A 57,179-nucleotide genomic window follows, 5' to 3' on the forward strand; every position below is an offset into this window, starting at 1 on the left:
TAATATCAGGGAAAAAGCTTCGTTAACTGTTCGCTATGTCTCCGAACAAAGTGTTCGCTATGTCCCCGGTCCATACAGGGAGTGGGTTAGGGTGAGGGGCTTTTGATCTTCTTCACTGTGCCGGGTATTGCCGATGCAACTCGCCCAACAACCGGTCCTTATCTTCCCACAGCTGGTTGATCCAGCTCTGAAACGCCAATTTGTAGGCCGGGTCCTGGTCGTAGTTTTTACCGATGAACTCCGCCGGGATTTCCAGCTCTTCAAATACCACCACTACGTCCCGCACGTTGCCGCACAGCAAGTCCCAATACCCCGGGCGTCCGCCAGGGTAATGAATCGTTACGTTGACGATGGACTTTAACTGCTCGCCCATCGCATCCAGCACGAAGGCAATGCCGCCGGCTTTAGGTTTGAGCAGGTAGCGGAACGGCGATTGCTGTTCGGCGTGTTTGGCTTCGGTGAAGCGTGTGCCTTCGACGAAGTTGAAAATGCCCACCGGCTGGTTTTTGAACTTGGCGCAGGTTCTGCGCGTGGTCGCCAGGTCGGCGCCTTTCTTTTCCGGGTGTTTGGCCAGGTAGGCCTTGGAGTAGCGTTTCATGAACGGGAAGCCCAACGCCCACCACGCCAGCCCGATTACCGGCACCCAGATCAGCTCTTGCTTGAGGAAGAACTTCAGCGGGCGGATACGTTTGTTGAGCACGTATTGCAGCACCATGATGTCGACCCAGCTCTGGTGGTTGCTGGTCACCAGGTACGAGTGCTCATAGTCCAGCCCTTCGAGGCCCTTGATGTGCCAGCGGGTTTTGCCCAGCAGGTCCATCCAGCGTTTGTTGTTGCCGACCCAGGCTTGGTGAATGTGCCGCATCAACTCGTCGGTCACCCGTTGCGCGGGCTTGAACGGCAGGCACAGCTTAAAGATCGCAACCACAAACAACGGCGTGCAACACACGATGGTGTTGATCGCCAAGAACAATGAAGCAATGACGCCGCGTAACGGCGCAGGCAGGAAATCCAGCATTTACACATCCATAGGTCGGTTGGCGGCTTGAATCGCCGTCAGGGCGATGGTGTACACGATGTCGTCCACTTGCGCACCACGGGGCAGGTCGTTCACCGGTTTGCGCAGGCCTTGCAGCATCGGGCCCAAACTCACGCAATCAGCGCTGCGCTGCACGGCCTTGTGCGTGGTGTTGCCGGTGTTCAGGTCGGGGAAGACAAACACCGTCGCACGGCCGGCCACCTGGCTGTTGGGCGCCAGTTGGCGGGCCACTGTTTCGTTGGCCGCAGCGTCGTATTGCAACGGGCCGTCGATGAGCAGTGCGCGCTGGGCTTCATGGGCGAGGAGGGTCGCTTCACGGACTTTTTCGACTTCTTCACCGCTGGCCGAGTCGCCGCTGGAGTAGCTGATCATGGCCACGCGCGGGGTGATGCCGAACGCTGCGGCAGAGTCAGCGCTTTGCAGGGCAATTTCTGCCAGCTCAGTGGCCGACGGGTGCGGATTCATCACGCAGTCGCCGTACACCAGCACCTGTTCCGGGAACAACATGAAGAACACCGACGACACCAAGGTGCAGCCCGGCGCTGTTTTGATCAGTTGCAGGGCAGGGCGGATGGTGTTGGCAGTGGAGTGGATGACCCCGGAAACCAGCCCGTCGACCTCGTCCAGCGCGAGCATCATGGTGCCGATCACCACCGGGTCTTCCAGTTGTTGCTCGGCCATTGGCGCATTGATGCTTTTGGTTTTGCGCAGGGCCACCATCGGTTCTACATAACGGCCACGAATCACATCCGGGTCGAGAATCTCCAGCCCCGGCGGCAGTTCAAACCCATGGGCCTTGGCCACGGCGTGAACTTCTTCAGGCTTGGCCAGCAGCACGCAACGGGCGATACCGCGGGCCTGGCAAATGGCGGCGGCCTGCACGGTCAAGGGCTCGCTGCCTTCGGGCAAGACGATCCGCTTGTTGGCGTGCTGGGCGCGCTGGATCAATTGATAGCGGAACACCGCAGGCGTGAGGCGCATCTCCCGTGGCGTACCGCAACGCTGGTGCAGCCAGTGCGCGTCGAGGTGGCTGGCGACGAAATCAGTGATGATTTCAGCGCGTTCGCGGTCATCGATCGGGATTTCTTTGTTGAGCTGATTGAGCTGGTTAGCGGTGTCGTACGAGCCGGTGCTCACCGACAGCACGGGCAGCCCGGCTTGCAAGGCCCCACGGCACAGCTCCATCAGGCGCGGGTCAGGCTTGGTGTCGCTGGTTAGTAGCAGACCCGCCAGCGGTACGCCGTTCATGGCGGCCAGGCTGACGGCCAGGATGATGTCATCGCGGTCACCGGGGGTTACCACCAACACGCCGGGTTTGAGCAGTTGCAGCGTGTTCAGCACGGTGCGGGCGCAGAGGATGATCTTGGACATGCGCCGGGTTTCATAATCGCCCGCATTCAGCACCTGCGCGCCGAGCAGCTCGGCCACGTCACGGGTGCGCGGGGCATTGAGTTCGGGCTGGTACGGAATGCAGCCCAATAGCTTGAAGTCGCCGGTCCGCAGTAACGGTGAGTGTTCCTTGAGGCGCGCTGAAAACACTTCCATGCTTTCGTCGGTTTTCACTTTGTTAAGGATCACGCCGAGCACCTTCGGATCTTTCGGCCCGCCGAACAGCTGCGCTTGCAGCTCAACCCGGCCGGAGAGCTCGGTCAAAACTTCGTTTTCCGGGGCCGACACCAGAATCACTTCGGCATCCAGGCTCTTGGCCAAGTGCAAATTGACGCGCGCCGCGTAACTGGCGGTGCGCGTGGGCACCATGCCTTCAACGATCAACACGTCTTTACCCACGGCGGCTTGCTGATAAAGGCTGATGATCTCTTCGAGCAACTCATCGAGCTGGCCGTCACCGAGCATGCGCTCAACGTGGGCCAGGCCCAAGGGCTGAGGCGGCTTGAGGCCGTGGGTACGCGCCACCAGTTCGGTCGAGCGTTCAGGCCCGGTGTCGCCGGGGTGCGGCTGGGCAATGGGCTTGAAAAAGCCGACTTTCAAGCCTGCACGCTCCAGAGTACGGACCAGGCCGAGGCTGATTGAGGTCAGGCCCACACCAAAATCAGTGGGGGCGATAAAGAAAGTTTGCATGCGAGCTTCCTGACGTAGCAGTGCAAGAGCAACACTCGATAAACGAGCCATGTGCTGGAATCAATTGCCAAGGTTAACGCTATCAGCCTCCTGAGCACACCAGCCACAACGAAAGGGCTGGCCTATTTTTTTTGCCCGCTGCTCAGGGTCCAGCACCCAGGGGCGTGACTGCCAGGGCGGTTGATGGCGCTGATGCTGGGTATGGCCACAGGAGAGCACAGCAACCCAGTGCTGCTCTTCATCTTGGCGCCAGCCAATGATTGTTGAGGTTTTCAAAGTTATCCGTTGGTCTTGGTTGTGTTCGCTTTCGTGCGAATGCTTGGTTAAACTTGCGAACTCATTATTATTTTGCAAAAGGTCTCGCCCCATGACGATCGCCGCCAACAAGGCAGTCTCCATCGAATATACCCTGACCAACGACGCTGGTGATGTCATTGACAGTTCTGCTGGCGGCGCTCCGCTGGTTTACCTGCAAGGCGCGGGCAACATCATTCCAGGTCTGGAAAAAGCCCTTGAAGGCAAAAACGTCGGTGATGAGCTGGACGTTTCCGTTGAGCCAGAAGACGCTTACGGCGAATACTCCGCTGAACTGGTCAGCACCCTGAGCAGCAGCATGTTCGAAGGCGTTGACCAACTGGAAGTCGGCATGCAGTTCCACGCTTCCGCGCCGGACGGCCAAATGCAAATCGTGACCATCCGTGATCTGGACGGCGACGACGTAACCGTTGATGGCAACCACCCGTTGGCGGGTCAGCGCCTGAACTTCAAGGTAAAGGTTGTTGCTGTACGTGACGCGAGCGAAGAAGAAGTTGCTCACGGCCACGTGCACGGTGAAGGCGGTCATCAGCACTGATACCGGCTACTTCGCTCACCTGTGAGCGAGTAAAGAAAGGCGCCTGTTGGCGCCTTTTTTTGCGCCTCTAAGTTATGTCATCAGCGCTCTGCATGATTGTTGATTCACGATCGCGCGGCACAGGTCAGGGCGGGTTTATTCAGATAGCGGCAACGGACCTGTCTGGCTTTGGCAGGCGCGCTGCAACTGGTTTTCGAACTGTTCGATAATTTGCGGCCAGCCCTGGCGACAGGCATGGTGGCGCGCATTGAGACGCACGGTGCGCAGGGTTTCCGGCTCTTCAAGGAGCCAGGCGGCAGCATCGATCCAGGCATATTCATCCCCTGGCATGGCCAGCACGCCGTTGTAGCCATGACGAATATGCTGGCCCGCCGCGGCGGCGTCATAAGCCACAACGCCCAGCCCCGAAGCCAAGGCTTCTAGCACCACATTGCCGAACGTTTCGGTCAGGCTCGGGAACAAAAACACGTCGCCACAGGCATAGTGGCGGGCCAGGTCTTCACCGGATTGAGCGCCACAAAAAAACGCATCCGGCAGCGAGGCTTCCAGTGCGGCCCGTTTGGGCCCGTCACCGACGATGATCAGCTTGAAGCGGCGCCGCGGGAAGCGCTCCTGCAAGGCTTCCAGGCAGTGCTTGAGTGCACCCAGATTCTTCTCGGGTGCCAGGCGACCGACATGCAGCAGGGCAATATCGTCTTCGCCCAATCCCCAACTCTGGCGCAAGGCGCTTTGGCGTTTCGCCGGGCTGAACAGTCGGCTGTCGACCCCGCGCTCCAGCAGCTCCAGGCGATCAAAGTGCCGACGCTGCAGTTCGAGCCGCTGGCTGGCGCTGGGCACCAGAGTCAACGCCGAGCGGTTATGGAACCAGCGCAAATATTGGGTCAGCAGCCGGGTAAATACCCCGAGGCCGTAAATGCTGGAGTAATGCTGGAAGTTGGTATGAAAACCGCTGACCACTGCAATACCGAGTCGGCGTGCCACGCGCAGCGCACACAATCCCAGCGGGCCTTCGGTGGCGATGTACACCACGTCCGGGCGTTGTACTTGCCAGCGCTTCATCAAGCGCCGGGTGGAGGCGATGCCCCACTGCAGTCCCGGATAACCGGGGATAGACCAGCCCCGGCACAGCATCACCTGATCGTTACTGCGTTGATTGCCATCGCAGGTCTGGCGAGGGCGTACCAGCTCCACATGGTGATCGCGAGCGCGCAGGCCATCAAACAAACGCCCAAGGGTGTTGGCCACGCCGTTTATTTCTGGTGGAAACGTTTCGGTGATCAGGGAAATATGCAGGGCAGTTGTCATGGCACCAGTCTCAACGTGATCTGTGTCGGCTACGTGTCAGCCAAATGATGAATTTATGGCGACTGAACCGTAGACAGCGTGGAGACAGCTTAGGTGCAATAAGGCTCTCAGCGTTTTTAATGCAGCGCTGAGAGCCGTGTTTTTTATCCCTTCATGGCTTTTTCACGGCCAGGGCTTCTTCGCCCCGCTCACGTACCCAAAACAGCGTTGCCCCGGCCACGGCGGCAGGCATCATCAGCAGGTTGACCACGGGCACCAGCAGTACCAGATACACCACCCCGCCAAAGCTCAGGCTCTGCCAGCGTTTCTGGCGCAGCCAGGCGAGCATCTCGTTCCAGCCCAGTTTGTGGTTGTCGGCCGGGTAGTCGATGTACTGGATGGCCATCATCCAGACCCCGAATATCAGCCACAACGGCGCGGCGATCAGGTTGACCACGGGCACAAACGACAAAATCAGCAAGGCAATCGCGCGGGGCAGAAAGTAGCCCAGCTTGCGCATTTCACGGGCCAGTGTGCGGGGCACCATGGCGATCAGTTCGCTCCAACTGAACGGCGGCGAGTTATCGACCCCGCGCACCACGGCTTCGACCTTCTCCGAGAGAAACCCGTTAAAAGGCGCGGCGATGATGTTGGCGAACATGGTGAAGGTGAAAAACACCATCAAAATGAGCAACACCACAAACAGCGGCCATAACACGTAGTTGAGAAAGCTCAGCCAGCTGGGCAGCGTCGGCATCAGCGTGTCGACCCACAGGCTGAACTGATGCCCGGAGAAGTAAATCAGCCCGACAAACAGCACCAGGTTGATCAGCAGCGGCAACAGCACAAATAAACGCAGGCCTGGGCTCAGGACCAGCTTCAGGCCTTCACGCAGGTACTGCGGGCCAGATAGAACAGGGGCGGGCATAGTGGGCTCCGGGCAATGGAAAATCGGCCGACCTTAACGGCTTTGCGCGCGGGGCGAAAGCCTGGAGGCGGATTCGACAATAACTGTAACAAAGACGTCCAATGATGAATTTGAGCACATAGAGGACTGCTATGAGCTGGATTGTTAATGCGTATTTCCTTACTCTCAGCGGCCTATATACGCTGCACCTACATTTTTCAGGACCTGCGGGTGACAGACCTGGCCTGAGCAGGTGAGCGGTTTCTTTTTATTCCAGCCGGTAAAGCGGCGTTCCGCCCTTATTTCTACACGGGCGGCCATAGGAGTGAGTCATGTCTGAAGTACGTCATTCGCGTGTGATTATTCTGGGTTCTGGCCCTGCCGGTTACAGCGCCGCTGTTTACGCTGCCCGGGCTAACCTCAAACCACTGCTGATCACGGGCATGCAGGCGGGCGGTCAACTGACCACCACTACCGAAGTCGACAACTGGCCGGGCGATGTACACGGCCTGACCGGCCCGGTCCTCATGGAGCGCATGCGTGAGCACGCCGAGCGTTTTGAAACAGAGATCGTGTTTGATCACATCAACGCCGTTGATCTGAAAAACAAACCGTTCAGCCTGACCGGCGACAGCGGCACTTACACCTGCGACGCGCTGATCATCGCCACCGGCGCCAGCGCCCGTTACCTGGGCCTGCCGTCTGAAGAAGCCTTTATGGGCAAGGGCGTGTCGGCCTGTGCAACCTGCGACGGTTTCTTCTATCGCAACAAGCCGGTGGCAGTCGTGGGTGGCGGTAACACGGCAGTTGAAGAAGCCCTGTACCTGGCCAACATCGCGAGCAAAGTGACCCTGGTTCACCGCCGCGAAACCTTCCGCGCCGAGAAAATCCTGATCGACAAGCTGAACGCCCGCGTGGCTGAAGGCAAGATCGAGTTCAAATTGAACGCCACCCTGGACGAAGTGCTGGGTGACAACATGGGCGTGACCGGTGCCCGCCTGAAAAACAACGACGGCAGCTTTGACGAAATCAAAGTAGACGGCGTGTTCATCGCCATCGGCCACACCCCGAACACCTCGCTGTTCGAAGGTCAACTGGAACTCAAAGACGGCTACATGGTGGTCAAGGGCGGCCGTGAAGGCAACGCCACTGCGACCAGCATCGAAGGCGTGTTTGCGGCGGGCGACGTGGCTGACCACGTTTACCGTCAAGCCATCACCTCGGCCGGTGCCGGCTGCATGGCAGCACTGGATACCGAGCGTTACCTGGACGGCCTGCAGAACGCTGAGTTCAAGTAATCCGTAGCGCCTAAAAAACCGGCTTCGGCCGGTTTTTTTGTGGGCAAAGAACCTGTAGGAGCGAGCTTGCCTCGCGATCTTTTGATCTTTTAAAAGATCGCGAGGCAAGCTCGCTCCTACAAGGTTTTTTTACGCCTTGCGCGTCAGCGGCTGGGTCTGGAATGTAACCCCGGCCAGGCCGTGGCTGATCAGCGCGCGGATGTTGCCGTGGTCGGTGCCTTCTGGCGTCGCCAGTACCGAGCGGTAATGCTCGCCGAACGCCAGCAGCGCTTCTTGATCGCTGAACCCTTCGAGCAGGGCCAGGCCCAAGGTCTTGCACGAGCCTTCGTTTTGCCCGGCCGCGTTCTCGACGCCGCCGTTGTTGAAAGCCTGCGGCTGGTAATCGTACTGCGCGGCGACAAACGCAAGCGTGTCGGCAAATACGTGTTCGCCGCTGTTTAGGCTGGCGCGCAGGGTGTTCAAATCAGTCATTCGTGTTTTCCTTTGGCGAACGCCGCTACTTGTTCGGCGCTGGCTTCTTTCTGGTAAAGGTTTTTCCATTCGGCGTACGGCATGCCGTAGACCACTTCACGGGCGTCATCGAGGCTGACCTCGATCTGGCGCTCATCTGCCGCGGCCTTGTACCACTTGGACAGGCAGTTACGGCAAAAACCCGAGAGGTTCATCAGGTCAATATTTTGTACGTCTTTGCGGCTGTCCAGATGCGCGACAAGGCGGCGAAAGGCGGCAGCTTCAAGTTCAAGTTGTTCTTGGGGCGTCATAAAATTTACCTGGGTTCAGTGGGCTGTAGCTTAGCGGCAAGCCGCTAGCGTAATCGACACCGATTCAGCAAAGCGCAGGGCGTGGGGCTTGTCGACCTCGACTTCGGCGTACTGCACGGCGGTGTTGCTCATCACCAGGTCGAGCAGTTCTTGGGTCAGGCGCTCAAGCAGGGCGAAGCGGTTCTCTTCGACGTGCTGAATCACCGCCTTGGTGATGGTCCGGTAATTCAGGGCGTGATCGATGTCGTTATCCCGTACCGCTTCTTGCGCGGCATACAGGATGGTGAGGTTGATCAACACATCCTGCTTGTTGAGGATCTCGTCTTCATTAATCCCGATAAAGGTGCGCAGACGCAGGTCTTTGACACGGATGCGGGCCGTTCCTGGCTGAAGTTGTGGCATTACGACTTGCTCCGTCCAATCAATTGCAGGAACTCCATGCGGGTGCTGCTCGACTCGCGGAACGCGCCAAGCATGACCGAGGTGTTCATGGTCGAATTCTGTTTTTCTACACCGCGCATCATCATGCACATGTGCTTGGCTTCGATCACCACGGCAACGCCCGCCGCCTGGGTAATGTTCTGAATGGCGTCGGCGATTTCGCGGGTGAGGTTTTCCTGGATCTGCAGGCGACGGGCAAACATGTCGACGATGCGGGCGACCTTCGACAGCCCCAATACTTTGCCGGTCGGAATGTAGGCCACGTGGGCCTTGCCAATAAACGGCAGCAGGTGGTGCTCGCACAACGAGTAAAGCTCGATGTCAGCGACGATTACCATTTCATCGCTTTCTGAGGCAAACAGGGCGCCGTTGACGATATCTTCCACGCTCTGGGCATAGCCGTGACACAGATACTGCATGGCCTTGGCGGCGCGTTTCGGGGTGTCGAGCAGGCCTTCGCGCTCAGGGTTTTCACCGAGGCCGACCAGGATTTCGCGGTAATGCTCAGGCAATGATGTGCTCATGAAAATGCTTCCTCGCGGACGTCTTACTTAACGTGTCGTCCGCCGTTGACGGTCAAGGTGGTGCCGGTCACGTACGGGTTATCCAGCAGGTAGCGCAGGCTTTGGTAAATCACCCCGGCGCCGGGCTCAATGCCCAGGGCTGACTTGGCCAGGGCGTTGGTGCGGTACGCCGCGTCGTCGTCTGGGTTGAACATCAGCAAGGCCGGAGCGATGCCGTTTACTTTGATATGGGGCGCCAGTTTAGCCGCGAATGACAGCGTGAGGCTGTCGAGCCCGGCTTTGGTGGCGCAATAGGCTATGTGCTTGCTACTGCCTTTGCGGGTCACGTCATCGCTGATATGCACGATGTCGGCCGGGCTTGAGCGCAACAACAATTCGCTGCAATGCAGGTTAATCAGATACGGGGCGAGCATGTGCACGCTGAACATCTGGGTAAAAGCGCTGGTTTCAGTGCCAGGCGTCTCTGCCAGCCACGCTGAGGCGTTATGGACGATAGCCCGCAACGTGTCGGTGTGGGCTTTAAGCCGCTCGATAAAGTCGAGAATGCCGCCTTCACTGGAAAAGTCGGCATACAACGTAGTCGCGCCCAGCTCGCGTAACGCCTGCACGCCGGGCTTTTCGCTGCGATAGCTGATGATGACGGGATAACCGTCAGCCAGCAGTTGCCGGGCACAGTGCAAACCAATGCGCTGGCCAGCACCAGTGATCAGGATCGGGGCAGAAGACGTGGGCATGACGGGCTCGATGCGAAATAGCCGGAAACAGTCGCGGCGCAATGGCAAAACTATACCAGCGTCCGCGACCTGACTGCCAAGCCCGGGGCGATCGTTTAACTGCGTTGCGCGAGGGAGTTTGTGCGCAAGGGCTTGTTGGGCGTGCTGTGCAGCCAGCCTGCGAGCAAATGGGTCGAAAGCGGAATAAACAGATACACCATTAGCGGCGTCAGGGCCAAGGTGCTGACAAACACCCGTGGCAACAAACTCAACTCGCCCAGCAATGGGCCCAGTGCAAAGTTGAACAACAACGACACCGGAAAGAACGCCAGCCAGATGGCCACGGCCTGTTTCCAGCGAGGTGGGCGCTGCCCGGCGGCGCCAAACCAGCCATCGATGCCGCTGACGCGATGTTCTGAAGGGTTGGCAAACAGGTGGCTGCCGCGCTGCAACCAGGCCTTGCGCGACACCGAGTGTTCCCACGCGTGCAGGGTGGCTTCGTCGGCAAAGCGGAAAATGATCTGGAATTCATCGTCGCTCGGGGGCGGTGCCAGCACGCCTGAACCCAAGTAACCGGGAAAGTCGGTGGCTAACTGTTCGCCTTCGTGCAGCCAGGCGATCAGTTCCTGGTAACGGCCTTTCGCGACACGGCGCGCGACCATCAAGGTGACAGGGGAGGTAGACATTGTGTATCTCCATGAGGCTGATGCTGCCCGGGTAGGGCAACCACAAAACACAGCACCGGGGTGGTGGGCTGTGTCTGGAAAAACAAGCAAGGATTGTTCCCGAACGCAGTCAACGGGATCGCCACAGCGAGGGAGATGAAGCGTAGAATCCCTCAATTCACTCTTGTAACAGGCCTTAACCATGCCCGTGATCACTGAACTTGAGCCCGTTGCGCTCGCGGCAGGTCAGCCAGAACTGCCGGGCCTTTACCCGATCAGAGAAGTCGCCCGGCTCACCGGCATTAACCCGGTGACCTTGCGTGCGTGGGAGCGGCGCTATGGTTTGATCCAGCCGACACGCACCGAAACAGGGCATCGCTTGTACACAATGAGCGATATTGAGGCAGTGCGTCAGGTCATGGGCTGGCTTGAGCGCGGCGTTGCGGTCAGCAAAGTGGCCGAATTGCTGGCACGCCCTACCGCCTCTGTCAGCGTACCGAAAGAGGCTTTGGCTGACGAATACGAACAGTGGCAAGCGCGTGTTCAAGCTGCGCTCAGCGCCTTTAACGAAGCTGAACTGGATCGCCTGTATGGGCAGATTTTCTCCAGTTACCCGCTGGAAGTCGTGTTCAAAAGCATCTTGATGCCGCTCTGGGAGCAACTGCTCAAGGCGCAAGATGAGTTTGGCCGCACCAGCGAATGGTTGCTGCTTGATCGCTTTTTGCGCGGCCGCGTTCAGCAGCGCCTGCACCTGCAACCCATGGACGCCCAAGATTGCGTGCTGCTGGTGGGGCTGCCCGAGTTGTGCACAGAGCTGGAACTGCTGGTGGCCGGCTTGCTGTTGAGTCGCAATGACCGGCTGATCAGGGTATTGGCCGTTGGTCAGCCGCTGGATGAGCTGTCGCTGATTTGTGAGCAGGTTCAGCCTCGTGCGGTCGTGCTGTTCGCCCGTCAGGTAGTGGGCGCAGCCCATCAGCGCCGCTTGATCCGCCTTGCGCAATCGCTGGACTGTTCAGTGGCGCTGGCCGGTGAGGCCGCCAATGTGGCACAAGACGCGCTGGCTGGCTCATCGATTGCCTGTCTGGGCAGCGAGACCGCTTTGATGAACCAGCGCCTGGACGCTGAGCTTAAGCAAGCGGCGGCGCGCTAACACCCTTGGCCGCTTTGAGCGCCTCCAGTTCAGCTTTTACTGCCGCCAACTCGATCTCCAGTTGAGCGGCTTTTTGCTGAGCTTTTACCTGTTGGGTGACATCCTTTTGCACCCCAATAAAGTAGGTCAGTTGATCAGCGTCGTTGAAAACGGGCGTGATCGACAGTTCGTTCCAGAAGTACGAACCATCTTTGCGGTAATTACGCAGCACCTGTCGTGTCGGCTCTCCGCTGGCGATAGCCTCGCGGATCAAGTGCAAACCAATCTGGTCGCGGTCGCCTGACTGTAAAAAGCGGCAGTCCTGATACAGGATGTCGTCGCTGCTGTAGCCCGTCAGTGCCTCAAACGCTTTATTGACGTAGATAAGGATGTTGTCTTCACCTTCCTGCTCGGCCACCACAATACCGTCCTGGGACGCGTCCACCATGCGCTGCAGTAAACGGGCGTTGATCATGGTGCAGCACTCCAAAAGTCAGATAAGTTCGAGCCATTTTAGGACATCGCGACAAGCTGTCTACGTGCTATCACCGAAAGCAGGGCGTCACCTGTTAGTATCTCTGCCTTTTAGTCAGTTACAGGATCAGATTGATGAAAGTCGCCATCCTTTCAGGCTCGGTGTACGGCACCGCAGAAGAAGTCGCCCGCCACGCCAAACAACTGCTGACCGAAGTCGGTTTTGAGGTGCTGTTTAACCCGCGCGCCACGCTAGCCGATATTCAGGCCTTTGCTCCGGACGCTTTTTTGGCGGTGACCTCCACCACGGGCATGGGCGAGCTGCCTGATAACCTGACCCCGTTGTACAGCGAGATCCGTGACCTGCTGCCCGCAGCCTGGCGCGGTCTGCCGGGTGCCGTGATCGCGTTGGGCGACTCCAGCTACGGCGATACCTATTGCGGCGGTGGCCAACTGCTCACTGAACTGTTTGCCGAGCTGGGACTGCGTGAAGTCCAGTCGATGCTGCGCCTGGATGCCAGCGAAACCGTTACCCCTGAAGCCGACTCCGAGCCGTGGGTTGAAGACTTCATCAAAGCACTGACCCAGTAATCGACCGCTCACGCAGCAGCTCCAGCCAGGCTTGAGCTGCGCGTGACAAGTACGCGCCTTCGCGCCAGATAAAGGCGATGTCCCAGCGTAGGGTGTCGGGGGCAATCAGCTTTAAACGTATGACGTCGGGGCGCACCAGTTCGCGTGCGACCACGCTGGGCAACAAGACCACGCCTTGGCCGGCCGCCACCAGCGCCACCAAAAAGTCTGACTGGCCGCTGCGCCCGCCTTCCTTGGGGGTAAAGCCCATTTGCTGGCAGGCCTGGACTACACGATCGTTAAGCACAAAGCTGCGTTGATAGAGCAAAAACGGCGTCTCGGCCAGTTGCTCCAGGCGCACGCTGCCGCCTTCTGCCAGCGGATGATTGGCCGGCAGCAAGGCGTCCAGCGGCTCGTCGCAAAAGGGCTGCCAGGAAAACGCCTGATTGTTTTTGGGCGTCAGGCTGCCGCCCAACTCCAGTTCGCCGCTCAACACCGCCTGTTCAATATTCAAACTGCCACCTTCGAGCAGTTGCACCTGAATATTCGGGTAGCGACGCCGGTACTCGGCAAACAGGTTGGCAAACAGCGCATTACCGCCTAGCAGCGGCAAACCCAGTTTCAACTCGCCGCGTTCCAGGTGGCTCAAGTCATCAAGCTCACTCAATAACTCATTGTGCAACCGCAGCATGCCTTCGGCGCGTTGCAGCACCACCTGTCCGGCTGCAGTGAGGCGCACGTGCGAACCGAACCGGTCAAACAGCGTCGTGCTGAGGCTGTGCTCCAGTTGTGCGACTTGTTTGCTCACCGCCGATTGGCTGATGTGCAGGTGTTGGGCGGCCTGGGTAAAGCCGCCGTGGCGTACCACCTCAACGAAGGTGCGCAGTTGTTTGAATTCCATGATGTGATTCCAGACTGGAATGCAGGCCAGTCTAACAATTCGTTTTAGGTATGGAAGGTGCATCTTTAAACTGAAGGCCTGTCTGCACTGGAACCACTATGAAACGCTTCGATGTAAAACGTATGGGTCGGCTGATCAGTGAAATCGCCGTATTGCTGGCCATCTATTTTGTCGGCTGTCAGATCGCCGTGTGGTTGCAGGTGCCGATCCCCGGCGGGGTGATGGGCATGATCCTGTTACTGCTGGCCTTCGCCCTGGGCTGGGTCAAGCCTGCCACCTTACAACTGGGCGCCGGTGTATTGATGGCCGAAATGCTGTTGTTCTTTATTCCCGCCTTGATGAGCCTGCTCGATCACGGCGCTTTGGTGCGTGACGAGGGCTGGCGCATTTTGTTGGTGATTGGCGTGAGCACCCTGCTGGTGATGATCGTCACGGCCTTTACCGTAGAAGCCGTGTGCCGCTGGAAGCTGCGCCATGAGGGCTGAACTGATGCCGATGTTCTGGCTGGTGCTCACGCTGGGGACCTATGGCTTGAGCCGCTGGTTGTACCGGCGCACCGGGCGCTACCTGTTGTCGCCGCTGATACTGGTGCCTGCCTTGTTGCTGGCAGTGGCCGCGCCGCTACACACCGCCTACGCCGAATATTCCCGTGATACCCATTGGCTGATGCTGGTGCTCGGTCCGGTGACCGTCGCGTTCGCCGTACCCATTTGGCAGCAACGCAAGCTGCTGGCGCGGCATTGGCTGGCGTTGTTGCTCGGCATGTTGGCGGGCAGTATCGCCTCGATTGGCAGCTCGTACTGGCTGGCCAAAGTGCTGGCACTCGACACATCACTGACCTTGTCGCTGGTGCCGCGCTCCATTACCACGCCGTTCGCCATGCCCGTTGCGCAAAGCCTGGGCGGCGTGCCGGAACTCACCGCCGTGTTCGTGATGTTCACGGGCGTGTTTGGCGCCATGATGGGCGGCATCCTGCTCAAATGGTTGCCGTTGCGCAGCAGCCTGGCGCGCGGTGCACTGTTTGCGGTCGGTGCTCACGGTGCGGGCGTTAGCCGTGCCCGTGAAGTGGGCAGCGAAGAAGGCTCGGTGGCCGGTTTGGTCATGGTCCTCACCGGGATCCTCAACCTGCTGGCCGCGCCCTTGTTGATGCTGATGATTTAAATCCCGCATCAGGGCTTAAATCTCGGGCATAAAAAAGGCCGCTGTAAAACAGCGGCCAAAGAAGACGTTCATCAAGGAGCAGCAAATCAACGTCAGGGTAAACAGTGAGAGCAGAATCACTGTGACTCAATGCTCTGGCGGGCGGGTGTGCCCGGTAAGTGCGACAAGAATAAGGGCTCGCCGGCCTGGGAGTAAGGCCGGTTTACGACAAGCTCTGTTACAAATTAGGCAACAGTCAGCCAGGCCTGCAGTGCTCTGCGTCGCGGCTTGCCACGGCACGCGCAATGTTGCGATTGATGCAAGTGGCTCACTAAGGCATCCCTGATTTCGGTCTTAAACCGACGCCATTTCCCGCTCAGACTGGTTGCACTTCTGAAAGGGGAACCCCATGAAAAAAACCATGCTGATCACCGGAAGCTCCAGCGGCGTCGGGGCTGCGACGGCCCGGTACTTTGCCGAACACGGTTTCAATGTAGTCGCCACCGTGCGTAATCCCGATGCCGCCCATGGGCTGGACGGTATTGCGAACCTGATGGTTGTACGGCTGGATGTCGAAGACACCGCCAGCATCGATAGCGCGCTGACCGTGGCACTGGAACGATTTGGCCGAATTGACGTGGTCATCAACAACGCAGGTTACGGCCAGTACGGTGTGATTGAGGGGATGCCCATCGAAAAGATTCGCAAAAATTATGATGTGAATGTTTTCGGCGTTATCAATGTGATCCAGCGCGTCATTCCGATACTCCGCCAGCAGGGCGGCGGGATGATTTTGAACGTCGGTTCCTGTGGCGGTATTTTCGGCCTGCCCAACAGCGCGGTGTACATCTCGACCAAGTTCGCCCTTGAAGGCTTTACCGAGTCGATTGCCTATGAACTGGCCTCGCAGCATATCGTCGTCAAACTGTTCGAGCCGGGCGGCATTATGACGCCGTTCCATGAGCGCTCCGCGCGTGAAAGCAACGGCAGTGGCAACGTACCCGCTTACGACGCATTTCTGGCCAGCACCCAAGAGGCGATGACCAAGCTGGCCGAAGGCGTGGCCACACCCGAGCAGGTAGCCAAAGACATTTATGCCGCCGTCACCGACGGCACAGACCGGCTGCGTTATTGCGCGCCGTATGGCGTCGAACATTTGGTTAAAGCGCGCCGGGAACTGGATGATCAAGCCTACGAACGCTTTATGCGGGCGCAGTTTCCGGGGGCCAACTGATGCAGTTCAAGCCGTCACGCTGATAAACCCTGTAGGAGCGAGCTTGCCTCGCGATCTTTTGATCGTTTAAAGGTTCGCGAGCAAGCTCAGTTTTTAAGTGGGCGATCACTGCGCAAACTGTCTATCAGCGCCCGCAGCCCGGACGGCACAAGCCGGTGCCCCGGGTAGTAAAGCGCCAGACCGGGGAAGGGCTCGCACCAGTCGAGCAGCAAGGGGACCAATTCACCCCGAGCGATATCAGCCCGGATACTGGAGTCGTCGACGTAGGCGATGCCCGCACCCTGTTTCGCGGCTTCGACGATCAGCGTCTGGGCATTAACGATGAAATTGCCTTGTGGCTTGACCACGCTGCGTACGTCACCGCGCACAAATTCCCAGTGGTAGATCTGCCCGTTGGAAAAGCGATAGGCCAGGCAGTTGTGCTGGCTCAATTGCTCGGGGGATTCGGGCGTGCCGTGACGCGCCAGATAGTCAGGGGAGGCGACCACCAGCGGGCGAAACACTTCCGGGCCCAAGGCCACGGCGATCATGTCTTTTGGCACCTGATCGCGCAGGCGGATGCCTGCGTCCAGGTTGTCCGCAACAATATCAACCAAGCCTTCTTGCACGACAATTTCGACCTGCATGTCTGGAAAACGCTGCAAAAACGCGGTAAACGCCGGGTACATCACAATCCGCGCCGCCGTCTCTGAAGCGCTGATGCGCAGCGTTCCCTGAGGCGATTGCCGAAAGGCGTTCAGTCCTTCTTCCGCGAGCTGGATTTCTTCAATCGCCGGGCTGATGCGCTCAACAAACAACCTGCCAGCCTCCGACAGCGACACAGAGCGAGTGGTGCGGTTAAACAGCCGTGTGCCCATCCGCGCTTCCAGGTTGGTAATCGCGTGGCTTAACGCAGACGCAGAAATCTCAAGCTCATCGGCCGCTTTGCGAAAGCTTCTGTGGGTGCTGATGGCCAACACAGCATAAAGGTCGAACAAGGTTGTTTTACTGGGCTTCATTGTGCGACGCCTTTTGTGTGTGCAACACGCAACGTGATCAATCGGGCTGGTAGCCCATGCGCCAACTGACGGCGTGGGCCGCTGCCAGTAAACGCTGCGCCGCTGGGCCATGTTCATCGGCATGGAACAGAGAGGTAGGGCCGACCACGGTCAGCACGCCCGCCACTTTGCCGGTCGCTTCAAACACCGGCGCCGACAGCGCATCGACGCCAGGCATCAACAGGCCGTGCACAAAATGCAGACCACGGGTGCGGATCTGCTCGCTGATCGCGGTATAGGCCTGGGCAGGTTGCAGCGGGTGCACATGGTCGGTGGCAAGTTCCAGCCCGCGCAATTCGGCGGTTTCGCGGTCAGGCAAAAAGGCGTTGAACACCAGCCCTGTGGATGAACTGAGCAGCGGCAGCACCGAACCCAGCTTGGTCACCACCGTGACCGCACGAACGGCGGCTTCGATGTGCACCACGGTCGCGCCCTGATTGCCCCACACGGCCAGAAAGCAGGTTTCGTTCAAGTCATCACGCAGCTCAGCCATCGGCAGGGCGGCAACTTTGAGCACGTCCATGCTGTTGAGCGCGGCCAACCCCACGCGCAATGCTTCGCGGCCCAGGGCGTAATGGTTGGTGGCGGTATTTTGCTCGGCAAACCCGCTGGCAATCAGCGCCTGCAAGTAGCGATGGACCTTGCTCGCCGGCATCTGCACGTGCTCGGCCAGACGCGATAACGAGGTCGATGGCGACAGCTCGGCCAAGGCCTTGAGAATGTCGGTGCCGACTTCAGCAGAGCGCACTTTCTGTTTGCCGGTGCTGTCAGCGGTGCTTGGAGGCTTTTGCATGGGGGCGCGGGTCTCGGGATGAATGGGCGTCTTTATAGCTTGACGCTTACTGCCAATCAAATTACGTTATGCGTAATTCGATTACGATAAAAATAACGCAGTGACACACACGCGGTTCAGCGTTGAGTGAGTCCACTGTTTTCTCCACTCTGGAGGCTCCATGAACCTCGACTCGTCTTTGTCTGACCTCGCGTATCAATCCGGGTTTGGCAACGAATTCAGCAGTGAAGCATTGCCGGGCGCGTTGCCCGTCGGGCAGAACTCTCCGCAAAAAGTCCCCTATGGTCTGTACGCCGAATTGCTCTCTGGCACAGCATTCACCATGGCTCGTAGCGAGTCGCGGCGCACCTGGATGTACCGGATCAAGCCGTCCGCCAATCACCCGGCCTTTACCAAGCTTGAGCGCCAATTGGCCGGTGGTCCGTTGGGGCCGGTGACGCCTAACCGCCTGCGCTGGAACCCGCTGCCGATTCCTGCCGAGCCCACCGATTTTATCGACGGTCTGGTCGGCATGGTCGCCAACGCCGGCCCGGACAAACCTGCCGGGATCAGCATCTACAGCTACCGCGCCAACACCTCGATGCAGCGTGTGTTTTTCAATGCTGATGGCGAGTTGCTGCTGGTGCCGGAGCAGGGCCGTTTGCGCATTGTCACTGAGTTGGGGCGTCTGGACCTGGAGCCGCTGGAAATTGCCGTGATCCCGCGAGGGCTCAAGTTCCGCGTTGAACTGCTCGACGCACAAGCCCGCGGCTACATCGCAGAAAACCACGGCGCGCCGCTGCGCCTGCCCGATCTGGGGCCGATTGGCAGCAATGGCCTGGCCAACCCGCGTGACTTCCTGAGCCCGATCGCGCACTACGAAGACTCGCAGCAACCGGTCACCCTGGTGCAAAAGTTTCTCGGCGAACTGTGGGGTTGCGAGCTGGATCACTCACCGCTAAACGTGGTCGCGTGGCACGGCAACAATGTGCCGTACAAATATGACCTGCGCCGTTTCAACACCATCGGCACGGTCAGTTTCGATCACCCCGATCCGTCGATCTTCTCCGTGCTGACCTCGCCGACCAGCGTGCCGGGTCTGGCCAACCTCGACTTTGTGATCTTCCCGCCGCGCTGGATGGTGGCAGAGAACACCTTCCGGCCGCCGTGGTTCCACCGCAACTTGATGAACGAGTTCATGGGCCTGATCCAGGGCAGCTATGACGCCAAGGCCGAAGGCTTCTTGCCCGGCGGTGCTTCGCTGCACAGTTGCATGAGCGCCCACGGCCCGGATGCCGAAACCTGCAGCAAAGCCATTGCGGCCGATCTGCAACCGAGCAAAATCGACAACACCATGGCCTTTATGTTTGAGACCAGCCAGGTGCTGCGTCCGAGCCAATTCGCCCTCGAGTGCCCGCAACTGCAACCCCATTACGACGCTTGCTGGGCTTCGTTGCCCTCGACCTTTACCCCGAACCGGAGATAACCATGACCCAGTCCACCTTAACCCGTAGCTGGATCGCCTCCGCCAATGGTCACAGCGATTTCCCGTTACAAAACCTGCCGCTGGGCGTGTTTAGCGTTCAAGGTTCAGCTCCGCGCAGTGGCGTTGCGATCGGCGAGCACATCTTCGACCTGGAAGCCGCACTGGCTGCCGGTTTGTTCGAAGGGCCTGCCAAAGTCGCCGTAGAAGCCTCGTTGGGCGGCGCCTTGAACGCCTACTTTGCCTTGGGCAAAAGCGCTCGCGTGGCTTTGCGTGAACGCTTGCTGGAACTGCTGGGCGAAGGCAGCACCCTGCGCGGCAAGATCGAAGCCCAGGGCGCCAAACTGCTACCGCTGGCGGCTGATTGCGAACTGCACCTGCCCGCCAAAATCGGTGATTACACCGACTTCTACGTGGGCATTGAACACGCGAAAAACGTCGGCAAACTGTTCCGTCCCGACAATCCGCTGCTGCCCAACTACAAGTACGTACCAATCGGCTACCACGGCCGTGCCTCGACCATTCGCCCGTCGGGCGTCGACGTGCGCCGTCCTAAAGGCCAAACCTTGCCCGCCGGGCAGACCGAACCGGTGTTTGGCCCCTGCGCCCGTCTGGACTATGAACTGGAGTTGGGCATCTGGATCGGCCAGGGCAACGACATGGGCGATGCCATCGCGATCGGCGAGGCGAGCGAACACATTGCCGGTTTCTGCCTGCTCAACGACTGGTCGGCACGTGACATTCAGGCGTGGGAATATCAGCCGCTGGGGCCGTTCCTGTCCAAAAGCTTTATCACCAGTATCTCGCCATGGGTGGTGACCGCCGAAGCCCTGGAACCGTTCCGCCGTGCGCAACCTGCGCGCCCGCAAGGTGATCCGCAGCCGCTGCCGTATCTGCTGGATGCCCACGATCAGGCCCACGGTGCATTGGACATCGAACTGGAAGTGCTGCTGTTGACCACATCAATGCGCGAACAAAACCTGCCTGCGCAGCGTTTGGGTTTGAGCAACAGTCTGAACATGTACTGGACCGCCGCGCAGTTGGTGGCTCACCACAGCGTCAACGGTTGCCAGTTGCAGCCGGGTGACTTGTTCGGTTCGGGCACCTTGTCAGGCCCTGACCAATCGCAACTGGGCAGCCTGCTGGAAATCACCGAAGGCGGTAAACATCCGGTGGAATTGTCGTCGGGTGAAGTGCGCAAATTCCTTGAAGATGGCGACGAAATCATCTTCCGCGCCCGTTGCAAGCGTGAAGGTTTTGCCTCAATCGGTTTTGGCGAATGCCGTGGCAAGGTTGTCGCTGCACGCTGAGGAGCGAGCCATGGAACTCTTTGCTTACTACCGTTCGACCTCGTCGTACCGGGTGCGCATCGCTTTGGCACTTAAAGGCCTGGATTACCAGGCCGTGCCGATCAACCTGCTCAAGGGCGAGCAGCGCCAGCCCATCTACCAGGCGATCAACCCGCAGGGCCGTGTACCGGCCTTGCGCACCGATGACGGCAGCGTATTGATCCAGTCACCGGCGATCATCGAATACCTCGAAGAACGCTACCCGGTGCGGCCATTACTGTCCGAAGACCTGATCACCCGCACTCACGAACGTGCCGTTGCGGCCTTGGTGGCCTGTGATATCCACCCGTTGCACAACGTCAGCGTGCTCAACCAACTGCGCCAACAGGGGCAGAACGAAGAGCAGGTGAGCCAGTGGATCGAGCAGTGGATCAGCCAGGGTTTGGCGGCCATCGAACACATGATCGGTGACAGCGGCTATTGCTTTCGCCCGGAGCCGGGCCTGGCAGACGTGTACCTGATCCCGCAGGTGTACGCGGCACAACGGTTCAACGTGTCGCTGGAGGCTTATCCGCGTATTGCGAGGGTGGCGACATTGGCCGAACAGCACCCGGCCTTTATCCAGGCGCACCCGGCACGGCAACCGGATACGCCGATCTAACGGACGCTAAACCTTATAGGAGCCGCCGAAGGCTGGGATCTTTTGATCTTGAAAATCAAACCATCGCAGCCGTCGGCAGATCTGGCGTTCTCCATATACCTGCAACCACCGCAAATCCTCGAACCTTATTCCTGCTCACTTCAACGCCTTTTTTGCGACGGCCTATACTGGCGTTTACCTGTCACCGATCGAGGGCTGGTTAATGTTTGCTCTCATGCAAAGCGCTCATGTGGAGTCGCTGCACCTCAGTATTGATCCCGTTACAGGGCTTAAAGCCGTGATTGCCATTCACAGCAGTCGCTTGGGGCCAGCGTTGGGTGGGTGCCGTTATCTGGCGTACCCCAACGACGAAAGTGCCGTCAGCGATGCGGTCCGTCTGGCCCAGGACATGAGCTATAAAGCAGCGCTGGCCGGGCTGGCAGTCGGTGGGGCAAAAGCGGTCATCATGCGCGCGCCTCATGTTGAAAGCCGTTCAGCGCTGTTTGAAGCATTTGGTCGCTGCGTGGAGCAACTCGACGGCCGCTACATCACCGCCATCGACAGCGGCACCTCCACTGCCGATATGGACTGCATCGCCCAATACACCCGCCACGTCACCAGTACCACCGCCGCCGGTGATCCTTCGGCGCACACGGCCATGGGCGTGTTTGCCGGCATCCGCAGCACCGCCTCATCGCGGCTGGGCAGTGACAATCTCGAAGGCTTGCGCGTTGCCATTCAAGGCTTGGGCAAAGTCGGCTATGCCCTGGCCGAGCAACTGCACGCGGCTGGCGCCGAGCTGCTGGTGTGCGACACCGACCCCGGCAAAGTACGCTTGGCCATGGAGCAGTTGGGCGCTCATCCGGTGGCCTGCGAAGCCTTGCTCAGCACGCCGTGTGACATCCTGGCGCCGTGCGGGTTGGGTGGCGTGTTGAACTGGCACAGCGTCGCCCAATTGCGCTGCTCTGCTGTGGCCGGATGCGCCAACAATCAGCTGACCAACTTGCAAGTGGCCGACCAGTTGGAGCGTCGAGGCATTTTGTATGCGCCCGATTACGTCATCAATTCGGGCGGGCTGATCTACATGGCATTGACCCACCAAGGGGCGCAGCCAGAAACCATCAATCAGCATTTGCTGCAAATCAGCAAACGTCTGACCGGCATCTACGCCCACGCCCAGGCCGAAAAACGTTCACCGGCCCGGGTTTCGGACGAATTGGCGCAGAAGCTGCTGTATGGGCAGGACTAAAAGCGGGCCGGTTTTCTGCAGGTTAAGGATCGCAGCCAGGATTCACAGGTTGTGAGGCATCCTTGAAACGGGTTTCAAATTCAACCAACTGCGCCTGCACCTGTTGCAATGCTTCGATCTGCCTCGCCACAGCATTTTTCTTTACCTCGATGGCGTTGCTGACCACCTCCCACGGCAAGGGTTGCCCTGGGTGGTTCTCGACAATCGTGAGCATTTCCTTAAGTTTGAAACCCAACTGCTGTGCACACTTGATGAACTTCAGCCACTCAACACTGTGTTGGGAGTAGATGCGGTATTTGCCCTGACGTTGAGGGGAGGGCAACAAGCCGATGGCTTCGTAGTGACGAATGCTTTTTATGGTCGTGCCTGACAATTGGGCCGCTTTGCCGATGTACATGAAAGGTCCTTAAAAGAGGCGTCGGCCGACGGAGCATTAGCGACGGGCAAGCGTCATGGCCTGTTGCAGCCACCTTTGCCGTTGAGTTGTGGTCGAGGTTAACACTGGGCCGAACATCAAGGTGGTCAGCGGTTTTATGCCGCAAAACGCCAAAGTGTGCTTGCGCATTTGATGAAGCCCCGGCATCCAGTAAACCCATTTGTAATACCACGGTGCAGTGTCCATGGTGACCAGCAGGTGGGCGGTGCGGCCTTTGAGCAATTTGTCAGGGAAGACTTTGCCCTGGCGGTACTTGAAGGCAAAGCCTGGCAGGAAGGTGCGGTCGATAAAGCCTTTGAGCAAAGCCGGAACGCCGCCCCACCACAGTGGAAACACAAACACCAGATGCTCGGCCCACATGATGTCTGCCTGGGCATCGAGCAGGTCTTGTTCCAGTGTCTGGCTCTGGTTGTAACCTTCGTGCAGCACCGGGTCAAAGTTCAGAGCACCCAGTTGCACTATGCGCACCTCGCGACCAGCCTGCGCTGCTGCCTCGAAATAACAGGTTGCTATCGCGCCACAGAAACTGTCGGTCGAGGGATGCCCCAGAATGATCAGTACACGCTTGCTCATCGCTACACTCACCTGAAAGAAGGCCTTTCAAGGTAAACGTTGCCCCAAAGGGGAGAGTCAAGCGAGGGCGCGACTGATTACTCGCTCTCGACCAGCAGCTCGGACAGCGCGTCGGGCTGGCTCTTGAAGGCCTTGGCGAACACATCGCGGTTCTTCGCCATGTAGATGCCGGCTTCTTCAACTTGCTGCTCGTTCAGCGACGGCACAGCCTTTTGCAACACTTCAGCCAGCAGCTCGGCCAGCTCGAGCATTTTGTCATGACGGTCAGCTTCGGCTTTATCCATGAACAAACGCTCCAGATCTCGGCTGCTGCGGTATACCACTTCGACGGCCATTTACCACCTCATATGCCTTCACGATAAGTTGTCTTACGAATACTGTGTTTTTATACAGCAAAAAGCATAAGCCAATCACCGCCCTTTGACTAGCGACTTTTTGACTCTAGCTGCAAATGGCAGAGGACGTGTCTAATCGCGGCTGGCCATCATCTCACTGGCGGTGACTGGCCTTTTTTCTGCATGCAGAAAGCGTCACGTTCATCGCGGATGATCCGTTTTAATCGACTCAAGGAGCTGCATCGTGAGAGTAAACAAAGCTGAGAAGCTACGTCGCCGGGTCCATGAGCTGGCCGAATCGATGGGCAATTTGTTCGTTGAAACCTTCCACTACCTGGCCTTGTTCGCCATTGGTGCAGTCACTGCCTGGGCGGCGGTGATGGAATTTCTGCAGATGGTGGAGAAGGGCAACATCAGCATCGACGACATTCTGCTGCTGTTTATCTACCTGGAACTGGGGGCGATGGTCGGGATTTATTTCAAGACCAACCACATGCCCGTGCGCTTCCTGATTTACGTGGCGATCACGGCGCTGACCCGTTTGCTGATTTCCAACGTCTCGCACCACAACCCGCCAGACATGGGCGTGGTGTACCTGACCGGGGCGATTCTGCTGCTGGCGTTTGCGATTCTGGTGGTGCGCTATGCGTCCTCGCAGTTCCCGTCAGTGAAGATCGAAAACCCGCATCGCAAGACCGGCGCCGGTTCTGGCGAGCACCCGGAGGTGGAGAAGGGCGAATTGTAATCTGGCGTTTTTGCACCACAAAAAAGGGCGGACTTACCGAAGTAAGCCCGCCCTTTTTTAGTGCGCTTGGCGCTGAATCAGCTGTTGAGTGCAGCCTGTTCTTTTTCCAGGAATTCTTCTTCGAGCAAAACGTCAGCACTGGTTTTGTGCTCTTTCTCTCCGAACCCCTCAACGGGCAGTTTTGCGGTGTGTTTACCACGCAGCTTGCCGAACAAATGCTCCAGAGCGTGCTGCAGTTTGGTCGCAGCGCCTTCAACGGCGAGTGTCAGTTCATTAGCGTCGTGGGATACCAGAATCGGTTGGTGACCTTTTGGACGAGCCTCCATTTTGCAGCGTTTGTCTTTTGGACCGGACTTGCCGCCATTCTCATCGGTGACATGCACGATGACTCGAGTCAGGTCTAACAGGTAACGCTCGAGCGTAACTTCAACTGTAGCTGTCACCCAATTCTGGGTGCGTGCGTCAACAGCGATGTTTTTATCGGAAAAGACTTCAGTTTGCATAATGCTTCCCTTATCTAGCGTGCTCGTGTGAGTTGTGACGGCCTCGCGACTCAAAGGTTCATCGTCAGCGCTCACCTACAGTGTTTGAGCCGATGAGCAAATATTTCAAGCACTTTTTTCAGGAACAATCATTGGCCCTGATCCGCGTCAGTCTTTGACAGGGACAAAGGCCCGCGTGGGCGGGCCATGGCCGATTTATATCAAAATGCAACAGAGGTCTGGACGTACACGGTGCGAGGTTCGCCCACGTATTTGCCCTTGTTGTTGTCGTCAAACGAGCGTGTGTAGTACTCGTGGTTGAAAATATTTTTAACCCCGACAGCCACGTTCAAGTCAGATAATTGATGGCCGAAATCGTAGCCGACGCGGGTGTTGAACAGCATGTAGCCGGGGATCAGGCCGGTGCTGCCGTCAGCGCTTTCGGTGCGGGTGTTGGCGTTGTCAGCGAACTGGTTGCTCTGGAAGGTGCTGTCCAGATTGGCCTTCCACGGGCCTTGGGTGTAAGCAACGCCAACGCTGCCTTTGTTTTTCGAGGAGAACGGCACACGATTGCCTTTGTTTGGCCCATCTTCGCGGATGGTCGCGTCAACATAGGCATAGGTGGCATACACGTCGAAACCGGCCAGTTCCGGGCTCAAGCCTTCGAGCGCATAGTTGACGCTGGCTTCGATGCCTTGATGGCGGGTTTTCCCCCGAGCGATCACGGTGTCGGTGGTCTGGTTGCTGTCGTATTGATTGTTGAAGTTGATCAAAAATGCGCCGATCTCCGCGCGCAGGTTGCCATTGTCGTAGCGCGTGCCCAGTTCCCAAGTACGGGCTTTTTCAGGTTTTACTTCACCGCCGGTGACCCGGTTCGGCATCTGGCTGTACTGCACACTGCCGAACGAGCCTTCGGTGTTGGCGTAGATGTTCCAGCTGTCGGTGACGTGGTACATCACGTTGAGTGCTGGCAACGGCGTGTTGTAGTCGCCTTTATATTTCACGTGGGTCAGCAGGTTGGTTTGCTGCTGTTCGATCATTTCGTAGCGAATGCCGGGCGTGAATGTCCACTTGCCGATGTTGATTTTGTCGTCGATGAAAAAGGCGTGCGCTTCGGTGGCGCCGCGGGTGTCGCGGTCGTTGCGGCTGCTGGTGGTCGGTAGTTGGTTGTCAGCGATAGGCGTGCGGTAGCGCAACTCGTGCCCGGCTTCGTTGATGTAGCGATAGCCCACGCCCACTTCGTGCACGCTGCTGCCCAGGTCAAAGCCTTGGGCCAGGCGCGTTTCAACCCCGCGCACCCAGTACTCGCGGGGTGACAGCGAGAGGAAGGTGCCTTGATCCAGATACCCGCTGCGCAGGGTTTTGGTGAAGAAGCTGTTCACCGTGAACTCGCGGCGGTCTTCCTGGTAGCGATAACCAAAATTGACCAGCGTACGGCGGCCCCAGAACTTGTCGTTCGGGCGGGTCGATTGATACGGGTCAGCCTTGTAAGCCGCGGTGCTCAGGCCGCCCGGCATTTGGGCCTCGCCGTCGTAGTACTGGGCCATGGCGTTGAAACTGTTGGCTTCGTCGAGCTGGTAGTTGCCCTTGAGAATCAGGTCATCGATGCGCGTGTCGCTGTGTTCGCGCCAGTCGCTGCCACGGGTTCCGGAGTAAAGCACGGCGCCGCCCAGGCCATTGTCGGCCGTGCCGCCTGCCAGCAGGTTGGCGGTTTTCTTGAAGCCGTCCTGTGTGGACGACGGGCTGGTTTCGGTCTGAACGCCCACTTTGACCGTCGGCTCGACGGGAATCGCGCGGGTCACAAAGTTGACGATGCCGCCCACGTTTTGTGGGCCATAACGCACGGCACCGCCGCCGCGCACCACATCCACTGCATCCATGTTGCCCATGCTTACCGGGGCAAAAGACAACTGAGGCTGACCGTACGGCGCAAACGGCACCGGAATGCCGTCCATTAACACCGTCGAACGCGTAGCCAGACGCGGGTTGAGGCCGCGTATGCCGAAGTTGAGGGCCATGTCATGGCTGCCGGTGCCGTTGTTTTCCGGGGCGTTGACGCCGGGAATGCGGTTGAGCACCTCGCGGGCAGACGTGGCACCCTGGCGTTCGAACTCTTCGCGGCGGATCACGTCACGGGCGCCCGGATGCTCGAACACATTGATTTGCTCGGCATCGCCCAGCCAGTCACCGACCACGCTGGAGGCGCCCAGTTCGATACTCTGCGGGGCGTTAGCAGCGGGTGCCGGTTGCAGGCTAAAGGCCCCTTCGCCTTCAGAACGGGCTTGCAGGCCAGTGCCTTCGAGTAACGTTTGCAAGCCTTGCTCCGGGTTGAAGTTACCTTCAAGACCGTGGCTTTGCAGGCCACTGGCGGCGGCCGAACTGAACGAAATCAGCACCCCGGCTTCACGTCCAAACTGATTCAGCGCGTTTTCCAGGGAGGAGGGCGCGATGTGATAGTGCTTGGCGTCAGCCTCGGCAACGGCGTTGAAGCTGAGGCTGGCACCCAGTAACACACTGGCCAGGGACGTAAGACGGAACGGCTGAGCGGGCATGAAAAAGTCCTGAGAAGAAGGGATAAATCGAAGTGGCTTACCTTCTCTGTCACGCCAGATTTAAAAACAGCTCACGTTCTTTGAAATAAACACACATCGTGTAGGAGCGAGCTTGCCTCGCGATCTTTTGATCTTTAAAAAGATCGCGAGGCAAGCTCGCTCCTACAGGGGGCTACGCACGTGCCTCGACCGTCACCCAGTATCGGGTAAAGCGTCTGACCCGCACCGGCAGGCTGATTTCCAGCAGGCTTAGGATCCGCTCGCTCTCGTCTATCGGGTAAGTGCCGGAGATCAGCAGCTCAGCGACTTTAGGGTCGCAATTGAGTTGGCCGCGGCGGTAGCGGCCCAGTTCGGCCAGAAAGTCTTGCAGGCGCATATGTGCGGCCACCAACATGCCGTCAGTCCAGGCGCCGCTGCCAGCGTCCAGCGCCTGCGGAGTGCTCCAGGCCAAGCGGTTAAAGCTCACCTGCTGATGGGCGTTTACCCACAACGGGCTGCCGGTGTGATCGGCCGGTGACAGCGCGACCCGGCCATCAAACACGGCCAGTTCGGTGCGGTTATTGAATTGGCGCAGGTTCAGGCGCGCGGCCTGCGGCTGCAACAGGCCATCGGCGGTGAGCACCTGCAAAGGCCGGGGATCTTTAGCGGTAATCAGCTGCATCTCGCCCTCCAGCAGACGAATCACGCGCTGCTGGGCGTTGAGGTTCACATCCACCGAGCTGGCGGTGTTGAGCTGGATCAGGCTGCCGTCTTGTAACTGCACTTTGCGACGCTGGCCGACCGGGCTGCTGTAATCCGCCAGCAGCGGGGTGATCGGCAATTGGTCGCGCAGGCCGTAGGTCAGTGCCGAGCCCGTGCCCAACAACAGCAACAGCTTGAGGGCGTGGCGACGGCTGCTGCTTTTCGGCGCGTTCAACGCGGCGTGGGCTAGGGGCGAGGACAGCCCGCGCAAGCGTTGGTTGACCCGCTGAATATGCTCCCAGGCGCGTTGGTGTTCGCTGTGGGCCTGTAGCCAATGCTCCCAGGCTTGCTGGCGCCGGGGGCTAAGCGCGCCGCCCTGCATTTCCACCAGCCAGCTCACCGCTTGCTCGGCGACCCCCGGGGTGATGTCTGGCGGATGATTAAAGGCGCCGTTCACAGGGCGAAGTAGCAGCGCAGGGCGGCTTTGTTCAGGTGGCGTTTAACCGTGGCAATCGAAATGCCCAGTTGCGCGCCGATCTCGGCATAGCTCAGGCCATCGACCTGTGCCAGCAAAAAGGCACGCTTGACCGGCGAGGGCAGGCCGTCGAGCAATTGATCCAGCTCGGCGAGGGTTTGCAGGATGATGGCTTTGTCTTCTTCAGACGGCACCAGCGTCTCGGGCAGCTCTGCCAGCGCCTGCAAATAGGCGCGCTCCAGCTCCTGGCGACGATAGTGGTTAAACAGCACGCGCTTGGCAACCACGGTCAAAAAAGCCCGGGGTTCGGCAATGGTCGGTGTTTCGCGGGCGGTCAGCAGCCGCATAAAGGTGTCTTGCGCCAGATCGGCAGCGCCTTGCGGGCAACCCAGCTTGCGCCGCAGCCAGGCGGTGAGCCAGCTGTGGTGGTCCTGATAGAGAACCTCGACGGTGTTTGACGGGGGCAACGACCACTCCAGCTGCGCAGAAGACGCTTTAGAGAACAAGAATTGTTCGCATTGTAGTAGCGAGGGATTGGATTGAGCAATCACCCTTGATCAAAGGATTCAGCACAGCCCGTCATCTGCTTTTGCATATGAGAATATTTATCATTAATATCCGCCTTCTTTTTGACTTCCCGCCTCGACGCCCATGAACCCTCCCGAACTCAAGGATGGACCTGGCAGTGAATCGCGCCATGGACGTGCGCATTTTCTGCAGGTGTTTTTATCCCAGCGCCCACAAATGGAAGCGCTGGTCAGCCGCCGCGTGGGCTGCCGGGCCACGGCCGCCGATCTGGTTCAGGATTTGTTTTTGCGGTTCTGGCGTCGGCCCTTGGTTCAGGTTGAGGAACTGGGCACTTATTTGCTGCGTTGCGCGGGCAACATCGCTATCGACCATCTGCGCAGCGAAGGCAGCCGCGACCGGCTCAACCAGCATTGGCAGACCGAGCCTGACGCCCAAGGCTGTGAGCCGCAGGCGGCGCTGGAGGCGGGCAATGATTTGCGCCAGGTCGAGGCGGCCTTGCGCAGCCTGCCGGAGCGCACCCGGCACATCTTTTTGCTCAATCGCATCCATGGCCGCACCTATGCCGAGATCGCCAAGGTCACAGGCGTGTCCCAAAGTGCCGTCGAAAAACATATGATGCGCGCCCTAGAGGCCTGCAAGGCCAGCTTGCGAGAGCCGCCAGGGACAGCATCGTGACTCAACATTCGAAGATCCAGGTGACACCCGAGCAGGAGCGCACCGCGCTGCAATGGCTGAGCGTGCTGCATGACCAGCCCGACAGCGGCGACCAGGCCACCTTCAGCCGCTGGCTGCAAGCAGACCCGGCCCATGCCGAGGCCTACGCGCAGGCGCAAGTGGTGTGGGAACTGAGCGAAGTGGCGGGCAGCACCTTGGCCAATGAAGAAGCGCTGGTGATGCAGCGCTACCTGTCGCAGATGAACGTCAGCCGCCGTCATCGCCTGGCACGCTGGTCCAGCGGCCTCGCCGTAGCAGCCTGCCTGTTGCTGATGGTCGGGGTGTTCGCCGGTTGGCAACCCATGCGCTGGCTAAATGATCTGGGCGCCGATTACGTCAGTGCGCCGGGGCAAGTGCGAACCTTGACCCTGGCCGATCAATCCGAAGTGACGCTGGGCGCCGACAGCGCCATTGCTGTGAACTTCAGTGGCAACGAGCGACATGTCGAATTGCGCCGGGGCGTGGCGTTTTTTCACGTCACCCACACCGGCCAGCCATTTGTGGTGGATGCCGACGGCGGCGAAGCGCGGGTGTTGGGCACCGAGTTTGAGGTTCGTTTACAGCCTGGCGGCGCGCAGGTCACGGTGTTGTCCGGGCGGGTCGGGGTCAAGGCTGACAAACAGGCGCCGCAGCAGATTCTTACCGCTGATCAACAAGTGGCCTACGCCGCAGGCACGGCAGACACCGTGCACCGCGTCGACAGCCTTGCACAACTGGGCTGGCGCACGGGCTGGCTGACGTACTACAAAACCCCGCTGGCCGATGTCGTGGCCGACCTCAAGCGTTATTACCCCGGGCAGATTGTGCTGCTGAATGCGCAGTTGGGTGAACGGCGTATCAGCGGCAGCTTCCCCAGCCAGGACCCGCAAACAGTGATTAATTCCCTGCAAGGCGTGCTCGGGTTTGAACAGCACAACCTGTTTGGGAAGGTGATTGTTCTGCGCTGATTACCGGACTTTTCTCTCAAGCCAAAGCGGCGTGCCTTGCTTGTGAAAGCCGATTCTCAAGCCTAGCCTGAGTACATCTGGTTCACCCCCTTCATCGGCCCGGCAACGACAGTGAATCAGGTACGGATTAGACTCACGAACATTCACCCGGAGGGCTCCCCCATGAGCGCCAAACATACGCACTGTGTTGCAGAGTCCGCTGCTAAAACGTTCGAAACCCAAGAGCAGGCTGCCAGTTATGACCGTTGGTTTCACGCCAAGGTACAAGCCGCGCTGGATGATCCAGGCCCCGGAGTCCCGCACGATCAAGTAATGGCCGATATGCGGGCGCTTATTGAATTGAAGCGCAACACGCACAGTGCGGATTGAATGACGGCCCGAGGCTCGGGCTGACCTCATGAAAATTATTGACTACATCGCCGACCATAACCTTGCTGCAGCGGTTGAACTGACCCTGGCCATTGAAGCTGCGACTTCTGCTCTGCCAGCAAACCCTCACCTGTATCGGTTTGGCCGGATGCCCGGCACTCGTGAAATCGTCGTGCGGCCTAATTATCTGGTGATCTACCGAGTGACGGACCAGATCGATATTTTGGCTGTGCTACATGCCCGTCAGAAATTCCCTGAGGGTATTCAGGGGGAGATTTAAAATTATTTTTCAATAACAGGTGAGGTAAACCCTGAGCCCATCCGTGTAGTGCTTGAAAATGCGAAAAATTCGTATTCCGTAACAAGTCATACACAGGTCATGAGCATGAAGTCCAGGGCAAGGTCGGCGGCAGGCGGTTCGGTAAAGCAGTGGATGGGCGCGTCTGCGTTGGTGATGGCAGGTCTGGCACTCAGCCCGTTGAGCGTGGCGTTGGCGCAAGACGTTGCGCAGCAGCAACCCGTGGCGCTGTTTGATTTCAATCTGCCGGCTAAGGCGTTGCCCCAGGCATTAAACGATTTCAGCCGCTTGACCGGCCTCAGTGTGGTTTACACCGATGAGGCGCCATTCGGCCTGCAAGCACCGGCCATTAAAGGTCGCCTGAGTGCAGATCAGGCTTTGCAGCAATTGCTGGCGCATTCGGGCTTCAACGTCCGCCGTATTGACGCCACCACCTACGCCCTTGAGCCGCAGCCGACCGGGGATGCGCTGAATCTGGGGGCGACCAGCATTACCTCGCAGATGCAAAACGACACCACCTATCAGCCTCCCGCCACGTCATCGGTGATGCGCGGCACGGGTTCGTCCATGGAAACCCCGCAAACCATCAACGTGGTGCCCGCGCAGGTGATTCGCGATCAGGCGCCGCGCAACCTCGATGACGCGCTGAACAATATCAGCGGCATCACCCAGGGCAATACGCTGGGTAGCACCCAGGACTCGGTGATGAAGCGCGGTTTTGGTGACAACCGCGACGGCTCGATCATGCGCGACGGCATGCCCATCGTGCAGGGGCGGGCGCTGAATGCCACCGCTGAGCGGGTCGAGGTGCTCAAAGGCCCGGCTTCGTTGCTCTACGGCATTCAAGACCCGGGCGGAGTGGTCAACGTGGTCAGCAAAAAACCGTTGCTGGAGCAGTACAACGCCGTGACCGTGCGCGGTTCGAGCTATGGCTCGGGTAAAAACGGCAGCGGTGGCAGCCTGGACAGTACTGGCCCTTTGGGTGATTCGGGGCTGGCTTACCGGATGATCGTCGACCACGAAGACGAAGATTACTGGCGCAACTTTGGCGTGCACCGCGAAACCCTCGTGGCGCCGTCGCTGGCTTGGTACGGCGACAACACTCAAGTGTTAATGGCCTACGAACACCGCGAATTCCTCTCGCCATTTGACCGTGGCACGGCGATCAACCCAAAGACCAACCATCCGCTGGACATCCCGGCCACGCGCCGTCTGGATGAGCCTTTCAACAACATGGAAGGACGTTCGGACCTGTACCGCTTTGAAGTCGATCATGACCTCAACGACGACTGGAAAGCCCACTTCGGCTACAGCTGGAACCGCGAAACCTACGACGCTAGCCAAGTGCGTGTGACCAAGGTCAACTCGGACGGTACCCTGACCCGCAGCATGGACGGTACCAAAGGCGCCCTCACCACCGACCGCTTTTCTACAGTCAGCCTGCAAGGCAAGGTTCAGGCGGCGGGTATGCAGCATGACCTGGTATTTGGCCTGGATGACGAATACCGCAAAATCTACCGTGCTGAATTGATCCGCCAAAACAGCAAGTCCACCTTCAGCTACCTCAATCCGGTGTACGGCAATGAAGTGGCGGGCACCACGGTCAGCGCCAAGGACAGCAATCAGACCGACCTGTTGCGCAGCGATTCGTTATTTGCCCAAGACTCCATTCACCTCACCGATCAATGGATTCTGGTGGCGGGTGCGCGTTTCCAGAAGTACGACCAATTGGCGGGTAAAGCCATCCCGTTCAAAGCCAGTACGGATACTAACGGGGTTAAATGGATTCCGCGTGCAGGGCTGGTGTACCGCTACACCGATGAGTTGTCGTTCTACGGCAGCTACACCGAATCGTTCAAGCCCAACTCCAGCATCGCCCCGCTGGATGGCGGCGTGGTACTCGACTCGGCCATTGCCCCTGAGCAGTCAAAATCGTGGGAACTGGGCGCCAAGCTGGACATTCCGGGACGCATTACCGGCACGGTGGCGCTGTACGACATAAAAAAACGCAACGTACTGGTGTCGACAACCGTGGGCGCAGACACCGTTTACTCGACGGCGGGCCAGGTTCGCTCACGTGGCCTGGAACTGGACGTCAGCGGTCAGTTGAGTGACAACTGGAGCCTGATCGGCAGCTACGCCTACACCGATGCTGAAGTGACCAAAGACAACACCTACCAAGGCATGCGCTTGCAGAACGTGGCCAAAAACAGCGGCTCGGTGTCGGCAGTGTATGACTTCGGCAACATCATTGGGGGTGACAAGTTGCGGGTCGGCGCGGGTGCACGCTATGTGGGCGAACGGGCGGGCGATGCCCTGAACGACTTCGACCTGCCGTCGTACACCGTGGCCGATGCCTTTGCCACCTACGACACCCGCATTGAAGGGCAAAAGGTCAAATTCCAGTTCAACGTCAAAAACCTGTTTGACCGCACCTACTACACCTCGGCGGCCAGCCGTACCTTCGTCTCGATCGGAGATTCGCGCCAGTTCACCCTGTCCAGCACCCTGGAGTTTTAAGCCCGCAGGCTATGGCCTTGGGTGGGAGCGGGCTTGCTCGCGATGCAGACGACGCGGATATCCGGGCAGAGACCCAATCGCGAGCAAGCCCGCTCCCACAGGTTATGGGATGAAAGCCGCCCGGTACTCCCCCGGCGTGGCGCCCATGCTTTGCTTGAACCGATTGGTGAAATGGCTGGCGCTGGCAAAGCCGCAGGCCAGGGCGATATCGCCCAGCGCCAGCGAGCTGTTGCGCAGTAACTCACGCGCTCGGGCCATGCGTCGGGCCAGCACGTATTGATGCGGCGGCACACCGAAGCTTTCGCGGAACATGCGTGCAAAGTGGTAGGGCGACAGCGCGCATTGCGCCGCCAGTTGCCCGATGCTGAGCGGCTCGGCCAATGAATGCTCAATGCTCTCAACCAAGTGGCGACGCTGATGGGCGGCCAGCCCGCCTTTGAGTTGCAGCCCGTCGCGCATCCCCACCTGATTGAGCAACGCATGGTCGAGCAGGGTGCTGGCCAGGCTGCTGGTCAGCAGGCGTTCGCCCGGCTCGCTCCAGTTCAGGTTGATCAACTGATGAAAGCGCAGGCTTTGCTGCTCGTCTTCTTGAAAGGTGATTTCGCGCAGTTGCAGGCTGCGCGGTTCGCGGTCGAGCAGGGTGATGCAACCCAGGGCGAATTGCTCCTGGCTGACATACACGTGCGCCAGGCGAATTTCGCCATTGATGATCCACGACGATTGATGTTCGGCGGGCAGCACACAGAGCTTGCCCGGCGAGCCTTTGCTGCCCGGTTTTTCCCGACGAAAGGTGCCCGTGCCGCCCGAGATATAGCACGACAAGGTGTGATGCGTCGGCGCCTCGTAGCTGCGCGCGTCGTGATGGTTGCTCCACAACGCCGCAGCCATGCCGTCACCCAGTTCGGCGCTGTGCTCCAGCCGGGCATTGGGCGAGCTGCCCATGGCTTGAAAAACGTGCAGGGTGTGCAGTGTGTGCATGGTCAATTCTCCAACGCCTTGCATCCTACTCCGTCACAGGCCGCCTGCCAGCCCCGGGTAAATAAAAGCGCAAGAATCTGCAAGTGCCGCACAACGCAGGGCCACACACTGCAAGCCATTGACGGGAGTGCGCCATGAATCTGTTTTTGTATGTGTTAACGGTTTTGATCTGGGGCACCACATGGATCGCCCTCAAACTGCAATTGGGCGTTGTCGCCATTCCGGTGTCGATCGTTTATCGCTTTGGGCTGGCGGCGCTGGTGTTGTTTGCCGTGTTGTTGCTCAGTCGCAAGCTGCAAATGATGAACAAGCGCGGGCACTTGATCTGCCTGGCTCAGGGCTTGTGCCTGTTTTGCGTGAACTTCATGTGCTTTTTGACCGCCAGCCAGTGGGTGCCGACGGGGTTGATTGCGGTGGTGTTCTCCACGGCTACCCTGTGGAACGCCTTGAATGCGCGGGTCTTCTTCAAACAGAAAATCGCCCGTAACGTCATTGCCGGCGGAACAATGGGTTTGCTCGGTCTGGCGCTGCTGTTCTGGCCTGAATTAAGCGGGCACACCGCGACACCACAAACCTTGCTGGGGTTGGGCCTGGCCCTGATCGGCACGATGTGTTTTTCGGCGGGCAACATGCTCTCCAGCCTGCAACAAAAAGCCGGGCTCAAACCGCTGACCACCAATGCGTGGGGCATGTTGTATGGCGCGAGCATGCTGGCGGTGTACTGCGCGTTTAACGGCATCCCGTTCGACATGGAATGGAACACGCGCTACATCGGCTCGCTGTTGTACCTGGTGATTCCGGGCTCGGTGATTGGCTTTACTGCGTACCTGACCCTGGTCGGGCGCATGGGCCCGGAGCGCGCGGCGTATTGCACGGTGCTGTTCCCGCTGGTGGCGCTGAACGTGTCTGCGTTTGTCGAAGGCTACCAGTGGACAGCCCCCGCGCTGGCCGGGCTGGTTCTGGTGATGCTGGGCAATGTGCTGGTGTTTCGCAAACCCAAGCCCGTGCCGATGACAGCCAAACTGGCCTGAAAAAACACTGTAGCCGCTGCCGAAGGCTGCGATGGGTTGCGTAGCGACCCTGCTGTTGAAGGTCCTTCGCCCTTATCGCAGCCTGCGGCAGCGGCTACCGATTTTGGTTGTGTTTAGCCTTTGAATACCTGCGGGTTGACCAGATCCTGCGGGCGTTCGCCGAGCAAGGCGCTGCGCAGGTTGGCCAGTGCACGGTTGGCCATGGCTTCGCGGGTTTCTTCAGTGGCCGAGCCGATGTGCGGCAAGGTCACGGCGTTTTTCAGGGCAAACAACGGTGATTCGGCCAGCGGCTCTTTCTCGTACACGTCCAACCCTGCACCGCGGATGGTGTTGTTTTGCAGTGCGTGAACCAGCGCCGCTTCGTCCACCACCGGGCCACGCGAGATGTTCACCAGAATCGCGCTTTTCTTCATCAGGTTCAGTTCACGCTCGCTGATCAAGTGCTTGGTTTTTTCGCTCAGTGGCACCACCAGGCAGACGAAGTCAGCCTCGGCCAGCAACTGATCCAGCGTGCGGAATTGTGCGCCCAATTCTTGTTCAAGTTCAGTCTTGCGGCTGTTGCCGCTGTACAGAATCGGCATGCCGAAACCCAGGCGGCCACGACGGGCAACGGCAGCACCGATATTGCCCATGCCGACGATGCCCAAGGTTTTGCCGTGCACATCGGTGCCGAACAAGGCTGGCCCTACGCTGGCTTTCCATTCACCGGCCTTGGTCCAGGCGTCCAGCTCTGCCACGCGGCGCGCGGCGCTCATGATCAAGGCAAAACCCAGGTCGGCGGTGCTTTCGGTCAGCACGTCCGGGGTGTTGGTGAGCATCAGCCCGCGCTCGTTGAAGTAATCGACGTCGTAATTGTCGTAACCCACCGATACGCTGGACACCACTTCGAGGTTTTTGGCGTTTTCCAACTGCTTGCGACCCAACTTGCGGCCAACGCCGATCAAGCCATGGGCGTGGGGCAGGGCTTCTTCAAACTGAGCATTGATATCACCCAGCTTGGGGTCAGGCACGATGACGTTGAAGTCCTCTCGCAGGCGCTCGACCATTGCTGGCGTGACGCGGCTGAAGGCAAGTACGGTTTTCTTGGTATTAGAAAGACTCATCGGTACAAGGCTCGTCGGCTGTCGGGAATGTAAGCACGCTAACATTCCCGCTGAAATTGTGCAGCCCTGATTAGCTTTTGTGGGAGCGGGCTTGCTCGCGATAGGGGCGCTGAGCGTATCCAGAAAGACCGCATTGCTTGCATCGCGAGCAAGCCCGCTCCCACCGTTCGCCTTAGCTGTACGTAGCCAGCTCTACCTGATGCGCGGTAAGTATTTCGGGCAGCGTGCCGCGCAGAAACTCGACCCAGGTTTTGATCTTCGCATCCAGGTATTGGCGCGACGGGTAGATGGCGTACAGGTTGAGCTCTTGCGAACGGTACTGCGGCAATATCCTCACCAGTGTGCCGTTGCGCAGGCCTTCGATGGCGGAGTACAGCGGCAATACGCCCACGCCCATGCCGCTGATGATCGCGTTGCGCATGGCATCGGCCGAGTTGACCAAAAACGGAGACGAATTGATCAACACCATTTCCTGGCCTTCGGGGCCTTCGAACACCCACTTGTCCAGGGCAATCACCGGGCTGACCAGGCGCAGGCAGGCGTGGTTGAGCAAGTCGCTGGGTTTGAGCGCTTTGCCGTTGGCCTTCACGTAGTCGGGAGAGGCGCAGACGATGCTGTAGGTGATGCCCAAACGCTGGGACACAAACCCCGAGTCCGGCAGTTCGGTGGCCAGCACGATCGAAATGTCGTAGCCCTCGTTGAGCAAATCCGGCACACGGTTGGCCAAGGTCAGGTCGAAGGTGACGTCCGGGTGAGTCTTGCGATAGCGGGCAATGGCGTCGATCACGAAGTGATGGCCAATGCCGGTCATGGTGTGCACCTTCAGTTGCCCGGCCGGGCGCGAGTGCGCATCGCTGGCCTCGGCTTCAGCTTCTTCAACATACGCCAGGATTTGCTCGCAACGCAGCAAATAGCGCTTGCCGGCTTCGGTCAGGGCAATGCGCCGGGTGGTGCGGTTGAGCAAGCGGGTTTGCAGGTGAGCCTCAAGGTTGGAGACCGCGCGCGAGACGTTAGCGGTGGTGGTGTCCAGCATGGCGGCCGCGGCGGTAAAGCTACCGGCTTCGGCCACACAACTGAAGGCGCGCATGTTTTGCAAAGTGTCCATGAAGTGCTCTCAGGGCGGTATAGGGGACAGCAACAAAGGAGACAGCGACAAATTGTGACATGAAGTTTCAGGATTTACTGAGCGGATCTCATGCGACTTACGGATTATTCTGTGAACGGTAATAAAGAATCACAGTTATGCCAGCTTATCGTTGCCCCTGCCAAGCCATAGACTTATCTATCTCGAAAAACCTCCCCTCATGTCAGGAATTTGCAGCAGTGCAGCGTCGCATCAGCAGAGAGCTTAAAGCCCTCAGTGTTCTGGCTTTATCGTTGGCATTAAATGGCTGTATCGGTTTCGGCGGCATTGCCCCCAAGGGCGAAATGCTCAATGCCAATACCCTGGCCACTGACGAGGCGATTAAAAGCGCCGCGCAAGACGCAAACTGGCCCACAGCCCAATGGTGGCGCGCTTATGGCGACCCGCAATTGGACAGTTGGATCAGCCTGGCTGTACAGGGTAGCCCGACCATGGCAATCGCCGCCGCCCGTGTGCGGCAGGCCAAAGCCATGGCCGGTGTGGCCGAGTCTGCCGAGTCCCTGCAAGTCAATGGCACAGCGGCGCTCAAACGACATGGCTGGCCGTCGGACCAGTTCTATGGTCCCGGTGGTCTGGACAGTGCCAATACGTGGGACAACAACGCCCAGTTAGGCTTCAGTTATGCGCTGGATTTGTGGGGCCGTGAGAGCAATACCACCGAGCAAGCGGTGGACATGGCCCACATGAGCGTGGCCGAGGCGCGCCAGGCGCAACTGGAGTTGCAGAACAATGTGATCCGCACCTACATCCAGTTGTCGCTGCACTACGCGCAACTCGACATTGTTGAATCGACCCTGCACCAGCAAGAGCAGATCCGCGACCTGGCGCAGCGACGCCTGGACGGCGGCATCGGCACCCATTTTGAAGTCAGTCAAGCTGAAGCGCCGCTGCCCGAAACCCATCGCCAGATCGACGCACTGGAAGAAGAAATCGCCCTGACGCGTAACCAACTGGCCGCGCTGGCCGGTAAAGGCCCGGGCGAGGGCGCACGCCTCAAACGCCCGACCCTGGCGTTGAACACAGTGCTCAAACTGCCATCGACGTTACCTGCGCAATTGCTCGGCCAGCGCCCGGACGTGGTTGCCAGCCGTTGGGAAGTGGCCGCGCAAGCCCGGGGCATCGACGTTGCCCACGCCAATTTCTACCCGAACGTGGACTTGGTCGGCAGCCTTGGTTTTATGGCCACAGGCGGCACCGCGCTGGGTTTTTTGACGGCGCAGAAAATGAGCTACAACGTCGGCCCGGCGATCTCCTTGCCGATCTTTGATGGCGGCCGCTTGCGCTCAGAGTTGGGCGCGGCATCGGGCGGTTATGACCTGGCGGTGGCCCGGTACAACCAGACCCTGGTCAACGCGCTCAAAGGCATCTCTGACCAGTTGATCAAACGCGAGTCCATGGACAAGCAGCAAGTGTTCGCGGCCGAGTCGGTGGCAGCGGCGCAGAAAACCTATGACATCGCCATGATCGCCTACCAGCGCGGCCTCACCGACTACCTCAATGTGCTCAACGCGCAAACCCTGTTGTTCCATCAGCAAGAAGTCCAGCAGCAAGTCGAGGCGGCGCGCTTGAGTGCTCACGCAGAATTGGTGACGGCATTGGGCGGGGGCCTGGAAGCAGGCAGCGACGTCCCCAAAGACGACCGTTATGCGCCGAACAAACCTGGGGCGGTTATGGCCTTGTTCAATAAATGACGCAGCGCCCCCACCCTGTAGGAGCGAGCTTGCCTCGCGATCTTTTAAAGATCGCAGCCTTCGGCAGCTCCTGCGACGAGTTCCGGTTTCACACTTTTGAGAGCCTGTAGATGAACCACTTGCCCGCCCCGGTACGCTGGCTGTATTCGCTGGAATGGCGCCGAGGCTTTTTTGACTGGGCACGCAGCGATGGCGTGACCTGGGTGCATATTTTCAAAGTGTTGATTGCCGCATTTCTGACCCTGTGGTTGGCCATGCGTCTGGAGTTGCCACAACCGCGCACCGCGATGATCACCGTGTTTATCGTGATGCAGCCGCAAAGCGGCCAAGTGTTCGCCAAAAGCTTTTACCGGTTTCTAGGCACCCTGACCGGTTCGGCAGTGATGGTGGCGTTGATCGCGTTGTTTGCGCAAAACACCGTGCTGTTTCTCGGTTCGCTGGCGATTTGGGTGGGTATCTGCTCGGCCGGTGCGGCGCGTTGCCGTAACTTCCGCGCCTATGGTTTCGTCCTGGCCGGTTACACCGCCGCCATGGTGGGGCTGCCCGCCCTGGCGCACCCGGACGGTGCGTTTATGGCCGCCGTATGGCGAGTGCTGGAAATCTCGCTGGGCATTTTGTGCTCAACCGTGGTCAGTGCCGCGATCCTGCCGAAAACCGCCGGGGCAGCGATGCATGACGCGCTGTACAAGCGCTTTGGCGTGTTTGCCGGGTTTGTCGCCGAAGGCCTGCGCGGCCAGTCGACCCAAGAAGCCTATGAAGCCAGCAACGTGCGCTTTATCGGCGAGAGCGTGGGCCTGGAAGGCATGCGCAGCGTGACGGTTTTCGAAGACCCGCACATGCGTCGGCGCAGCGGCCGTTTGAGCCGCCTCAACAGTGAGTTCATGGCTGTGACCACGCGCTTCAACGCCTTGCATCAACTGCTGGCGCGGTTACGCTCGCGGGGCGTGGGCTCGGTGATTTCGGTGGTCGAGCCTGAGATGGAATTGCTCGCGCAGTTGCTGGAGGCCTATTCGGGCCGCTCCCTGACCGACAAAGACGCCGTGGTGCTGGCTGAACAATTGGCCGAGTTCAAGACCCGCCTGCCGGCCCAGGTCCGCGCACTGCGGGTGAGCTTTCTCGAAAACCAGCCCAGCGACACCGAGTTTCTCGACTTCAACACCGCCTTCGAACTGTTGTTCCGCTTTGTCGATGATTTGCACAACTACGCGTTGACCCATGCGTCGCTGGCCGATCACACCCACGAACGCGAGCGTTGGGACCAACCCTTTATCTCGCAAACCAACTGGTGGTCGGCGGCCGCTTCAGGGATCCGCGCGGCCTTTATCCTGGTGGTGCTGGGCACTTACTGGGTGCTGACGGCCTGGCCGAGCGGGGCGATGATGACCCTGATTGCCGCCGCCACGGTCGGCTTGTCAGCGGCCACGCCCAACCCCAAACGCATGGCCTTTCAAATGGCCTGCGGGACTTTTATCGGCGCGATAGTGGGCTTTGTTGAAATGTTCTTTGTGCTGCCGCACATCGACGGTTTCCCGCTGCTGTGCCTGGTCTTGACCCCGGTAATCGTGTTCGGCTCGTTCCTCACCTCGCGGGCCAACTACGTGGGCGTCGGGCTTGGCTTGCTGATCTTTTTCAGCACCGGTTCGGTGCCTGACAACCTGACCATCTACAACCCGTACCAGTTCATCAACGACTACATCGCCATGGTCATGGGCATGCTGGTGTGCGCGGCGGCCGGGGCAATCATTCTGCCGCCCAACAGTCACTGGTTGTGGAGCCGTCTGGAACAAGACCTGCGTGAACAAGTGGTGTACGCCATCAGCGCCAAGTTGCGCGGTTTGAGCTCCAGCCTCGAAAGCCGTACCCGCGACCTGATGCACCAGGCCTATGGCCTGGCAGCCGGTCAGCCCAAAGTGCAACGCGAACTGCTGCGCTGGATGTTTGTAGTGCTGGAAGTGGGCCACGCGATCATTGAGCTGCGTAAAGAACAGGCGATTTTGCCGATTCACCCGGCGTATGCCGAATCGCAGCCTTGGCGCCAGGCCATCCGCGTGATGGGCCGTTCGCTGGTGCGTTTGTTTATCGCCCCCAGCGAAAACAACCTTGAGCGCGCGCTGATTGCGGTCGATCACGCCATCAGCAGGGTGCAGGCCGCCGACGAACCTTTCGCGCGCAACTTCGACACCTCGGCGTTGGTCCGGGTGCAAAGCTACCTGCACTTTATTCGTACCTCACTGCTCGACCCGCAATCGCCGCTGGCTCATTTTGCCCAGCCGCAAGGACTTGAACATGCCTCGTGAAATCGCCTTCCACGGCGTCTACATGCCCACCATGACCCTGATGTTTTTTATCGCGGCGGGGTTGGCATGGGGCTTTGACCGACTGTTTTCCGGCTACGACCTGTACCGCTTCTTCTGGCACCCGGCGCTGCTGCGCCTGAGCCTGTTCATTTGTCTTTTTGGCGCCATGGCGCTCACTGTTTACCGTTGAGACTGATCCGATGAAAAAGTTCTTCAGCCTGCTTGCCACCTTGCTGGTTCTGGCCCTTGCGATATGGATCGGCCGCACCCTCTGGGAGCATTACATGAACACCCCGTGGACCCGCGACGGGCGGGTCCGCGCCGACATCATCAACGTGGCCGCAGACGTCAACGGCTACGTGGTCAACGTGCCGGTCAAAGACAACCAGTTGGTGAAAAAGGGCGATGTACTGCTGGAAATCGACCCGGAGCACTACGAAATTGCCGTCAAACAGGCCGAGTCGCTGGTGGCTTCACGCAAGGCCACCTGGGAAATGCGCAAACAGAACGCCCGTCGCCGGGCCGACATGGACAACCTGGTGATCTCCCGCGAAAACCGTGACGACGCCGGTAACATTGCCGATTCAGCCCTGGCTGATTACCAGCACGCACAGGCGCAACTGGACGCGGCCAAGCTCAACCTTAAACGCACCAAAGTCGTGGCCACCGTTGATGGCTACGTGACCAACCTCAACGTGCACCCGGGTGACTACGCACGGGTCGGCGATCCGAAAATGGCCGTAATCGACAAAGATTCGTTCTGGGTCTACGGCTTCTTCGAAGAAACCAAACTGCCGCACATTCGCGTTGGCGACACCGCAGAGCTGCAAATGATGAGCGGCGAAGTGTTGAAAGGCCACGTAGAAAGCATCTCGCGCGGTATCTACGACCGCGACAACCCCGAGAGCCGCGAACTGGTGGCGGACGTCAATCCGACATTCAACTGGGTGCGTCTGGCTCAGCGTGTGCCGGTGCGCATCCACATCGACGAAATCCCGGACGGTTTCCTGCTGGCGGCGGGCACCACCTGCACCGTGATTGTTGATCAAACCGATAAATAAGCTGCACAACTGTGTAGGAGCGAGCTTGCCTCGCGATCTTTTGATTTTTATCCAAAAGGCTTTAAACGCCGCAATGGGTATCTGCGAGCAATAGATCAAAAGATCGCGAGACAAGCTCGCTCCTACAATTTTTTGGCAATAGGGTAAATACCCGCTTAACCCGCGCTAAACGTCTCATGCAAATGACGCCACAGCACCTTGCCACTGGCGTCGCGCTCAAACACCACGGTGGCCCGGCGGTCGGTGCGGGTGCCGTTGTGTTCTTCTTGCAGCTCCCGGTAGCTGACCACCGCGCCTTCTGCGTGCAAGGCGATGCCCTGGAATTCGCTGAGGGTGATTTTTAACCCCGGGCGGGCCCCGCGCAGTTGTTCAAACAGGGTCTCGACACCGTTGGCATCCAGCACTTTGCCGGTCGGGGTAATCATCGAAAACTGTGGTGAGAAGCGGGCGAGCAGCACCGGCAACACGCCGGGTTCCAGACCGGAAAACCAGTCTTCAATCTCAACGTGGGTTTCGGTTACAAGGTCGAAGTAGCTTGAATAGTCAGTCATCACAGTTTCCAGGTCAGGGCGCCAGCAAGGCCAGCACGTGTGGAGTATTGAGGCGTAACACGGGGATAAGCGGCGCCAGGGTTAATACGCAACCGATGGCAAAGCATAGGGCAAAGGCGTGGGGCGTCGAGGTGATTGTGCTCAAGGCGGCGAACAGCGCCATCATCAGCGCCGGACCGAGCAGAAAACTCAACTGGCGGTTGATATTCCACAGCGCGCTGGCGTGCCCCATGCGTTCGGGCCTTATATCGATAAACGCGGTGTTTTGCGCGGTACTGCTACACAGGCTGCCGCCAAATCCCATCAGTGAGTACAGAGGGATCGCCAGCCACAGGTGTGAACTGTCCACCTGAATCAGCAAACCAATGCCTAAGGCTTGTGCACCCATGCCCAGCAGCATTAAGGGTTTGGGCCCCAGTTGGTTGAATTGATAACGGCTCACCATAATGCCCAGCGCCGACGCCAGCGCCCACGGCAGCATCAAGGCGCCGGTCTGCGCAGGGCTCAAGCCCAACTGATGCAAATACAAAATACTCACCAGTTGGGTGCCGATAAAAATCCCCGCCACACACAGGTACATCAGCATGGCGACGCGCAACAGCGGGCTTTTCAGCAAGCCGCCCATGCTGCGGGCGCCGGTTGCCAGGCTGTTGAGGTTGAGTGCCGGGCATTCGGTGGGGCGTGGTTCGGCTTTGATCCACACACCCGCCAGCACCAGGGCCAGCAATGCCAGCGGCAGGTTGACGTAGAACACTCCGCGCCATGACCCGTACTCCACGACCCAACCGCCCAGTGCCGGTGATAACGCCGGTACCAGCAGCGCGACCAATAGAATCACCGATGTCAGGCTTGCCCGCTCACGCACCGGAAAGTGCCGGTAGACCATGGCCTGGCCGACCGGGATCAACAACCCGCCGCCCAGACCCTGGAGCAAGCGCCAGCCGATAAGCGCCTCGATTGAACCGGCTTGGGCGACACACCACGACGCGACACTGAACACCAGCAGCGAGGCGAGAATCAGGCGTTTCTCGCCAAACACCGAGGCCAGCCACACGCTGGGCAAAATGATCAACGTGAGGCCGAGCATGTAGGCATTGCCGATCCAGGCCAGTTGATTGACCGAGGCGTGCAGCATCTGGCCGATCTGCGGGTAGGCAATCGATGCGGCGAACATGTTGACCAGGTCCAGTGCAAAGCCGAGCACATAGATCAGCGCGAGTTTGTTGCGGTAAGCCATGTCGGGCTCCTTGAAAGAGCCTGCACAGTAAGTCGCTTTTTCCTTTAGAGAAACGGTCTGCGCCCTGCTAGATTGTCAAAAATATTTTGACAGTCAGCGGGTTTAAACATGGTCAGCCTCGATCGATTCGACACCTTCAAAGCCGTGGTCGAAGCCGGCTCATTGACCGCCGCCGCCGATTTACTGGGCCAGACCCGGGCCGTGGTCAGCTTCAACATCAAACGCCTGGAGGCTGAGCTCGGGGTGACGTTGCTCATCCGCAACACCCGACGACTGGCGCTGACCGAGGCGGGCGAACGTTTCTATGTGCGCTGCCTGAGCATGCTCGAAGAAGCGCGGCTGGCGATTGACGAGGCGCGCAGTGAACACACCGAACTCAAGGGCACGCTGCGCATCACTACCACGGTGGAGTACGCGTTGGCCAAAGTGGTGCCTGCGCTGGAGCTGTTTCGCGCCCGACACCCTGAACTGAACGTGCATCTATCGACCTCTTCGACCCATGCAGACCTGATCTCAGAGCGTTTTGACGTCGCCCTGCGGCTGGGCCGCGTGCTCGACTCCAGCCATCGCGCCGTGCAGTTGCGCACCTTTGAGATTCTGCCGGTGGCCTCGCCGGGCTTTGTTGCCAGCCTGGCGCCGATCAACAGCGTGCAAGCCCTTGAACAAGCACCCTGGCTGGAACATGGGCGGGTCGGTGAGTTGAGCATTACCGAGTTGAGCAGCGGCAGTGTCCGGCCTTATCAACCCAACCCGGCCAATGCGCGGATCAAGGCCGACAATTCATCGGTGCTGCAGGCGTTTGCCTTGACCGGGCAGGGCGTGGCGATTTTGCCGGACTGGCTGATCGAGGACGATTTGCAGGCCGGCAGGCTGGTGCATCTGCTGCCCGGCTGGCAACTCACGCGCCAAGGCATCTATGCGCTGTACCCCGACACCCGTCATTTGCCCCTGAAAGTTCGCGTGTTTATTGATTTTATGAAGACTCACGGATAACGCGGTACATTCATACTAAAGTTATAACTCCATTGTTTTTATATTTTTTATAAAAAAATAAAGAAGTATGAATAACGCATTGGGTGCGTGTTCCGTTATCACGCGCTGTGCGTTTTATTATCATGTCGTGTGCGTTGATGTGACATGGATTGTCAGTGGCAGGTGATTGAATACGCGTTGAATGTGCGTGCACTCATCGGGTGCAAAAGAGGGAATTAGCCTGTTTTGAAATTGTCGGCTGTATGGCTAGTATTGTCCCTGCATTGCCAGAGCTGTAACGGCATAGAACTTGGAAGTCGTCCACCTGACGGTTTTAATCATTACGCGTTGTCTGGGTGTGTTCACCATGGTTAACGAATGGATTCGTAGAGCGTATGTCCAGCTGCTGTCAATCGAGAACCTGCCTTCTCGTGGCCAGCCCGGCCCGGCACAAAGCCCGGTCGCCAGCGTTTGCCCTGTAGTTTCCCTTCGTATTTCACAGACCTTTTCAGCCTTGGACTCAGCGCTTCATCGCCCGCTGGCGGTGTTTGGCAGTGGCAGAGCAAGGCGTCTGAACGGACGTGACGAAACAGGCGTGGGCTGAAGCCTTACGCCAAACAGTCGTTCAATAGCACGACCCCATTATCGAATAACGGTTGTTAATTACGCCGCCGGGGATACTTGCGCCCTGCATTTAGTGCAGTGGCGAGTCCCTTTATTTATCGAATGAATAAAGTAGGTGTGAGATGAAGAATATTGTGATTGTTGACAAGGCATCAGGGGCTAAGTCGGAACAGGCGTTGGGTTCGCTCAGCCTTAAAGGCACGAGCATTGTAAAACTGCCCTTCGGCCAGGAGAGTGTTCAGTCTTATCAACAGTCCGGCAATAATCTGGTTATTACACTCAAGTCCGGTGAAACCGTTACGATCCAGAACTTCTTTGTGACGGGCAGCGACGGAGCCACTAACCAACTGGTGCTGGAGGGCAGCAATGGAACGCTGCTCCTGGGTCAGTATTCTTCACCTTACTCTGGCTTTACTTTCACCCAGATTTCCAGCCTTGACGACCTGACACTGGCCGCGGCTGGCGGCAGTGCCGACATTCCTAACTGGGTCCTGTGGGGGCTTGGCCTTCTGGCGGTAGGTGGCGCGGCGGCTGCGTTGAGCGGTGGTGGCGGTGGCGGCGGCCATCATGGCGGTGATGGCGATACCGCAGCGCCCGGTGCTCCAACCGGTATTTCGGTGAGCAGCGATGGCCTGAGCGTCATCGGCAAGGGCGAGGCCGGTTCCAAAGTGACGGTCAAGGATGCGGCCGGTAACGTGGTTGGCACCGGCACGGTCGGGGCTGATGGTAACTTCAAGGTGCCTTTGGACTCGTCCAAGACCAACGGCGAAAAACTCGATGTGACCCTGACCGACCCGTCGGGTAACCAGTCCCCGGTCGGTAGCGTGGTGGCGCCTGACACCACCGCTCCAGAGGCCCCGACCGGCCTGACGGTCAGCCCGGATGGCCAAACCATCAGCGGCAAGGGCGAGCCTGGCTCGACGGTGACGGTTAAAGATTCTGCGGGCAATGTGATCGGCTCGGGCACCGTAGGGGCTGATGGCAATTTCGACATTACCCTCGGCACCCCGCAAAACAACGGTCAAACCCTTGATGTCACCTTGACCGACCCGGCGGGCAACCAGTCGCCGGTCGGCAGCGTGGTGGCGCCTGACACCACCGCTCCTGATGTACCCACCAGCCTGTTTTTGGCCACAGACGGTGTGACATTCAGCGGTAAAGGTGAGCCGGGTTCCCACCTTACGGTCAAGGACTCCGCCAACAATGTGGTGGGCAGCGGCACTGTCGGTGCCGACGGCAATTTCTTGATCACACTGACCTCACCGCAAAGCGTGGGTCAGCAGTTGAACACCACGCTGACTGATGCGGCTCAGAACGAATCGTTGCCAGGCAAATTTATTGTGACTGACACCGATTTGGGCTCAGGAGGCCAACCGCTCGCGGCCACTGACTTGGTCGTCAGCCAGAACGGCCTCTCGATCAGCGGCAAGGGGCAGGCCAATAACAAGATTACGGTCAAGGATGCGGCGGGCAATATTATCGGCAGCGGGACGGTGGATGCCGATGGCAATTTCAACCTGTCCTTCGACACGGCCCTGACCAGCGGCGCCAGCGTGGATGTCACGTTGACTGACAGCAAAGGCCAGGTATCGCCAGTCAGCAGCGTTGTGTACACCGACACCACCGCGCCTGATGCGCCAACCAATCTGGCTGTAAGTCCCGACGGCCTGACCCTTACCGGTAAGGGTGAAGCGGGCAGCACGGTTATCGTTAAAAACGCCGACGGTGAGCAAGTCGGTACGGCGGTTGTGGGGGCTGATGGCAGTTTCGAAGTCACCCTGGATGCGGCCCAAGGCAATGGCACCACCCTTGAAGTGACCCTGACTGACAAGGCCGGAAATATTTCGACAGCCACGCCAGTAGTTGTGGGTGAAGCTGTAGCGCCTGAAGCGCCAACCGGTCTGGTTGTCAGCGCTGATGGCCTGTCGGTAACCGGTAAAGGTGAGCCGGGCTCCACCGTGACGATCAAAGACTCTGCGGGCAATGTGATCGGCACCGGCACTGTTGGAAATGACGGCAACTTCGACGTCACCCTGGGCACCGCACAAACCAATGGCGAAACCCTGGGCGTGACCCTGACCAGCCCTGGTGGGCTGACTTCGCCATCGATCAGCGTTGTTGCAGGCGACACCACCGCACCTGAAGCGCCAACCAATCTGGCAGTGAGCGACGATGGTCTGGTGCTGAGTGGTAAAGGTGAGCCGGGTTCAACCATCACCATTAAAGGTCCGACGGGCACCGTGATTGGCACTGGGACAGTCGGTGCAGATGGCACCTTCTCGATCATCCTCGAAACAGCACAAACCAATGGCGAAACCCTGGGCGTCACCCTGACTGACAAGGCGGGTAACGTATCTCAAGCTGGCAGCGTGGTAGCAGGCGACACCACGGCACCCGATGCTCCAACTAATATCGCAGTCAGCGCCGATGGCCTGACCCTCACCGGTAAAGGTGAAGCGGGCAGCACGGTTATTGTTAAAAACGCAGCCGGTGAGCAAGTCGGTACGGCGGTCGTGGGGGCTGATGGCAGTTTCGAAGTCACTCTGGATGCGTCCCAAGGCAATGGCACCACCCTTGAAGTGACCTTGACCGACAAGGCTGGCAACGTATCGACAGCTACCCCGGTGGTTGTGGGTGAAGCGGTTGCCCCTGAGGCGCCTACCGGTCTGGTTGTTAGCGCCGATGGCCTGACAGTGACCGGTAAAGGCGAGGTTGGCAGCACCGTAATCGTCAAAGATGCGGCTGGCTTGCCTATCGGCACCGGGGTTGTCGGTGCTGATGGCAGCTTCGAAATAACGCTCGACAAAGCACAAACCAACGGCGAAACACTGGGCGTCACTTTGACCAATGCCGGTGGCCTGACTTCGCCATCGATCAGCGTGATTGCAGGCGATACCACCGCACCTGAAGCACCGACCAATCTGGCTGTGAGCGACGATGGTCTGGCGCTCACGGGTAAAGGCGAGCCGGGTTCCACCGTCACTATCAAAGATCCAGCTGGCAAAGTGATTGGCACTGGGACAGTCGGTGAAGACGGTAGCTTTTCGATCACCCTCGACAAAGCACAAACCAACGGCGAAACCTTGGGCGTCACTCTGACCGACAAGGCTGGCAACATCTCGCAAGTTGGCAGCGTGGTAGCAGGCGACACCACTGCCCCTGAAGCCCCGACCGGCTTGGGTGTTAGCGCAGATGGCCTGACCCTGAGCGGTAAAGGCGAAGTTGGCAGCACCGTCACCGTAAAAGATCCGGCAGGCAATGTGATCGGCTCCGGTCCAGTCGCCGCTGATGGCAGCTTCGAAATCACCCTCGACCCAGCACAAACCAACGGCCAAACACTGGCTGTCACTCAAACCGATGCGGCAGGCAATATCTCTGCGGGTGGCAGCGTGGTTGCAGGCGATACCACCGCGCCAGCGGCTCCAACTGAGCTGGCGGTAAGCGCTGATGGCCTGACCCTCACCGGTAAAGGCGAAGTCGGCAGCACCGTTATCGTCAAAGACGCGGCAGGTTTGGAGATCGGCAACGGCGTTGTGGATGCGGATGGCAATTTCTCCGTCATTCTCGACAAAGCACAAACCAACGGCGAAACCTTGGGCGTCACCCTGACCGACAAGGCGGGCAATATCTCGCAAGTGGGCAGCGTGGTTGCAGGCGACACCACGGCCCCCGATGCGCCAACCAATATCGCTGTCAGCGCCGATGGCCTGACCCTCACCGGTAAAGGTGAAGCGGGCAGCACGGTTATCGTTAAAAACGCCGACGGTGAACAAGTCGGTACGGCGGTCGTGGGGGCTGATGGCAGCTTCGAAGTCACCCTGGATGCAGCTCAAGGTAATGGCACCACCCTTGAAGTGACCCTGACTGATAAGGCAGGCAACATCTCAACGGCTACCCCGGTGGTTGTGGGCGAAGCTGTTGCGCCTGAGGCGCCTACCGGTCTGGTTGTCAGCGCAGATGGTCTGACGGTGACCGGTAAAGGCGAGCCGGGCTCCACCGTGACGATCAAAGACTCTGCGGGCAATGTGATCGGCACCGGCACCGTCGGTGATGACGGCAACTTTGACGTCACCCTGGGCACCGCACAAAACAACGGTGAAACCCTGGGCGTGACCCTGACCAGCCCTGGTGGCCTGACTTCGCCATCGATCAGCGTGATTGCAGGCGATACCACCGCACCTGAAGCACCAACCAATCTGGCTGTGAGCGACGATGGTCTGGCGCTCACGGGTAAAGGCGAGGCGGGCAGCACGGTTATCGTCAAAGACGCGGCGGGCTTACAAATCGGCGCAGGCGTTGTGGATGCTGACGGTAATTTCTCGATCATCCTCGATAGCGCGCAAACCAACGGCCAAACCCTTAACGTCACGCTGACCGACAAAGCGGGCAACATCTCGCAAGTTGGCAGCGTGGTAGCGGGCGACACCTCTGCACCTGAAGCCCCGACCGGCTTGGGTGTTAGCGCAGACGGCCTGACCCTGAGCGGTAAAGGCGAAGTTGGCAGCACCGTCACCGTGAAAGATGCAGCGGGTAATGTAATCGGCTCCGGCCCTGTGGGTGCTGACGGCAGCTTCGAAATCACTCTTGCGCCAGCACAAACCAACGGCCAAACACTGGCTGTTACCCAAACCGATGCGGCAGGCAATATCTCTGCGGGGGGCAGTGTGGTGGCGGGCGACACCACAGCACCAGCGGCTCCAACTGAACTGGCGGTCAGCGCTGATGGCCTGACCCTCACCGGTAAAGGCGAAATCGGCAGTACCGTAATCGTCAAAGATGCGGAAGGCTTGCAAATCGGTGCTGGGGTTGTCGGGGCTGATGGCAGCTTCGAAATCATCCTGGATGCTGCTCAAACCAACGGCGAAACCCTCAACGTCACCCTGACCGACAAAGCGGGCAACATCTCGCAAGTGGGCAGTGTGGTTGCTGGCGACACCACTGCACCTGAAGCACCAACCGGCGTGGTCCTCAGCGCCGATGGCTTGACCCTGACGGGTAAAGGCGAAGTGGGCAGCACCGTTACCGTCAAAAACGCCGAGGGCGCGGTGATTGGCTCCGGGCCTGTCGGGGCTGATGGCAGTTTCGAAATCACCCTGGATGCGGCGCAGACCAATGGCCAAACCCTGGACGTCACCCTGGCCGATAAGGCAGGCAACGTCTCGGCAGTCACGCCTGTGATTGCGGGCGATACAACGGCACCTGCAGCGCCAACTGATTTGGCGGTCAGCGCTGATGGCCTGACCCTCACAGGTAAAGGTGAAATCAACAGCACGGTCATCGTCAAAAACGCAACCGGTGGGCAAATCGGCGTGGGGGTTGTGGACGCTGATGGCAATTTCTCGATCACCCTCGACAGCGCGCAAACCAACGGTGAAACCCTCAACGTTACCCTCACCGACGCGGCGGGCAACGTTTCGCTAGTCGGCAGCGTAGTGGCGGGCGACACCACGGCTCCTGATGCGCCAACCAATATCGCGGTGAGCGCGGACGGCCTGACCCTCACCGGTAAAGGCGAGGCGGGCAGTACGGTCATCGTCAAAAACGCTGCCGGTGAATCCGTGGGTACAGCGGTGGTGGGGGCTGACGGCAGTTTTGAAGTCACCCTCGACGCCGCGCAAGGTAATGGCACCGTCCTGGAAGTCACCTTGACTGACAAGGCTGGCAACATCTCTGACCCGACGCCTGTACTGGTCGGTGAGGCTGTAGCACCTGAGGCGCCAACCGGTCTGGTGGTGAGCGCAGACGGTCTGACAGTGACCGGTAAAGGCGAAGTGGGCAGCACCGTGACGGTGAAAGGCCCGGCTGGCAACGTGATTGGTACCGGGGTTGTCGATGCTGACGGTAATTTCTCGGTCACTCTGGACACCGCGCAAACCAACGGCGAATCCCTGGGTGTGACGTTGACCAATGCCGGTGGCCTGACTTCGCCATCGATCAGCGTGGTGGCGGGCGATACCACGGCGCCTGATGCCCCGACTGACCTGGTGGTGAGCGCGGATGGTCTGGCGCTGACGGGTAAAGGTGAAGCGGGCAGCACGGTCACCATCAAAGACGCGGCGGGCACGGTGATTGGTACCGGGCCTGTCGGGGCTGATGGCAACTTCTCAATTACTCTCGACAGCGCACAAACCAATGGCGAAACCCTCAACGTCACCCTGACCGACAAGGCGGGCAACATCTCGGCAGTCACGCCTGTGATCGCGGGCGACACCACGGCACCTGATGCACCGACTGAGCTTGCGGTGAGCGTTGATGGCCTGACGCTGAGCGGTAAAGGTGAAGTCGGCAGCACAGTGACGGTCAAAGATGCAGCGGGCGCGGTGATTGGCTCCGGGCCTGTGGGCGCTGATGGCAGCTTTGAAATCACTCTCGATGCTGCGCAAACCAATGGCGAAACCCTTAACGTCACGCTGACTGACAAGGCAGGCAACGTCTCAGCGATCACGCCAGTGGTTGCTGGCGACACCACAGCACCTGCGGCGCCAACTGATTTGGCGGTCAGCATTGATGGCCTGACCCTGACCGGTAAAGGCGAAGCGGGCAGCACTGTTACGGTCAAAGATGCAGCGGGCGCAGTGATTGGTTCCGGACCTGTTGGGGCTGATGGCAGTTTCGAAATCGTCCTCGACAGCGCGCAAAAAAATGGCGAAACCCTCAACGTCACCCTGACCGACAAGGCGGGCAACATCTCGGCGGTCACGCCAGTGATTGCGGGCGATACCACCGCACCTGACGCGCCAACAGAGCTTGCAGTGAGCGTTGATGGCCTGACGCTGAGCGGTAAAGGCGAAATCGGCAGCACGGTGACGGTTAAAGATGCAGCGGGCGCAGTGATTGGCTCTGGGCCTGTGGGCGCTGACGGCAGCTTCGAAATCACCCTGGACACGGCTCAAACCAACGGCGAGACCCTCAACGTTACGCTGACCGACAAGGCGGGCAACGTTTCGCAAATCACGCCTGTGATTGCAGGCGATACCACCGCACCTGATGCTCCGACAGAGCTTAAAGTGAGCGCAGATGGTCTGTCCCTGACCGGTAAAGGCGAAGCGGGCAGCACCGTCACGGTCAAAGATGCGGTGGGCGCGGTGCTCGGCACCGGGCCGGTAGCGGCTGACGGCAGCTTCACTATCACCCTCGACAGTGCGCAAAAAAATGGCGAGACCCTTAACGTCACCCTGACCGACAAAGCCGGCAATGTGTCGGTTGCCGCTCCGGTTGTCGCTGGCGATACCACGGCACCTGATGCCCCCACCAACATTGCCGTGAGCGCGGATGGTCTGACGCTCACCGGTAAAGGTGAGGTCGGCAGCACAGTCACTGTCAAAGACTCGGCCGGTCTGTCGGTAGGCACGGGTGTGGTGGGGGCTGATGGCAGTTTTGAAGTCATCCTTAAAGACGCGCAGGGCAATGGCGCCATACTTGATGTCACCTTGACCGACAAGGCAGGCAACATCTCGCCGATTACCCCAGTGGTGGTCGGTATCGCGGTAGCGCCTGATGCGCCAACCGATCTGGCAGTGAGTGTCGATGGTCTGACAGTGACCGGTAAAGGCGAGATTGGCAGCACCGTTACTGTCAAAGATGCGGCTGGCTTGCCAATCGGCACCGGGGTTGTCGGTGCTGATGGCAGCTTCGAAGTAACGCTCGACAAAGCGCAAACCAACGGCGAAACCCTGGGCGTGACCTTGACCAATGCTGGCGGCCTGACTTCGCCATCGATCAACGTGGTGGCGGGCGATACCACGGCGCCTGATGCCCCGGCTGACCTGGTGGTGAGCGCCGATGGTCTGGCGCTGACCGGTAAAGGCGAGGCGGGCAGCACGGTGACTGTGAAAGACGCAACGGGCGCGGTGATCGGCACCGGGCCGGTAGCGGCTGATGGCAGCTTCACCATCACCCTCGATACGGCGCAAAAAAATGGCGAAACCCTTAACGTCACCCTGACCGACAAGGCGGGCAACATTTCGGCAGTCACGCCAGTGATTGCAGGCGACACCACGGCACCTGATGCCCCGACAGAGCTTGCGGTGAGCGTTGATGGCCTGACGCTGAGCGGTAAAGGTGAAGTCGGCAGCACGGTGACGGTTAAAGACGCAGCGGGCGCGGTGATTGGTTCCGGGCCTGTAGAGGCTGACGGCACCTTCACCATCGCGCTCGACACGGCACAAACCAATGGCGAAACCCTGAACGTCACCCTGACCGATAAGGCGGGCAACGTGTCGGTGGTCACGCCAGTAATCGCGGGCGACACCACCGCACCTGATGCTCCGACAGAGCTTGCAGTGAGCGTTGATGGCCTGACGCTGAGCGGTAAAGGTGAAGTTGGCAGCACAGTGACGGTCAAAGACGCCGCGGGCGTGGTGATTGGCTCCGGACCTGTGGGCGCTGATGGCAGTTTCGAAATCACCCTCGATGCTGCGCAAACCAATGGTGAAACCCTGAATGTCACCCTGACCGACAAAGCGGGCAACGTGTCGGCGGTCACGCCAGTGATTGCGGGCGATACCACCGCACCTGAGGCCCCGACAGAGCTTGCAGTGAGCGTTGATGGCCTGACGCTGAGCGGTAAAGGCGAAATCGGCAGCACGGTGACGGTTAAAGACGCAGCGGGCGCGGTCATTGGCAGCGGGCCTGTGGGCGCTGATGGCAGCTTTGAAATTACCCTCGACACTGCACAAACCAATGGCGAAACCCTCAACGTCACCCTGACCGACAAGGCGGGCAACGTCTCGGCGATCACGCCAGTGACTGCGGGTGATACCACCGCACCTGATGCCCCGACAGAGCTTAAAGTGAGCGCAGATGGTCTGTCCCTGACCGGTAAAGGCGAGGCGGGCAGCACCGTCACTGTTAAAGACGCAACGGGCGCAGTGATTGGTTCCGGGCCTGTAGAGGCTGACGGCAGCTTCACCATCACTCTCGATTCAGCGCAAAAAAATGGCGAAACCCTAAATGTCACCCTGACCGATAAGGCGGGCAACATCTCGGCGGTCAAGCCAGTGATTGCAGGCGATACCACGGCACCTGATGGCCCAACTGAACTTGCAGTGAGCGTTGATGGCCTGACGCTGACCGGTAAAGGCGAAGTCGGCAGCAAGGTGACGGTTAAAGACGCCGCGGGCGTGGTGATTGGCTCCGGACCTGTGGGCGCTGATGGCAGTTTCGAAATCGTCCTCGACAGTGCGCAAAAAAATGGCGAAACCCTCAACGTTACCCTGACCGACAAGGCGGGCAACGTCTCGGCGATCACGCCAGTGATCGCGGGTGATACCACCGCACCTGATGCCCCGACAGAGCTTAAAGTGAGCATTGATGGCCTGACCCTCACCGGTAAAGGCGAAGCGGGCAGCACCGTCACGGTCAAAGATGCGTTGGGCGAGGTGATCGGCACCGGGCCGGTTGCGGCTGACGGCAGTTTCACCATCACCCTCGACAGCGCGCAAAAGAATGGCGAGGCCCTTAACGTCACCCTGACCGACAAGGCGGGCAATGTGTCGGTGGTCACGCCAGTGATTGCGGGCGACACCACGGCGCCTGATGCACCGACCAACCTGGCGGTGAGCGGCAATGGTCTGATCCTCACCGGTAAGGGCGAAGTCGGCAGCATCGTGATCGTCAAAGACGCTGCGGGCGTGCAAGTCGGTACGGGCGTCGTCGGCGCGGGCGGCAATTTTGAGGTTGCTCTTGACCCGGGCCAAAGCAATGGCTCTACGCTTCAAGTCACCCTGACCGACAAGGCCGGCAACATTTCGACCGCCAGCCCTGTGGTTGTCGGTGATGCCGTCGCACCGGATGCGCCAACCGACCTGAGCGTGAGCGTTGATGGTCTGGTACTGGATGGCAAAGGCGAGCCGGGTGCCATCGTCACTGTCAAAACGGCAGCGGGCGCGGTGATCGGCAGCGGGGTCGTAGGCCTTGACGGTAACTTCAGCGTGGCGCTGGACACCGCTCAAACCAACGGCGAAACCCTGGGCGTCACCCTGAGCAGCGTCGGTGGGTTGACCTCACCTTCCGTCAGCGTGGTGGCGGGCGATACGACGGCGCCTGATGCCCCGACTGAGCTGGCCGTCAGCGTTGATGGCCTGACCTTGAATGGTAAAGGTGAGCCGGGCTCAACCGTCACCGTTAAAAATGCCGCAGGCGCTGTGATCGGCAGCGGACCTGTGGCGCTGGATGGCTCCTTTGCCATCACCCTCAACATGGCACAAACCAATGGCGAAACCCTTAACGTCACGCTGACAGACAAAACCGGCAACGTGTCGGTGGTGACGCCTGTTATCGCCGGCGATACCACCGCGCCAGTGGCACCGACTGAACTGGCGGTCAGCGCGGATGGCCTGACCCTGAGCGGTA

General features: G+C 59.2%; 50 protein-coding genes and 1 pseudogene (1 of these 51 running past the window's edge). 24 read left to right on the forward strand and 27 right to left on the reverse strand.

Features of this window, described 5'->3' with window-relative positions:
• Positions 1-112: 112 nt before the first annotated feature.
• From GHO25_RS09475 to GHO25_RS09485, 3 genes are read right to left on the reverse strand one after another with little or no spacing between them, the layout of a single operon-like run.
• Positions 113-1,018 (reverse strand): acyltransferase, encoded by a 906-nt coding sequence (locus tag GHO25_RS09475; RefSeq protein WP_153330446.1) that lies wholly within the window; start codon positions 1,016-1,018, stop codon positions 113-115.
• Positions 1,019-3,118 carry a phosphate acetyltransferase gene (pta, locus tag GHO25_RS09480; protein WP_048368321.1) on the reverse strand — a complete coding sequence of 700 codons (2,100 nt, stop codon included), beginning with the start codon at positions 3,116-3,118 and terminating at the stop codon, positions 1,019-1,021.
• A 60-nt stretch (positions 3,119-3,178) separates the two neighbouring features.
• Positions 3,179-3,517, reverse strand: coding sequence for a DUF3565 domain-containing protein (locus tag GHO25_RS09485; protein WP_048368474.1), 339 nt, complete (start codon positions 3,515-3,517; stop codon positions 3,179-3,181).
• Here GHO25_RS09485 and GHO25_RS09490 point away from each other — a divergent pair.
• Entirely contained in the window at positions 3,486-3,971 is a 486-nt protein-coding gene (locus GHO25_RS09490; RefSeq protein WP_048368319.1) for a peptidylprolyl isomerase, read from the forward strand. The two genes, GHO25_RS09485 and GHO25_RS09490, sit on opposite strands and share 32 nt — an antisense overlap.
• Positions 3,972-4,106: 135 nt before the next feature.
• On the opposite strand, the gene GHO25_RS09495 is transcribed toward GHO25_RS09490, so the two are convergent.
• Positions 4,107-5,276, reverse strand: coding sequence for a glycosyltransferase family 1 protein (locus GHO25_RS09495; RefSeq protein WP_153390666.1), 1,170 nt, complete (start codon positions 5,274-5,276; stop codon positions 4,107-4,109).
• A gap of 151 nt (positions 5,277-5,427) precedes the next feature.
• The gene (gene cysZ, locus GHO25_RS09500) at positions 5,428-6,183 is read right to left on the reverse strand and encodes a sulfate transporter CysZ (RefSeq protein WP_153390667.1); all 756 of its coding nucleotides are present in this window, start codon (positions 6,181-6,183) and stop codon (positions 5,428-5,430) included.
• 311 nt (positions 6,184-6,494) lie between these two features.
• Between cysZ and trxB the strand changes: the two genes are divergently transcribed.
• Positions 6,495-7,460, forward strand: a complete 966-nt coding sequence (trxB, locus tag GHO25_RS09505) for a thioredoxin-disulfide reductase (protein ID WP_048368315.1) — start codon at positions 6,495-6,497, stop codon at positions 7,458-7,460.
• Positions 7,461-7,589: 129 nt separating this feature from the next.
• On the opposite strand, the gene GHO25_RS09510 is transcribed toward trxB, so the two are convergent.
• The 6 genes from GHO25_RS09510 to GHO25_RS09535 form a co-directional block, all read right to left on the reverse strand.
• Positions 7,590-7,931, reverse strand: coding sequence for a HopJ type III effector protein (locus tag GHO25_RS09510; RefSeq protein WP_048368314.1), 342 nt, complete (start codon positions 7,929-7,931; stop codon positions 7,590-7,592).
• Positions 7,928-8,221, reverse strand: coding sequence for a DUF1244 domain-containing protein (locus GHO25_RS09515; protein ID WP_048368313.1), 294 nt, complete (start codon positions 8,219-8,221; stop codon positions 7,928-7,930). The genes GHO25_RS09510 and GHO25_RS09515 overlap by 4 nt, the downstream gene beginning before the upstream one ends.
• A 30-nt stretch (positions 8,222-8,251) precedes the next feature.
• On the reverse strand, positions 8,252-8,623 hold the full coding sequence (gene folX, locus GHO25_RS09520) for a dihydroneopterin triphosphate 2'-epimerase (protein ID WP_048368312.1): 372 nt from the start codon (positions 8,621-8,623) through the stop codon (positions 8,252-8,254).
• A complete protein-coding gene (folE, locus tag GHO25_RS09525) occupies positions 8,623-9,186 on the reverse strand; it encodes a GTP cyclohydrolase I FolE (RefSeq protein WP_153390668.1) in 564 nt (187 codons plus the stop codon). The genes folX and folE overlap by 1 nt, the downstream gene beginning before the upstream one ends.
• A gap of 23 nt (positions 9,187-9,209) precedes the next feature.
• The gene (folM, locus tag GHO25_RS09530; protein ID WP_048390255.1) at positions 9,210-9,920 is read right to left on the reverse strand and encodes a dihydromonapterin reductase; all 711 of its coding nucleotides are present in this window, start codon (positions 9,918-9,920) and stop codon (positions 9,210-9,212) included.
• A 95-nt stretch (positions 9,921-10,015) separates the two neighbouring features.
• The gene (locus GHO25_RS09535; RefSeq protein WP_048368308.1) at positions 10,016-10,585 is read right to left on the reverse strand and encodes an antibiotic biosynthesis monooxygenase; all 570 of its coding nucleotides are present in this window, start codon (positions 10,583-10,585) and stop codon (positions 10,016-10,018) included.
• 181 nt (positions 10,586-10,766) lie between these two features.
• Between GHO25_RS09535 and GHO25_RS09540 the strand changes: the two genes are divergently transcribed.
• Positions 10,767-11,714, forward strand: a complete 948-nt coding sequence (locus tag GHO25_RS09540; RefSeq protein WP_153390669.1) for a MerR family transcriptional regulator — start codon at positions 10,767-10,769, stop codon at positions 11,712-11,714.
• Here the strand turns inward: GHO25_RS09540 and GHO25_RS09545 are convergent.
• Positions 11,692-12,168 (reverse strand): PAS domain S-box protein, encoded by a 477-nt coding sequence (locus tag GHO25_RS09545; RefSeq protein WP_153373691.1) that lies wholly within the window; start codon positions 12,166-12,168, stop codon positions 11,692-11,694. The two genes, GHO25_RS09540 and GHO25_RS09545, sit on opposite strands and share 23 nt — an antisense overlap.
• A 134-nt stretch (positions 12,169-12,302) precedes the next feature.
• Here GHO25_RS09545 and GHO25_RS09550 point away from each other — a divergent pair, with 134 nt between their 5' ends.
• Positions 12,303-12,758, forward strand: a complete 456-nt coding sequence (locus GHO25_RS09550) for a flavodoxin (RefSeq protein ID WP_153390670.1) — start codon at positions 12,303-12,305, stop codon at positions 12,756-12,758.
• Here GHO25_RS09550 and GHO25_RS09555 read toward each other — a convergent pair.
• Positions 12,739-13,638 (reverse strand): LysR family transcriptional regulator, encoded by a 900-nt coding sequence (locus GHO25_RS09555; protein WP_048368302.1) that lies wholly within the window; start codon positions 13,636-13,638, stop codon positions 12,739-12,741. The two genes, GHO25_RS09550 and GHO25_RS09555, sit on opposite strands and share 20 nt — an antisense overlap.
• 98 nt (positions 13,639-13,736) lie before the next feature.
• Between GHO25_RS09555 and GHO25_RS09560 the strand changes: the two genes are divergently transcribed.
• The 3 genes from GHO25_RS09560 to GHO25_RS09570 all read left to right on the forward strand — a co-directional run bounded on the left by GHO25_RS09560 (position 13,737) and on the right by GHO25_RS09570 (position 16,012).
• Positions 13,737-14,123 (forward strand): CidA/LrgA family protein, encoded by a 387-nt coding sequence (locus GHO25_RS09560; RefSeq protein WP_123749634.1) that lies wholly within the window; start codon positions 13,737-13,739, stop codon positions 14,121-14,123.
• The gene (locus GHO25_RS09565; protein ID WP_153390671.1) at positions 14,113-14,799 is read left to right on the forward strand and encodes an LrgB family protein; all 687 of its coding nucleotides are present in this window, start codon (positions 14,113-14,115) and stop codon (positions 14,797-14,799) included. Before GHO25_RS09560 ends, GHO25_RS09565 begins: the two co-directional genes overlap by 11 nt.
• Before the next feature lie 388 nt (positions 14,800-15,187).
• Positions 15,188-16,012 (forward strand): SDR family oxidoreductase, encoded by an 825-nt coding sequence (locus GHO25_RS09570; protein ID WP_153390672.1) that lies wholly within the window; start codon positions 15,188-15,190, stop codon positions 16,010-16,012.
• Positions 16,013-16,098: 86 nt separating this feature from the next.
• Here the strand turns inward: GHO25_RS09570 and GHO25_RS09575 are convergent, their stop codons facing one another.
• Together GHO25_RS09575 and GHO25_RS09580 are read right to left on the reverse strand one after the other, a co-directional pair.
• A complete protein-coding gene (locus GHO25_RS09575; protein ID WP_153330457.1) occupies positions 16,099-17,010 on the reverse strand; it encodes a LysR family transcriptional regulator in 912 nt (303 codons plus the stop codon).
• Between the two features lie 37 nt (positions 17,011-17,047).
• Positions 17,048-17,842 (reverse strand): IclR family transcriptional regulator, encoded by a 795-nt coding sequence (locus tag GHO25_RS09580; protein WP_153330458.1) that lies wholly within the window; start codon positions 17,840-17,842, stop codon positions 17,048-17,050.
• A gap of 160 nt (positions 17,843-18,002) precedes the next feature.
• On the opposite strand from GHO25_RS09580, the gene hmgA reads away from it, so the two are divergent.
• From hmgA to GHO25_RS09600, 4 genes are all read left to right on the forward strand, one after another.
• Positions 18,003-19,307 (forward strand): homogentisate 1,2-dioxygenase, encoded by a 1,305-nt coding sequence (gene hmgA, locus GHO25_RS09585; RefSeq protein WP_153390673.1) that lies wholly within the window; start codon positions 18,003-18,005, stop codon positions 19,305-19,307.
• A 2-nt stretch (positions 19,308-19,309) separates the two neighbouring features.
• Positions 19,310-20,614, forward strand: a complete 1,305-nt coding sequence (gene fahA, locus GHO25_RS09590) for a fumarylacetoacetase (RefSeq protein WP_153390674.1) — start codon at positions 19,310-19,312, stop codon at positions 20,612-20,614.
• 10 nt (positions 20,615-20,624) lie between these two features.
• Positions 20,625-21,254, forward strand: coding sequence for a maleylacetoacetate isomerase (gene maiA, locus GHO25_RS09595; RefSeq protein WP_153330461.1), 630 nt, complete (start codon positions 20,625-20,627; stop codon positions 21,252-21,254).
• A gap of 202 nt (positions 21,255-21,456) precedes the next feature.
• The gene (locus GHO25_RS09600; RefSeq protein WP_048368288.1) at positions 21,457-22,482 is read left to right on the forward strand and encodes a Glu/Leu/Phe/Val dehydrogenase dimerization domain-containing protein; all 1,026 of its coding nucleotides are present in this window, start codon (positions 21,457-21,459) and stop codon (positions 22,480-22,482) included.
• Between the two features lie 22 nt (positions 22,483-22,504).
• On the opposite strand, the gene GHO25_RS09605 is transcribed toward GHO25_RS09600, so the two are convergent.
• From GHO25_RS09605 to GHO25_RS09615, 3 genes are all read right to left on the reverse strand, one after another.
• Positions 22,505-22,879 (reverse strand): MerR family transcriptional regulator, encoded by a 375-nt coding sequence (locus GHO25_RS09605; protein ID WP_048368286.1) that lies wholly within the window; start codon positions 22,877-22,879, stop codon positions 22,505-22,507.
• Positions 22,880-22,915: 36 nt separating this feature from the next.
• Entirely contained in the window at positions 22,916-23,491 is a 576-nt protein-coding gene (locus GHO25_RS09610; protein ID WP_153390675.1) for an NAD(P)H-dependent oxidoreductase, read from the reverse strand.
• Positions 23,492-23,568: 77 nt separating this feature from the next.
• Complete coding sequence (locus GHO25_RS09615; protein ID WP_048368282.1) at positions 23,569-23,826, reverse strand: YebG family protein; 258 nt, start codon at positions 23,824-23,826, stop codon at positions 23,569-23,571.
• Between the two features lie 244 nt (positions 23,827-24,070).
• On the opposite strand from GHO25_RS09615, the gene GHO25_RS09620 reads away from it, so the two are divergent.
• The gene (locus tag GHO25_RS09620; protein ID WP_019410844.1) at positions 24,071-24,571 is read left to right on the forward strand and encodes a phosphate-starvation-inducible protein PsiE; all 501 of its coding nucleotides are present in this window, start codon (positions 24,071-24,073) and stop codon (positions 24,569-24,571) included.
• Positions 24,572-24,648: 77 nt separating this feature from the next.
• Here GHO25_RS09620 and GHO25_RS09625 read toward each other — a convergent pair whose 3' ends face one another.
• The 4 genes from GHO25_RS09625 to GHO25_RS09640 form a co-directional block, all read right to left on the reverse strand.
• Positions 24,649-25,074, reverse strand: coding sequence for an HPF/RaiA family ribosome-associated protein (locus GHO25_RS09625; RefSeq protein WP_048391044.1), 426 nt, complete (start codon positions 25,072-25,074; stop codon positions 24,649-24,651).
• 200 nt (positions 25,075-25,274) lie between these two features.
• Positions 25,275-27,605, reverse strand: a complete 2,331-nt coding sequence (gene fecA / locus GHO25_RS09630) for a TonB-dependent Fe(3+) dicitrate receptor FecA (RefSeq protein WP_153390676.1) — start codon at positions 27,603-27,605, stop codon at positions 25,275-25,277.
• A 172-nt stretch (positions 27,606-27,777) separates the two neighbouring features.
• Entirely contained in the window at positions 27,778-28,743 is a 966-nt protein-coding gene (locus GHO25_RS09635; RefSeq protein WP_178110042.1) for a FecR family protein, read from the reverse strand.
• On the reverse strand, positions 28,740-29,228 hold the full coding sequence (locus tag GHO25_RS09640; protein ID WP_048368275.1) for a sigma-70 family RNA polymerase sigma factor: 489 nt from the start codon (positions 29,226-29,228) through the stop codon (positions 28,740-28,742). The genes GHO25_RS09635 and GHO25_RS09640 overlap by 4 nt, the downstream gene beginning before the upstream one ends.
• Before the next feature lie 184 nt (positions 29,229-29,412).
• Here GHO25_RS09640 and GHO25_RS09645 point away from each other — a divergent pair, with 184 nt between their 5' ends.
• The 5 genes and pseudogenes from GHO25_RS09645 to GHO25_RS09665 all read left to right on the forward strand — a co-directional run bounded on the left by GHO25_RS09645 (position 29,413) and on the right by GHO25_RS09665 (position 34,137).
• Positions 29,413-29,964, forward strand: a complete 552-nt coding sequence (locus tag GHO25_RS09645; protein WP_048368273.1) for an RNA polymerase sigma factor — start codon at positions 29,413-29,415, stop codon at positions 29,962-29,964.
• Positions 29,961-30,950, forward strand: coding sequence for a FecR family protein (locus GHO25_RS09650; RefSeq protein WP_178110043.1), 990 nt, complete (start codon positions 29,961-29,963; stop codon positions 30,948-30,950). The genes GHO25_RS09645 and GHO25_RS09650 overlap by 4 nt, the downstream gene beginning before the upstream one ends.
• Positions 30,951-31,112: 162 nt before the next feature.
• On the forward strand, positions 31,113-31,319 hold the full coding sequence (locus GHO25_RS09655) for a hypothetical protein (protein WP_048391037.1): 207 nt from the start codon (positions 31,113-31,115) through the stop codon (positions 31,317-31,319).
• A gap of 4 nt (positions 31,320-31,323) precedes the next feature.
• Positions 31,324-31,599: pseudogene (locus GHO25_RS09660) on the forward strand (type II toxin-antitoxin system RelE/ParE family toxin); the annotation flags it as partial.
• Between the two features lie 105 nt (positions 31,600-31,704).
• Entirely contained in the window at positions 31,705-34,137 is a 2,433-nt protein-coding gene (locus tag GHO25_RS09665; protein ID WP_153390679.1) for a TonB-dependent receptor, read from the forward strand.
• 102 nt (positions 34,138-34,239) lie between these two features.
• Here the strand turns inward: GHO25_RS09665 and GHO25_RS09670 are convergent, their stop codons facing one another.
• A complete protein-coding gene (locus GHO25_RS09670; RefSeq protein ID WP_048368473.1) occupies positions 34,240-35,115 on the reverse strand; it encodes a helix-turn-helix domain-containing protein in 876 nt (291 codons plus the stop codon).
• Positions 35,116-35,249: 134 nt separating this feature from the next.
• Between GHO25_RS09670 and GHO25_RS09675 the strand changes: the two genes are divergently transcribed.
• Entirely contained in the window at positions 35,250-36,146 is an 897-nt protein-coding gene (locus GHO25_RS09675) for a DMT family transporter (protein ID WP_153390680.1), read from the forward strand.
• A gap of 113 nt (positions 36,147-36,259) precedes the next feature.
• On the opposite strand, the gene GHO25_RS09680 is transcribed toward GHO25_RS09675, so the two are convergent.
• Entirely contained in the window at positions 36,260-37,249 is a 990-nt protein-coding gene (locus tag GHO25_RS09680; RefSeq protein ID WP_153390681.1) for a D-glycerate dehydrogenase, read from the reverse strand.
• A gap of 172 nt (positions 37,250-37,421) precedes the next feature.
• On the reverse strand, positions 37,422-38,354 hold the full coding sequence (locus GHO25_RS09685; protein WP_048368263.1) for a LysR family transcriptional regulator: 933 nt from the start codon (positions 38,352-38,354) through the stop codon (positions 37,422-37,424).
• Positions 38,355-38,572: 218 nt separating this feature from the next.
• On the opposite strand from GHO25_RS09685, the gene GHO25_RS09690 reads away from it, so the two are divergent.
• From GHO25_RS09690 to GHO25_RS09705, 4 genes are all read left to right on the forward strand, one after another.
• Complete coding sequence (locus GHO25_RS09690) at positions 38,573-40,084, forward strand: efflux transporter outer membrane subunit (RefSeq protein WP_048368261.1); 1,512 nt, start codon at positions 38,573-38,575, stop codon at positions 40,082-40,084.
• Positions 40,085-40,194: 110 nt separating this feature from the next.
• The gene (locus GHO25_RS09695; protein ID WP_048368259.1) at positions 40,195-42,381 is read left to right on the forward strand and encodes an FUSC family protein; all 2,187 of its coding nucleotides are present in this window, start codon (positions 40,195-40,197) and stop codon (positions 42,379-42,381) included.
• Complete coding sequence (locus GHO25_RS09700; RefSeq protein ID WP_048368258.1) at positions 42,371-42,571, forward strand: DUF1656 domain-containing protein; 201 nt, start codon at positions 42,371-42,373, stop codon at positions 42,569-42,571. Before GHO25_RS09695 ends, GHO25_RS09700 begins: the two co-directional genes overlap by 11 nt.
• A 10-nt stretch (positions 42,572-42,581) precedes the next feature.
• Positions 42,582-43,442, forward strand: coding sequence for an HlyD family secretion protein (locus GHO25_RS09705; RefSeq protein WP_048368256.1), 861 nt, complete (start codon positions 42,582-42,584; stop codon positions 43,440-43,442).
• Positions 43,443-43,597: 155 nt separating this feature from the next.
• Here GHO25_RS09705 and GHO25_RS09710 read toward each other — a convergent pair whose 3' ends face one another.
• Both GHO25_RS09710 and GHO25_RS09715 read right to left on the reverse strand, forming a co-directional pair.
• Positions 43,598-43,993 carry a DUF4440 domain-containing protein gene (locus GHO25_RS09710; RefSeq protein WP_153330431.1) on the reverse strand — a complete coding sequence of 132 codons (396 nt, stop codon included), beginning with the start codon at positions 43,991-43,993 and terminating at the stop codon, positions 43,598-43,600.
• 13 nt (positions 43,994-44,006) lie between these two features.
• A complete protein-coding gene (locus tag GHO25_RS09715) occupies positions 44,007-45,230 on the reverse strand; it encodes an MFS transporter (RefSeq protein WP_153390682.1) in 1,224 nt (407 codons plus the stop codon).
• 108 nt (positions 45,231-45,338) lie between these two features.
• Here GHO25_RS09715 and GHO25_RS09720 point away from each other — a divergent pair, with 108 nt between their 5' ends.
• Both GHO25_RS09720 and GHO25_RS09725 read left to right on the forward strand, forming a co-directional pair.
• On the forward strand, positions 45,339-46,223 hold the full coding sequence (locus tag GHO25_RS09720; protein ID WP_048368252.1) for a LysR family transcriptional regulator: 885 nt from the start codon (positions 45,339-45,341) through the stop codon (positions 46,221-46,223).
• A gap of 725 nt (positions 46,224-46,948) precedes the next feature.
• On the forward strand, positions 46,949-57,179 hold the 5' portion of the coding sequence (locus GHO25_RS09725) for a BapA/Bap/LapF family large adhesin (RefSeq protein WP_153390683.1). 9,446 nt of this gene lie beyond the right edge of the window; only the first 10,231 of its 19,677 coding nucleotides appear in the window; its start codon is at positions 46,949-46,951; its stop codon lies beyond the right edge, outside the window.

The organism is Pseudomonas sp. FSL R10-1350 (assembly GCF_009600525.1).
Classification (GTDB): Bacteria; Pseudomonadota; Gammaproteobacteria; order Pseudomonadales; family Pseudomonadaceae; genus Aquipseudomonas; species Aquipseudomonas helleri.

Bases quoted from the DNA above. Each gene is read 5' to 3' on its own strand.
- GHO25_RS09475 (WP_153330446.1), bottom strand. From the start codon at position 1,018: ATGCTGGATTTCCTGCCTGCGCCGTTACGCGGCGTCATTGCTTCATTG.
- pta (WP_048368321.1), bottom strand. From the start codon at position 3,118: ATGCAAACTTTCTTTATCGCCCCCACTGATTTTGGTGTGGGCCTGACC.
- GHO25_RS09490 (WP_048368319.1), top strand. From the start codon at position 3,486: ATGACGATCGCCGCCAACAAGGCAGTCTCCATCGAATATACCCTGACC.
- GHO25_RS09485 (WP_048368474.1), bottom strand. From the start codon at position 3,517: ATGGAGACTGCCTTGTTGGCGGCGATCGTCATGGGGCGAGACCTTTTG.
- GHO25_RS09495 (WP_153390666.1), bottom strand. From the start codon at position 5,276: ATGACAACTGCCCTGCATATTTCCCTGATCACCGAAACGTTTCCACCA.
- cysZ (WP_153390667.1), bottom strand. From the start codon at position 6,183: ATGCCCGCCCCTGTTCTATCTGGCCCGCAGTACCTGCGTGAAGGCCTG.
- trxB (WP_048368315.1), top strand. From the start codon at position 6,495: ATGTCTGAAGTACGTCATTCGCGTGTGATTATTCTGGGTTCTGGCCCT.
- GHO25_RS09510 (WP_048368314.1), bottom strand. From the start codon at position 7,931: ATGACTGATTTGAACACCCTGCGCGCCAGCCTAAACAGCGGCGAACAC.
- GHO25_RS09515 (WP_048368313.1), bottom strand. From the start codon at position 8,221: ATGACGCCCCAAGAACAACTTGAACTTGAAGCTGCCGCCTTTCGCCGC.
- folX (WP_048368312.1), bottom strand. From the start codon at position 8,623: ATGCCACAACTTCAGCCAGGAACGGCCCGCATCCGTGTCAAAGACCTG.
- folE (WP_153390668.1), bottom strand. From the start codon at position 9,186: ATGAGCACATCATTGCCTGAGCATTACCGCGAAATCCTGGTCGGCCTC.
- folM (WP_048390255.1), bottom strand. From the start codon at position 9,920: ATGCCCACGTCTTCTGCCCCGATCCTGATCACTGGTGCTGGCCAGCGC.
- GHO25_RS09535 (WP_048368308.1), bottom strand. From the start codon at position 10,585: ATGTCTACCTCCCCTGTCACCTTGATGGTCGCGCGCCGTGTCGCGAAA.
- GHO25_RS09540 (WP_153390669.1), top strand. From the start codon at position 10,767: ATGCCCGTGATCACTGAACTTGAGCCCGTTGCGCTCGCGGCAGGTCAG.
- GHO25_RS09545 (WP_153373691.1), bottom strand. From the start codon at position 12,168: ATGATCAACGCCCGTTTACTGCAGCGCATGGTGGACGCGTCCCAGGAC.
- GHO25_RS09550 (WP_153390670.1), top strand. From the start codon at position 12,303: ATGAAAGTCGCCATCCTTTCAGGCTCGGTGTACGGCACCGCAGAAGAA.
- GHO25_RS09555 (WP_048368302.1), bottom strand. From the start codon at position 13,638: ATGGAATTCAAACAACTGCGCACCTTCGTTGAGGTGGTACGCCACGGC.
- GHO25_RS09560 (WP_123749634.1), top strand. From the start codon at position 13,737: ATGAAACGCTTCGATGTAAAACGTATGGGTCGGCTGATCAGTGAAATC.
- GHO25_RS09565 (WP_153390671.1), top strand. From the start codon at position 14,113: ATGAGGGCTGAACTGATGCCGATGTTCTGGCTGGTGCTCACGCTGGGG.
- GHO25_RS09570 (WP_153390672.1), top strand. From the start codon at position 15,188: ATGAAAAAAACCATGCTGATCACCGGAAGCTCCAGCGGCGTCGGGGCT.
- GHO25_RS09575 (WP_153330457.1), bottom strand. From the start codon at position 17,010: ATGAAGCCCAGTAAAACAACCTTGTTCGACCTTTATGCTGTGTTGGCC.
- GHO25_RS09580 (WP_153330458.1), bottom strand. From the start codon at position 17,842: ATGCAAAAGCCTCCAAGCACCGCTGACAGCACCGGCAAACAGAAAGTG.
- hmgA (WP_153390673.1), top strand. From the start codon at position 18,003: ATGAACCTCGACTCGTCTTTGTCTGACCTCGCGTATCAATCCGGGTTT.
- fahA (WP_153390674.1), top strand. From the start codon at position 19,310: ATGACCCAGTCCACCTTAACCCGTAGCTGGATCGCCTCCGCCAATGGT.
- maiA (WP_153330461.1), top strand. From the start codon at position 20,625: ATGGAACTCTTTGCTTACTACCGTTCGACCTCGTCGTACCGGGTGCGC.
- GHO25_RS09600 (WP_048368288.1), top strand. From the start codon at position 21,457: ATGTTTGCTCTCATGCAAAGCGCTCATGTGGAGTCGCTGCACCTCAGT.
- GHO25_RS09605 (WP_048368286.1), bottom strand. From the start codon at position 22,879: ATGTACATCGGCAAAGCGGCCCAATTGTCAGGCACGACCATAAAAAGC.
- GHO25_RS09610 (WP_153390675.1), bottom strand. From the start codon at position 23,491: ATGAGCAAGCGTGTACTGATCATTCTGGGGCATCCCTCGACCGACAGT.
- GHO25_RS09615 (WP_048368282.1), bottom strand. From the start codon at position 23,826: ATGGCCGTCGAAGTGGTATACCGCAGCAGCCGAGATCTGGAGCGTTTG.
- GHO25_RS09625 (WP_048391044.1), bottom strand. From the start codon at position 25,074: ATGCAAACTGAAGTCTTTTCCGATAAAAACATCGCTGTTGACGCACGC.
- fecA (WP_153390676.1), bottom strand. From the start codon at position 27,605: ATGCCCGCTCAGCCGTTCCGTCTTACGTCCCTGGCCAGTGTGTTACTG.
- GHO25_RS09645 (WP_048368273.1), top strand. From the start codon at position 29,413: ATGAACCCTCCCGAACTCAAGGATGGACCTGGCAGTGAATCGCGCCAT.
- GHO25_RS09655 (WP_048391037.1), top strand. From the start codon at position 31,113: ATGAGCGCCAAACATACGCACTGTGTTGCAGAGTCCGCTGCTAAAACG.
- GHO25_RS09665 (WP_153390679.1), top strand. From the start codon at position 31,705: ATGAAGTCCAGGGCAAGGTCGGCGGCAGGCGGTTCGGTAAAGCAGTGG.
- GHO25_RS09670 (WP_048368473.1), bottom strand. From the start codon at position 35,115: ATGCACACACTGCACACCCTGCACGTTTTTCAAGCCATGGGCAGCTCG.
- GHO25_RS09675 (WP_153390680.1), top strand. From the start codon at position 35,250: ATGAATCTGTTTTTGTATGTGTTAACGGTTTTGATCTGGGGCACCACA.
- GHO25_RS09680 (WP_153390681.1), bottom strand. From the start codon at position 37,249: ATGAGTCTTTCTAATACCAAGAAAACCGTACTTGCCTTCAGCCGCGTC.
- GHO25_RS09685 (WP_048368263.1), bottom strand. From the start codon at position 38,354: ATGGACACTTTGCAAAACATGCGCGCCTTCAGTTGTGTGGCCGAAGCC.
- GHO25_RS09695 (WP_048368259.1), top strand. From the start codon at position 40,195: ATGAACCACTTGCCCGCCCCGGTACGCTGGCTGTATTCGCTGGAATGG.
- GHO25_RS09700 (WP_048368258.1), top strand. From the start codon at position 42,371: ATGCCTCGTGAAATCGCCTTCCACGGCGTCTACATGCCCACCATGACC.
- GHO25_RS09705 (WP_048368256.1), top strand. From the start codon at position 42,582: ATGAAAAAGTTCTTCAGCCTGCTTGCCACCTTGCTGGTTCTGGCCCTT.
- GHO25_RS09710 (WP_153330431.1), bottom strand. From the start codon at position 43,993: ATGACTGACTATTCAAGCTACTTCGACCTTGTAACCGAAACCCACGTT.
- GHO25_RS09715 (WP_153390682.1), bottom strand. From the start codon at position 45,230: ATGGCTTACCGCAACAAACTCGCGCTGATCTATGTGCTCGGCTTTGCA.
- GHO25_RS09720 (WP_048368252.1), top strand. From the start codon at position 45,339: ATGGTCAGCCTCGATCGATTCGACACCTTCAAAGCCGTGGTCGAAGCC.